The sequence below is a fragment of the Acinetobacter colistiniresistens genome (assembly GCF_024582815.1).
Lineage (GTDB): Bacteria > Pseudomonadota > Gammaproteobacteria > Pseudomonadales > Moraxellaceae > Acinetobacter.
On the sequence record NZ_CP102099.1, the window covers coordinates 2,824,197 to 2,881,166 of the forward strand.

Consider the following 56,970-nt stretch of genomic DNA (forward strand, 5'->3'; position numbering starts at 1 on the left):
CTGACCTTTTGCACCACTTTATCTTTAAAAGACTCAGGCTTGGCTTTTTCATTTGCTTCAGCCGCAGGCATCGCTGCTGCAAGCATAGGTGCAGCATCCGTCTGCACTTGTGTTGGGATAATGGTCGGTGCTTTAAAAAGACTATCATAACAAGCCAAACGTTCAGCATTTGCTGCCAGAGCTACACACGCATCTACGGTGGCTGGACTTGTTGGTGCTGTTGATTGCGCATGTGCTAACGCTGTCGTTAAAGAGCCGAGTATCGCGAGGATACTCAGCTCCAAATGACTACGTTCAAAAGACTTGAACGCCATACATTTCTCCGATTTTTATTTTATTAATTAACTTGCTGGATATTAAATCCAAGTTTCTGCAATTCTTCACGTTTCGCAAATGGCGCAACCACTGCTTTTACAGGTTTTTGAGCCAATAAATATTGCTTCGCCACACGCTGTATATCCTCTAGGTTGACGTTCAATAAACGTTCACGCAAAATTTTACGGAATTTCGGCGTGCGTGAATGCAACAATGCATAACATGCGGTAATTGCTTCCCCTGCCGGTGAACCTGGCTTATCCATACTTGCAACCAAACCAAGAATTGCTTCTTCTAATTGATGTGGTTGTTGTTCAGTATTTAATAACCACTGTACACTGGCTTCAAAATCATTAAATGTTTCCGCTAAACGTGGATCACGGTAGCTGTAGAAACGGAATGAACACGCATTTCCATCATAACTTGCGCCACCACCATAAGCACCACCTTTTTCACGAATGGCACTATGTAAAAAACCATTACGCAAGTAAGCCGCCAATACCATCAAGGGAGCTGCATCTGGATGTGCAACATCAACCGCTTGATAAGCAGAAGAACAGAATTGAACATTGGCCTGAATCAACCATGCTTCATCGTCATTGGTATTGACTTGATCCACTTGTGTCAAAGTCACAGGAGCTTGATCAACCGCTAACTTATCCCAGACATTTTGGACTTCTTCAACCAAACGATCCGATTGATGCTCTTCACACACCAACAAGAACTGTTTTGGCGCTTGCATTAACTTGCGGTGAATCGCCTGTAATTCAGTAATCAATGCTTGATAAGCTGTATCATCTTGATCAATCTTGTTCACCAAGTCTGTAAGCCAATTTAGCGCGCCTAAACCTGTATTATGATAATCACGGCGAGCCAATGCACTCATTTGACGAGATGCAGCCTGCATGGCATAGCTATGACCAGAACCGGATAAACGTGACTGCCAACGGGTCTTACGTTGTTGTAACAATTCGATAATACGATCTTTTTCATCAAAACGAAGCTGCTCAAAAGCAAGTTTAAGCAGTTGAATTGCATCCAACTTTTGTGTCAAAGATTTCGTTGTTAAGGTTAACCATGCACTGATACGGTCTTTATCATCCACCTTACTGCGTAAAGATGCTCCCATACCCAGACCACCGCTGACAGCCGTTTGGATTTGTTGCAATTGAAGATAGTCGTATTCACCAGCACCTACTTCGCCCATCAGAATTGAAAGCAAATTAAAGTAAGGCGATTGTACGATTTCATCAGGAATCTGAATCAGCACCTGTTGATAGTAAATCCCATTGGTACCCGCATGATAAAGATTCAACGGCGTATCTAAACCATTGCAGATAATTTCGCGCAATTGCCCTTGTACAATCTGCAATTCTGCTGGGATATCTTCCAAACCGACTTTTGGTAACAACTCAAGATCGTCTGGCGTATCTTGACGCTTTTTCAAAGCTTCTGTTTTTTCCTGAATTTCAACTTTCTGAAGCTCAGTCAAATTGGCCGTAATCTCAGCCAAACGCGCCTGCTCAGCTTGCTGTTCTTTGACTGATTTGGTTGCATCTGGCACCAAGGTCATTTGCACACGATGCGGGTTATCCAATAAATGTGTTTGAATTAAATTGGACAACCACATTGGGTCTTTGAGTTCTTCTTTAACTTGCTCAATCGCAGAGTCAACATCCCAAACATGAATTGGATCATTATGATGGATGGCACTGCCTAAACCGTTCAAGATCAGGCTCAGACCATACGGTGTACCATCACCATTAATTTCACGTTGATGCAATTCAATCTGATGAAGAATCGCATCCACCAGATCGGTATCAACTGGTTTAGCTGCAACGTCTGTTAAAATGCTTAAAACACCTTGTTTAAAGGTATCGGCATGTTCTGCATTTGAACCTTGTACACCACAATAGAAAGTCATTTCAAAGTTGCTGTCATCAACCCCCATCAGTGGGCCTGTTGATTGTGCATAACCACAGGTTTCTAAATACTGGCGTAAAGGTGAAGCAGAGTTTTCCAATAAAATACCTTCAACCAGACGCATACCTAAGCGTAGTTTAATATCACTGGTTTCTGGCAATAACCAAGACATCACATGATAGGTTTTATCTTTTAGGTCTTCGCTATCCACTGCATAGCTTTCCGTCACTTCCACGGGTGCTGTCAAACGCTTTTCTGGCGTTGAGTACAAGGTTGTACCTTGTGAGAATTTATGTAGAGCTAATCTTTCAAATTGCTCTTGCAGATCATAAGCACTCTGATTACCGAAAGTCATAAACACCGCATTACTTGGATGATAATGGGTTTTATAAAAGTCGACGAGTTGTTCATAACTTAAATCAGGAATGTCTTTTGGATCGCCACCAGAATTATAGTGATAGGTCGTTTCAGGGAATAAATGATGCGCCAACTGGTGATACAACTGATCTGTTGGGGAGCTCATCGCGCCCTTCATTTCATTGAACACCACCCCTTTGTAAACGGCTTGATCGTTTTCCAGTTCAATACGAATACCTTCTTGCGCAAAATCTAGAGGATTCAAATTTGCGGCAAAAGCGGCGTCTAAATACACCGACAAGAGGTTCTGAAAGTCTTTTTTATTCTGCGTTGCAAATGGATACGCCGTCCAGTCTGCTGCCGTAAAAGCATTCATAAACGTATTTAAAGAACGACGAATCATTAAAAAGAAGGGATCTCGTACCGGAAACTTTTCAGAACCACATAGCGCCGTGTGCTCTAAAATATGTGCAGTTCCTTTTGAATCCATAGGTTGGGTTCTAAAAGCCACCAAAAACACATTTTCTTCATGGCTTGTGGCTAAGTGGTAGTGAACTGCACCAGTCACTTTGTGCTTATATTCTAAAACTTGAATATCGAGTGCTTCTACATGGTGTTGACGTAATAGCTGAAACGCGGGATGAGTTGTTTGGGTAATGCTTTCAGTAACATCTACAGTCATGTGATCTCCAATTTATCTCTATTAAATTCATTACAATTGATTATAGAGAGTCTACCGAAGAATACGTATCGATATCCATGTAAATTACTCTATTTTTGTAGAAAAAAGCAGCGCCCAAGCCCAAACAGTGTTTTAGAAAATTTTATAGAAATTACTGCGCACTAGCACAAAGGCCGATTCCCCGACTGTGATAAAAATGAGCCGTCTATATCGTATCCGTGAATCAGTTCATCACACCAAAAATAAATCTGTGCTATTGTTCGTTTCAATCGAATAAACACATGCCAGCGCTTTTACAGCGCTACACTAGATGGAACTGAAGCGGCATATCTTAAATTGTGAATATCGAATCAGAATATCAATTTGCGTAAGAATTCCAGACTTCTTTTAATTTTAATTAGATATTGCTCCGCGACATTACCTCATTTCAAGATTGTGCAACGGTTTGCTGAATTTTCTTCAACAACCTACTGTAATCCGTAGCATTCGTGTAAACTTTACTTTTTGATTTTTACTGTGATGACAAACATGGCAACTGTTGATCTTTTTGCAATTGGTAATGCACTCATTGACCAAGAATTTAAGGTTTCAAATGAGTTTTTAACGCAACAGGCGTTGCAAAAAGGCACGATGCAGTTGGCCGATGGTGAAACACAGGCAAATCTATATCAAAAATTACAAGCAACTCAAACTTATAAAGGCCAGGCCAGCGGCGGTTCAGCAGCCAATACTACCGTTGCTTTTAGTGCATTGGGTGGTACTGCATTTTATGGCTGTCGCGTGGGTAATGATGAACTTGGTAGAATTTACCTAGACGGCTTAAACGAAGCAGGCATCAGCACCGCAACTCAATCGATTAGTGAAGGTGTAACAGGCACCTGTATGGTTCTGATCAGTCCAGATTCAGAACGCACCATGCAAACTTACCTCGGTATTACTGCTGAATTATCGACTGAACAGATTGATCTTGAGCCGCTTAAAACTGCAAAATGGCTGTATATCGAAGGTTATTTATCAACTAGCGATACCGCACGTGTTGCGGTTAAACAAGCACGTGAACTTGCAAAAGCACAGGGTGTAAAAATTGCCTTATCGCTGTCTGACCCAGCCATGGTGCAATATGCACGGCAAGGTCTGGAAGAACTTCTAGATGACGGTGTTGACTTGTTATTCTGTAATGAACAAGAAGCGTTGATGTTTACTGAAACAGATAACCTTGAAGCTTCGATTGCACGTCTAAGCTTAAAAAATAAACAAGTGGTCATTACGCAAGGCGCTAAAGGTGCTGTGATTGTAGATGGTGCACACCACTTCCACGTTAATGGCCGTGCTGTTGAAGCAGTCGACACCAATGGCGCAGGTGATGCATTTTCAGGTGCATTCTTATATGCAATGAATGCAGGTTTAAGCTTGGAAGCTGCGGCACAACTTGCTATTTTGATCTCAAGCGAGGTCGTTGCTCAGTATGGACCACGTTTAAGTGTAGAGAACTACGCTAAACTTTTCGAACAATTCCAAAAAGCTCAGCAGGAATGTGCGTAATATGGAAAAGATTTGCATGACCGAGGAAGTCCCTGAACGTGAGTCTCGTGCATACGACACCATGAAAGGAACCACGATTTTCATTACTCAAAAAGATGGCAACTTCTATGCCTATCAGAATGTTTGCCCACATTTGCAAACTGAACTTGAATATTTAGAAAATCAATTCTTAGACCAAGACCGAGAATACATTCAGTGCTCTACTCACGGCGCGCTGTTTTCAGTCGAAACAGGCGAATGTATTTCTGGACCATGTTTGGGTGAATTTCTTGAAAAAGTAAATTTGGAAGTCCACTCAGATGGTGGTATCTATATTGATTAACACCTAGATCATGAATTCTGCAATGACTGAATTTTTCCTCAATTATTACCTTATGCCATTTCATATGAGTGTTGTGGCTTTAATTGTGCTCAGCATTGCAGAAACCATCGGAATTGTGATTGGTTTACGGCCCAGCCATTTGGTGAAAAAGCTGACGCCTGAATGGTTACTCAATTCTCCGTTGCTTGACGTCAAATTTTCTAAATATCTCATCTTTGTATTCCTATTAATCAACTTTAGTTTCGCGGGTTATTTTTTAGAGCTCTCATTCTTTGCTTTACAACACTATTTCATTTCACCTTATTATTTATTTGTTCCTGCTTTAATCATCGATATTTTCTTTACCGTATTTATGATTCATTGCCTAGATCAGGTAATTAAGCCTAAAGTCATTCATACCCATACTAATTTGGTTGGCCGTTTAGCCACTATTTCGACTGGCAATGCACGTCCAGGATTTTCAGCACAAGCACGTGTCCGTGATGAGTTTGGACAGCTGTATTATGTACAAGTCGAGCCAGAATACGGCGAGCTCGAATTACAATCACAAGTGTTGTTGATTAGTCAAAAATCGAACTCACATTATCTCGCAAAGAAAATCTCGCTTTCAAATAATTTGTTTACACCAGACTAAATTTTCACTCAAAAAGCTCTTTTCTGCATTAAAAACCCAGAAAATTACATTTTATTACAAATGTATGGGGTAAAAGTTTTGAATTAGGCTCTTCCCTTCTTCTGGTTTTTATGATCTCACTGGCACCAAAAGCACGACAGTGAAATCCATCACATTTTTTAAAATAATCTTTAGCTATACACTAGGTTTTACCATGACTTCATTCTAAAAATTATTTAATTGTGGAAGTAAATTTATAACCCACTGTATATATTATAAATTTTATATTCATACTATTTTAGTTGGTTTAACATTTTTTTAATTCACTATAAACCATATCTTTTTAATCGGATATAAAAATGCAAATACAACTATTTTAATCAGATTTTAAAATTAATTCCTATTATTTTAGTTGGATAAAATATTTATTTTAAAATATTTAAAATAACAAACATAAATAATTGATAAATAACAACTAAATCAATAATTATTATTTTAAAACCCTAAAGGTTTATTTTTAATGAATTTTATTTAATAATGTTTTACATCTTCTTTAAATATGAGGCTGGGTTCAATGAACACGAGTTCTCAAGATCCAAATCGGCGGCTCATCAGAGAAATCACGATTATTCTTATTATTAAAGTTGTCCTTCTCTTGGTGATTAAACACATCTGGTTTGATGCGCCAACGATTCCAAAAGATTTTAACAATGAAGTTGCCGAGCGTATTGCTGGTGACATGTCCAAAACTCAGGAGACACGTTGATGATTTCTGAAAGCGTGGTCGATCTTTCGCGGTTCCAATTTGCAATGACCGCAATGTATCACTTTCTTTTCGTCCCTCTAACTTTAGGTCTGGCTTTTATTCTTGCCATTATGGAAACCACGTATGTGATTTCTGGTAAAGAAATCTATAAAGACATGACCAAATTCTGGGGGAAACTCTTCGGGATTAACTTTGCCCTAGGTGTAACCACTGGTTTAACCATGGAATTCCAGTTTGGTACCAACTGGGCCTATTATTCCCACTATGTAGGCGATATTTTCGGGGCGCCACTTGCCATTGAAGGTTTGATGGCCTTCTTCCTTGAATCAACCTTTATCGGTTTGTTCTTCTTTGGGTGGGATCGCCTATCTAAAGTCCAACATTTAGGCGTGACGTGGTTAGTCGCAATTGGTTCGAATATGTCTGCCTTGTGGATTCTGATCGCAAACGGTTGGATGCAAAACCCAGTTGGTGCTGCATTTAACTACGAAACCATGCGTATGGAACTGGTTGATTTCGGTGCATTGATCTTCAACCCTGTTGCTCAGGTGAAGTTTGTACATACGGTTTCTGCGGGTTATGTCACAGGTGCGATCTTCGTTCTTGCGATCTCAAGCTACTATCTACTAAAGAAACGTGACTTACCTTTTGCGCGTCGTTCATTCGCAATTGCTGCCATCTTCGGTTTAGCTTCAACACTTTCTGTGATTTTGCTTGGTGATGAATCTGGTTATGAACTCGGTGATGTTCAAAAAACCAAACTTGCTGCAATCGAAGCTGAATGGCATACCGAACCTGCGCCTGCTGCATTTACCTTATTTGGTCTCCCAAATCAGCAGGAAATGCGCACCGATTATGCAATTAAGATTCCTTATGTGATGGGGATTATTGCAACGCGTTCTACAGACAAAGAAGTGACCGGTTTACGCGACTTGATGAAAGAACATGAAGTGCGTATCCGTAACGGTATGGTGGCTTATAGCGAGTTAGAAAAACTTCGTGCGGGCGACCGTTCTCCAGACTTATTGGCTTCATTTGAGAAAAATCAAAAAGACTTAGGTTATGGCCTACTCTTGAAAAAATATTCTCCAAATGTGGTTGATGCAACTGAAGAACATATTCAGGCGGCAACTAAAGACACCATTCCAAATGTAGCGGCTCTATTCTTCTCATTCCGTGCAATGGTGGCTTCTGGCTTCCTGATGTTATTGCTATTCCTTCTTGCAACATGGTCAGTGGCAAAACGTAATGCCGAAGATAAGCCTTGGTTACTCAAATTTGCTTTGCTTGCTCTCCCACTCCCATGGATTGCAGCTCAAACAGGTTGGTATGTGGCTGAAGGTGGCCGTCAACCCTGGTCGATTGGTGAAATTCTACCAACACACCTCTCAGCATCTAGCGTAAGTACTGGTGATGTGTGGGGTTCAATTATTGCACTTGCCGCGTTCTATACTGTACTGCTCATTATTGAAATGTATTTAATGATCAAATTTGCTCGTTTAGGTCCAAGCTCTTTGCATACTGGTAAATATCACTTTGAAAAACTAGAAGCAAAAGCTGGGGAGGCTCAATCATGATCGAATATGAACTCCTAAAAATCATCTGGTGGGTACTGGTTGGTGTACTACTGATTGGCTTTGCCCTCACCGATGGTTTCGATATGGGCTCAATGGCACTGATGCCATTCGTGGGTAAAACTGACTCTGAACGCCGTGCAGCAATCAATACCATTGCACCGCACTGGGACGGTAACCAAGTCTGGTTTATTACAGCTGGTGGTGCACTATTTGCTGCTTGGCCAATGGTCTATGCGGTGGCCTTCTCTGGCATGTATTGGGCCTTACTGCTGGTTCTATTTGCCCTGTTCCTGCGACCCGTCGGTTTCGACTATCGCTCTAAATTAGCGAATACCCAATGGCGTACCTCTTGGGACTGGGGACTATGTATCGGTGGCGCTGTTCCTGCACTGGTGTTTGGCGTAGCCTTTGGTAACTTGTTCCTCGGTGTACCCTTTAGCTTAGACGACACGTTACGTTCGCAATATACAGGTAGCTTCTTTGCACTCTTAAATCCGTTTGCACTGATTTGCGGTCTTGTTAGCCTATCAATGTTATGTGCACATGGTGGTGCTTGGCTGATGCTGCGTACCGATGGCAATTTGCATAACCGTTCTGCCAAAGCTACACAGATCATGGCAATCGTGTTCCTTGTGTGCTTCTTGGCTGCGGGTGCATGGTTAGCCTTTGGCAATATCTCCGGTTATAGCTATGCCACTACGGTCAATACCAATGCTGCGCTTAACCCACTTGCGAAAGATGTGGTGACCAATGCCAATCATGGTTGGTTAAACAACTATACAACGTACCCGATCACCATGGCTGCACCAATCGCTGCAATCTTGGGGGCATTATTGGTAATTGTTAGTGCCGCGAAACATAAAGCAGCTGTGAGTTTTACCGGTACAAGTCTGATGATTGTTGGTGCAATCCTGACTGCCGGTTTTGCCTTGTTCCCATTCTTATTACCATCAAGCATTGACCCAACCTCAAGCTTGACCATGTGGGATGCTGTTTCTAGTCATAAAACCCTTGGTGTAATGACCGTTGCTGCATGTATCTTCGTTCCACTCATTTTGATCTACACCTCTTGGTCGTATTACAAAATGTGGGGTGTCATCACCAACAAACATATTGAAGAAAATTCACATAGTTTGTATTAATCAGGAGATATAACATGTGGTATTTTGCATGGATTCTAGGCATTTTGATGGCGTGCTTTGCAGGTGTACTCAGTGCACTGTATATCGAACACCATCAAAATTTAGATGAGGAATAATAAAATGGCTGAAGCAATGACAACACCGAAGAATAGTAAAGCGCAAGTATTTGCAATGACCGTTTCGTTTTTGTTGGCATTGCCCCTTGCTGCTATTTTACTGATACACCCATCCCTGATGTTGGATGCAAACGGACATTACAATCATAGCTTGCTCATGTTGGTAATGATTGGAATTTCTGGTGGCTTCGTGCATGGCGTTGGGTTTATACCCAGATTCTGGTTATGGAAATGGTTATTTAGTCCCTACATCGCCTGGCCTTTAATGCTGTTAGGGTATTTTATTTGGGTCGGCAACTAAATCCCTCCTCACCATAAAAAAGCTGCTGGTTGATCTGGCAGCTTTTTTATTTAGTGTAGTTTAGAATAAAACCAAACTAAATTTGATCGATCTTGAAATAATTTAATCTACTTTACTCGATGGTTGAATCTCATCACCACTTTCACGCTGGTCAATTTGAGCTTGTACAGTTTGCTCGGTAACTATTGTATCGCTAACTTCTTCTTCAGTATTTTGTTCTAACTGATTCGGCTTATCAATCATTTGCTGATACTTAGATACGGCACTCTCTTTTAAATTCTGGACTTGCTCACTCTCGAGGATGCGCTTACTGGTATCTAACGCTTTATTAGCAAGTGTTTTGGAACCATCAAGCAAACTAGTTTTCGCAGAACCCAAAAGTGCTGTTAAATGCTCAGCACTATCGGTATGAAAATCTTTTAGAATGTGTTGTTCCGTATTTTCAACTGAAAAATCCAAATAGGGTGCTTCAGAAAATTTAAGTGCATTCGCAATAAAAACGGTGGGGATGGAACCACGTTTGGTATTATATTCTCGAACATAATGATTGAATGTTTCACGTTGATGTCCAATTTCATCCTCAACAGCCTTTATACTCTGCATTAGACTCTGGTATTGTTCATTTGCTTTAAGATCAGGATAACGCTGAACCAAACCTTGAATTCCCATCAAAGCTACTTGTGACTCACGCTGCCCAGAAACAATTTCATTTGCTTTAGTTACATCTTTAGAAATAGTCAGATGTAAAAGTTGCTCGCCATCTTGATAATTTTTAACTACATCAATTAATTGATTAATCAGATTCACTTTTTTTGCAACGATACAGAAATATTAGACAGACTAGATTTAATAAACTCTGCTTTTGCTTGCAAAGTATTATACGCTTTGAGCAGCAGATACATCACAATCAAAAAAATGAAAAATATAATCCAAAACATATCACCCTCAAATCATTTTCTCATTATTTAGAAGCTTGGAATAGCTTCCGTCAATTGAATCAATATTTTAAATATTTATAAGTATGTTAAATGAAGCCAGATCAAAAAACCATCTGATACATTCGTACAGCATAGAGCCAGTTCCATTTCAAAAAACTCAAACAACAAACTTAAACTATTGAATTAATATACTTTACTAACCGCATCTGGCATCAAAAAAATTAAAACCAAGACTATTTAAAATCAAAATTCATGAAAAAAGTCCTATAATGTAAAATAAAATCCAACTTAATATTTATATTTGATAATATTTTATATAACAGATTTATCAAATCTGATAAGCGTTTTCATTTTAAATCTATAATTAAAAACATAGTACCAACTGCAATAGCAATATGATCCAAGCTTGACTAAAAATGAGCCTGACCAAGATTCGAATCTTTCTTATAAAATTTTACTTTAAAACCCGCCTCATAGCAGTATCTCAATACTGTATCAGACATCTTATAGCTAAAATTACGATAATTTTGACATAAGAAAATAAAATAAGACATGAGAGATAGTGCTATGGCAAAAGTAATCTCAGCAAAAGAAGTTAAGTCCGTGGGCAAGATATTTGCTTTCATCGTTTAATAGTTAAGATAACAGCATTAATCATTATCTCGATTGATTGATGCTATCATGTCATACCATTGCAATTACAAAGTCATCATAATGTAGTTATCTATAGCTACTACTCTGTATTTTTGCCTATATTTCATACATTTTATCATTGGTGAGCAAAAGCCCTACCACAACTTTTATCGGCAATTACCACGATTTTATTTCTGATTCCCCTGACCTCAGCACTTGCTTATTTATTCCCAAGCCAAGAGCTTTGGTTTCCAACTAACATTTTTGTTCGAATCTACTTCACCGCTTTGGTGTTTATACGTTTTACTAACAGTACAAAGATCGAACATACTAGGCTTGTACTCACCACCAAACAATAAAAAAGCCGATGATGACATCAGCTTTTTTATCATATTATAAATTAGTTCGTTTGACCTGCGAGCCAAGCCATAAACTTTTGACGTTCAGCTTTAGACGCTTTTTGCCATAATTCAGCTAGCTGTTGATCAGTGGTTTTTCCTGCTCCTGTAGCAGTGGTAGTTACTGCTACAGGTACGGCAGCGTGTGCTGCATAAACAGGTGCTGGTTGATTTATAGTATTGTTTTTGTTCTTTTGTGTCAGGTCTAAGGTACGACTTAACAAATTATTCCCAGAGAACCACGGTTGTGCTTCATTGTTTGCACCTGTTTGTTGAACAACAAGCTTTTTATTTTGATCATATAAAGCAACCGTCGGTTGATCTGCATATTTTTTTGCAGCTTCAAAGCTTTTTGGCGCATTTACAAGCCCTAAACTATACGACTGGTTATCTTTTAAGTTGGAAGCTTGCAGGGTTACCACACCAGATTTAAGGATGTCATGTTCACCACTCAAGTGCTCAAAGTATTCACGATAGCGCACATTAACGGTTAAATCACCTGGATCAACCTGATAGGTACTCTTCTTTGAAGGAATCAAACCATTATTTACTTCTTGACCATTTACAGCAAGAATCACGATTTCTTCAGGTGCAGTGATTGTAACTGCTGAAAAAACTGAACTACTTAATAATAAACCGACAGCAGCAACACCAACTCTTAAAGACATTAGACTCTTCTCGATATAAACATTTTTATGAAATCGTATGCACTATGCAACGCGATTGTGACCATTTTATGACAATATTTTTAATTATAACAAAAACAATATTTTACAATTGATTGATGTAGAACTGGTGTTTTGGCAATTCTCTACAATGATAAAACCTTTATGTTATAAATCCTTTTATCGTCAATTTCTTTTGGTAATTTACTATGAAACACCACAGGCCACAACCGCTCGAATCTAAACCTTAAACGACTTTTCTTATGCTGATATCATAAAAAAGAAAATGCAGGTTTCTACACTCAAGCTACTTTTTTAAAAATAGTGCCCGCTCTGTTTCACGGCGCCGAACCAAACCTCTTAACATTTTACCTCCGCCACGGTTCCAGACAAGGAACTGATCGGCTGCTCCGTCATAGTCCTCTGCATTGAGCTTTTTAAGCAGTGTAGAGCGCTTAAATGCGCTTTGACCAATATTATATGTCAGTGATATCAAGGCATCGAATTGATTTTGATTAATTACGACGTTAACAGCTTGATTGACTGTTGCCTCGAAGCGCCTCAAGTCTTGTTGAAAAAAGGACTTGGCCTGCTCCACTGTGCAACGATCTCCCCGTTTCACTCTAAGACCATTTGGGTAAATTGTCGTACCAAAACCAATTGTCCAGATGCCTACACCATCGTCATAAGCATTTAGTTTTAAATCTTCAAAGCTTGTAATCAGATTTATACCGACACTACTGGTCAATTTTTCCGAATCAGTAGCTACACCAATACTCTCAACAACATCATAAGCAGTTGCCACATCAAAAGATGGATTCGTTGTACTGGCCTTCTTCCGCATTGATTGATTGCCCGTTAACGTTTTCAAGAAATCTAATATTGCTTTCATCTATCACTCCCGCTTCTCCCTTATATCACTTTTGCCTTTTAATGTGTTGGATGATATTCAAGGCTGTCTTAACTTCTTGTCGATGAATCAGGCATAGTCTGATTGGACGAATATCTATTTAATAACACGCCAACCAAACAGTTAATCTAAATTGTGTCATCATAAAAAACCCACCGAATGGGTGGGTATATTTTTCAAATATTCATCTGCAAAACAATATCCAATCTGCTCACTCCCCAATCGGGATTGATAGTCTAAGTTGATTGCTTCTCTGCTCTGAAGGAAACGAAGGTTGCTGCAGAATTTTTTGTTGATAGTCCTGTTCTGAAATTACACCTTTATTTCGTGCTTTTTGCATTAAGTTAAACTGCTGCTCCTGACCATACGCATTCAAAGCATCAAAATGTCGATGTTCCAAAAGGTATTGGGATTTGTCATGAGGACTCATATTCGAAGTATTGGCTTGAATTTCATGTTGTTTTTCTAAGTTGTAATGGCGTTGATTGATACGGTCTTGTTCTTGTTGTTTGAATGACTCAAAGAAATCAAAACGATCGCCACTCTTCTCATATTGAGGCTCTTCTTTTTTCAGAATTAAAAAAGATTGAGGCTTCTTAAACAAATCATCGGCACTATATGCAGAACCACAAACTAAGCTACTTATCAGGAGAATTAATATTTTTTTCACAATATACACTCAATACAAAACAAACAAAGACAAGTGTATATTTTATAATTTATGCACAAAAATTCAAATTTAATGTTACAAAACAAAATCTTATGATAATTTCACTTAATCATAACCTATACTTTCCAGCGATGAAGACCGACTCTATTCTAGCACCTCATTTTATTCTGTTTATTCTTCTATAGCATGAAAGCAGACTATTTATTCTGGAGCTTATAAAGCTTCGGGGAATCATTTTATTGCAATAAAAAAAGAGCACTAAAAGTGCCCTTTCTTGATACTCGTTTAAACTTAGTTAAAAGTTTTAAAGCGAGCCGTATCATCCATATAGGTTTTTTCGCCTGCTGCTGCTTCGATAGAACCAAATACAAGCTGAGCACGTAATTTCCAGTTTGCAGGAATCTCAAAAGTTTCAGCAACTTCTTCATCGATAATTGGGTTGTAGTGCTGTAAAGATGCACCCACACCGATTTCAGATAAAGCCGTCCAAGTCGCGAACTGAGCAATCGCACTTGAGTGTTCAGACCAAACCGGGAAGTTATCTGCATACAATGCAAATTGCTCTTGCAGACCTTTTACAACATCTTGATCTTCATAAAATAATGCAGTACCAAAACCTGCTGCAAAACTATCAATTTTTGCACTTGTATTCGCAAACGCTTCTGCTGGTATCATTTTACGTAAAGTTTCACGTACGATTTCCCAAAATTTAACGTGTGAGTTCCCATACAAAGTTACAACACGTGAAGTTTGTGAATTAAATGATGATGGGCTATGTTTAACAGCCTCACGAATCGTTTCTTCAACCTTTTCTTGGTCAACCGTAAGGTTTTTACCAATGGCATAAATAGTACGGCGTGATTTGATGCTATTTAAAAAATTGCTCATGTTGTTATTCCTACCTTGTGCCCTTAGGGCGTTATCTTGGATTGAATGTAGTGTATAACGATGTATTTTTTAGGAACAGCCTAAAAAATATGACAGATCGTTTTATTTTTGAAACAGTCTTATTCTTTATTCAAAATAAAAACTCCACATCTGGTGGAGTTTTTTATCATAATTTAATTACTTATCAGTTTCAAATAATGCTGCAACAAATGATTTTGCCGAGAAAGGACGCAAATCATCAATCTTCTCACCCACACCAATATAACGAATTGGTACATGTGTACGGCTTGCAATATTAAATAGCACACCACCTTTTGCTGTACCATCAAGCTTGGTAATGGTAATACCCGTTAAACCTACGGCTTCATCAAAAAGTTGTACTTGGTTAATTGCGTTCTGCCCTGTACCCGCATCAACAATCAACATAATTTCGTGTGGTGCAGTCGCATCAATCTTTTGCATTACACGTTTTACTTTTTTCAGCTCTTCCATCAAATTCGCTTTATTCTGTAAACGCCCTGCTGTATCGGCAATCAAGACATCAATCCCTTTAGCACGTGCACTTTCAAATGCATCAAAAATAACTGAAGCACTATCGGCGCCATGGCCTTGAGCAACAACTGGGATATCATTACGCTCACCCCAAATTTGTAACTGCTCAGTAGCTGCTGCACGGAATGTATCACCCGCAGCCAACATCACTTTCTTACCTTCACCTTGTAAACGCTTCGCCAGTTTACCAATGGTTGTGGTTTTACCTACACCATTTACACCAACCATTAAAATTACATAAGGCGATTTATTCGGATCAATATGCAATGGCTTAACGCGTGGCGCAAGCAAGGCCACCAACTCTTCTTGCAGTGCTTTATACAAGGCATGTGAATAAATCAAATCACCACGCGCTGTTCTTTCAGTCAAATTCGCAATAATTGTTTTGGTTGCATCAACCCCAATATCTGCGACCAGTAACTGCTCTTCAACTTCTTCTAACAGTTCATCGTCAATCTCTTTACCACCGATCAAAATGTTGACCATGCCATCCGTAAAACTACGACGGGTTTTAGTCAGACCATCTTTCATACGACCAAAAAAGCCTGTTGATTTGACTTCTTCCTCAACAGCAGCGGTCGAAGTAGCTGGTGTTGGTGTTTCTACAACCTTTTGTACTTCAGGCTCAATAATGGGAACATCGACTGCAGGTAAACTCGGCAATGTGACATCATCATCACCGATGTCCTCATTGATCAAGAATTTATTTTGCATATTCGATTGCTGTTGCATGTCGATTCCTTGAGATTAAAGCGGCTTTTAAAAAGATGGTCAGTCTAGCATAAATTCATTTGGTTTTCCCGATCAGGACAACCCATTCATTTATTGATAGAAATGAGTCGTTTAAAACTCATTCATCTTCTTTTGCCATTGCTGGGTATTGCTTAATCCGTTTCGATTCAAATTGATATGCATTTAAAAGCTTTAAGTAGTCAAGGCGGCGGATGGAAGCATGGCTAAGTACCTCTTGAGCCAAATGCTGCGTTCTTGGATGACTTGCTTGATGTGCATACTGAAGAATTTTTTGATATTGCAATGTATTGATCGGGCGCAGTAAGCCGTTATACGCGAGTATAAAAATAGACAAAATAATAAGACTAACCAAAACATTATAGAATTGGTCTAATTTGAATCCTAATCTGGATTGCATCAGTTTATGCTTAGAAAGTATAGACAACATAACTTACCTCGAATTAGAGGTAGTGTATGTCTCTGATTCACTTAGAACAAGTACAACGTTCAATAAGTCACAATTCCACAACTTATTGAACGCACATAACTTTACTGCAATTAACTAATTAATGAGCGTACAAAGGAAAAATACAGAATAAAAGCAATGATGACCAGAGTAATAAAAATAGCAAACATACCCACACCACTTTCAGCATCGGCAGGATGCAAATCATCATCATCCGCAATATTTTTCAGTTCTCCATCATAAATCATATAGAACCTATCTTTTTGTTCTGGACTCAAATGGCTGGCAAAATCATAGACACGTTTACGCTGAGCCAAGCAATAATCACCCAAGTGAATTTCTTGATGAAAAATCGCTTCATCAAGTAATTTACGGTGATGATGCGCTAAAGCAATAATTTGGCTCTCCAATGGTGGAACATCCACAGTTACGCCATCAATGACATTTGACATGTTATTCTCCTTTTCTATTATTCTCACTTTGATTTTACTTAAAATTATTTGTGGTTAATGTTTAATCGTGTAAGCTTTTATTTACGCAAAGATACTTAATATATTTGACATTTCCAGCAATTTGTCATATTACTTTAATAATTCAAAGTTAAAGTAGCTTAAATTCAAAGTAGAGTATCTTTGAATAGAATGTGCGGTAATCATAATTAAAATAAGGAGTTATTATATGATTCAACAATTTACACATCATGAACTAGAACATGTTTATGCCAACGCGGTTAACACCATTCAATCGCAAAAAAACTTCCAAGATGCAGTAAAAGAGCTAGAGGAAGTTGCTAAAGCAGGCCACGGTAAAGCGGCGTTATTTTTAGCAGAATTGTATTACCAAGGCTTCCGAGTTGAAAGAGATTCCTTGAAGGCACAGTATTGGCAGAAGATGGCAACCTTGCAAGCATAATCAAACGTCACTTAGGTGGCGTTTTTTAATACCTACATAAACTCTATTAACACTCCTCTTCCCTATTGCCTAACTTGCGCTGCCTCAAAGCTTAGTCGCTTTGTCTTGCTCAGGTGGCGTTTTTTAATACCTACATACCCCCTATTAACACTATTCTCCCTATTGCTTGACTTGCACTGCATCAAAGCTTAGTCGCTTTGCCTTGCTCAGCTGGCGTTTTGAATACTTAAAAATTCATACAAGTATTATCCCAATAAATACTGCGTGCTTAGTTCGTCTTGGGCTGTATCAAATTTTTATTCAATCGCCCTGAGCATGGACTCACAATATTTGCTTACGATTTAGATCAATTGTTTAAACATAACTGCCATCTATATTTCTTATAATAAACCATAAGTTTAAGAATATTAGTTCAATAAAATGTACCGTTTTAACCATTTCCAACCTGTCTCACGTGAGTTGATGATTAAAATTTCAATTCTAAAAACAATGATGTATTGCGGCGTGCTTTGGGGTTTATACCATCAAGGATGGGCGATTAAATCTGATCAAGACGGTCACGTATTTCCATTTTGGCTCAACGGCGTACAAGCTCATCGCTATGCCAAAGCACATTGGAAGCATTACACACCACGCAAAATCACGCCTAAAGATTTTCATGAATCATTACTTCCGACCTTAACACGTTTACAGGTCGAGCCAGCCTTATTTAACTCTTCACATCGAAAATTTAAACTTTCAACCCAGCAAATGCAGCATTTCTTCTTTATGCCACAGCAAACTGCGGTGACGATTTAGTTATTTATGTCATCTCAATGATGACTTTTTAGACATTCATGAGAAAAAGTTATCATTGGAAAGAAATTAGGGCTTTGCAATTAAAAAAAATACCGTTAAGTTAAATGAAAATGACAATACAACACAGGTGGATAAACAATGACAATCGTTGCTCAAGTCATCAAGAATAAAGCAGTACAATCAATTTTCACCATTTCACCGAATGCGACTGTACTTGAAGCAATTAAGATTATGGCAGACAAAGGAGTTGGTGCTTTAGTCGTTGCTGAAGACGAAAAAGTCGTCGGCATTTTCTCTGAACGTGACTATACACGTAAAATTGCCTTGATGGAGCGCTCTTCAAACAACACGCCTGTGGCTGACATTATGACGTCAAAAGTAATCTCGGTGAGTTTAAACCACACGGTAGAAGAATGCCTTAATCTCATGACTGATCGCCATTTGCGTCATTTACCTGTACTCGATCAAGAAAAACTTGTCGGTTTTATCTCCATTGGTGATTTGGTTAAAGCTGCGATGGATGACCAACGTATTCTGATTGAACAACTTCAGCAATATATCTCTGGTTAAACATTTATCTGAATATAAAAAAAGGGCAAATAGATTGCCCTTTTTTATTAGCAGTTATTTAGTTAAGCTTTGAGAAAATTTTGAATGGCAGGCACAAGGCGTTTTAGCAATTCATCTGCTTGTACTTGAGTCATATTCAATGGTGGTAATAAACGAACCACTGAACCTGCGGTGACATTGACAATCAATTGATACTCATCACGTGCAATCGCAACCAGTTCCGCACAGTCTTTTGGCAATTGAATCCCGATCATCATCCCAAAACCACGTACTTGCACATTGTAATCAGCCAATTGAGCTCTTAATTGATCAACAATATAAGCCCCAACGGTTGCTGCATTTTCAACTGCATTCTCTTTCTCAAGCGTATCCAGTACGGTATATACCACACGTGAACCTAAAACAGTTCCGCCATAGGTCGAACCATGACTACCCGCACCAAGTAAACCAACAGCTTTACCTTGAGTCATCACCGCGCCAATTGGGAAACCATTGCCTAAGCCTTTGGCTGTCGTCATTACATCAGGAATAATATTGGTATGTTGATATGCAAAGTATTTACCAGTACGCCCATTACCAGTCTGGATTTCATCCAGCATCATCAACCAGTTATGCTGGTTACATAGGCCACGTAGCTCTTCCAGATAACTAAAACCTTGTGGCGCTGTATTGACGCCCCCTTCACCCTGAATCGGTTCAATCAAGATCGCAACAATCTCAGGATGATTGATCGCGGCTTCTTGAATTGCTTCGACATCACCAAATGGCACACGAATAAAGCCTTCAACCAAAGGTGCAAAGCCTTCCTGAACTTTTTTATTGCCTGTTGCAGACAAGGTTGCCAACGTACGGCCATGGAATGACTGTTCAGCCACTAAAATTTTAGGGTTGGCAATGCCTTGTTGTGCACCAAACTTACGTGCAATTTTAATTGCACCTTCATTTGATTCTGCACCACTGTTTGAGAAGAAAATTTCTTCCATACCTGAAACTTCAGCCAATTTTTGTGCTGCTGCTGTTTGCCAAGGAATCTCAAAGAGATTACTGGTATGCACCAATGTCGCAGCCTGCTCAGCAATTGCTTCCGCGATTACCGGATGTGCATGTCCTAACCCGCATACCGCAATTCCAGTAAGTGCATCTAAATATTCCGTTCCATCGGCCGTATATAAATATGCCCCTCGCCCTCGTACAAAGCTGATCGCTTGGCGACCATAAGTTGCCATAAGGTGTGATGGTTGATCAGGTTGTACAGGAGCCAGAGTGATATTAGTCATAACAAACTCAATCTATCAGTAGTCGTGTGGAAAAAAGTTATATAAGCAAAAACTTGCATAGATTGAAAGTGTAAAGTCACATTTATATAAGAAAAATCTTTTGCAATCCTCCGCCACGCCTTTTTTTAGGTATAATGCAGGGAGATTAGTAGAGGATCTATCTATGACGGAACAAGCGCGTGATACAGTAGCGTTAATTCGTGATCAAATTGCGAAACACCCTGTTTTACTTTACATGAAAGGCACTCCACAATTTCCGCAATGTGGTTTTTCTGCTCGTGCAGTAGAAGCACTTAGCCAAATTGGTCGTCCATTTGCCTATGTAAATATTTTGGAAAATCAAGATATTCGTGCGACTTTACCACAAATTGCCAACTGGCCTACTTTCCCACAATTATGGATTAATGGCGAGTTAATTGGTGGTAGCGACATCATGCTTGAAATGTTCCAAAATGGCGAGTTAAAGCCATTAGTTGAACAGTACAGTCCTGCTCCTGAAGCATAAGCTGTAAAGTAAAAAGCCAATCAAATGATTGGCTTTTTTATTGGATTCATTTTAGTGCTGACTAAAACCGACATAGCGAAACATCCCTTCTACGCCCAAATCTGCTTTATAAATCTGTAAATCTGGATAATTCACCTGTGTCACACTGGCAAAAATATTCATGTTTGGATCTTCATGAATTTCATCGACAGATTGTGGTAAAACTTCTTCGAAGCGATCTGCAATAAACTCAAAGCCCAAGTCCATCGCCATAAACAAAGTATGCTCACACGGTTGAATATATTGCTCCTGATTCCAGTCTAAAACGGCATGTTGGCAATAAGGACATACAATGTTTTGGGTCGAATCGGCAATAGTGATGAGTTGATATGACATAATGATAAAACGTAAAAATTTCAATCAGTTTAAAAGAATATTATGCACTAATCTATCTTCTATCGGAGGATTTAGCTGATGGCAACCCTAGAACAAGCCATTGCATTCGCAGCACAACAACATGCGGGGCAAGTCGATAAAGCCAATGCGCCTTATATTCTACATCCCTTAAGGGTGATGCTGAATGTTCCCGACCTTGAGCACAAAATTGTCGCTGTTTTGCATGATATCTTGGAAGATACCGATACAAGCACTGGAGATTTATATGCTTTAGGATTTCAAACGCATATTGTTGAAGCTATTGTTGCCTTGACTAAGAAGCAAGGTGAATCTCGCCTACAGGCTGTACAAAGAACAGTACAAAACCCGATTGCACGTGTTGTGAAATTAGCTGATATCACAGACAATATGGACTTGTCTCGAATTCCAGAGCCGACGCGCAAAGACTTTGAGCGTTTAAACGAATATAAACAAGTTCGAGATATCCTATTGGCCCAAAATGTTTAATAATCTCATTGATACTCATTTAACTTGATCACAAAAAGCTGGAGCTTATAGCGTAATGCTAACGGATTTAGATGACTTTTATTGCTTTGCGCTTGTTGTAGAACACGGTGGCTTCAGTGCCGCAGAACGTGCGACGGACATCCCTAAATCTAAACTCAGCCGCAGAGTTTATAATCTTGAAGAACAACTCGGTGTGCGTCTAATTCAACGCAGTTCACGTCATTTTGCTGTGACTGACATTGGTATGGATGTCTATCGCCATGCACAAGTTATGATGAATGCAGCGCAAGCAGCACATGATGTGGTGAACCATCTCAGTAGCCAGCCACGTGGCGTAATCAAAGTGAGTGTGCCTGTAGATATTGCACAGAATCAAATGGCTAAAATCCTACCCGCCTTCATGAAAAAGTATCCTGAAGTTCGTATACAAATGATGATCAGCAATCGCCGGGTCGATGTGATCAATGAAGGGATTGATTTGGCTCTACGTGTCCGCTCCAAGCTGGATGATGATCCAAATCTGGTGCTACGCCAATTCGAAGCGATTGAACAGCGATTGTTTGCAAGTCAGGCCTATCTAAATGAATTTGGTAATATTAGTACACCAGAACAATTAGCGGAACACCGCATTATCAGTATGGCTGAAGATCATCTCGATCAACAATTCCTGCTTACAGGACCAGAGCATCAACAGAAAAAGATCAAAGTAAATCCAGTCATTATGGGTTCAAATCTATTAATGCTGGCAGAACTAGCGACCCAGAATTGTGGTGTTGCCTTATTACCCGACAGTATTGCCCAAGATTTTGTCAAGTCAGGACAACTTGTAACCGTTTTACCAGAATGGACTGCGCCTCACGGTATTTTCCATGCTGTTTATCCATCACGACGTGGTTTGTTACCAGCGGTACGTGTTTTTATTGACTATCTTGTTGAAGAACTCACACAATGTTCAACTAAAAAAAAGCGCGATTAAAAAATCGCGTTTTAAATCATGAAACAAGCTTAAACTGCGGCATAAGACCCTGTACCATTTGGCCACGGGGTCAATAATTCAAAACCATCATCGGTGACTGCAACCATATGCTCCCATTGGGCTGACCATGACTTATCTAGTGTCACCACAGTCCAGCCATCCTTCAACTCTTTTACATATCTTTTTCCTGCATTTACCATTGGTTCAATCGTAAACACCATGCCTTTTTTCAAGACCATACCTTGGCCTTTTTGCCCATAGTGTAAAATATTAGGTTGCTCATGATAAATACGGCCAATTCCATGCCCACAGTATTCACGAACAATGCTATAACCTTGGGCTTGTGCAACTGATTGAATTGCATAGCCTATATCCCCCAATGTCGCGCCTGGTTTTACTGCATGTATTCCAGCTAACATTGCATCATACGTCGTTTCAACCAGTTTCTTCGCCTCTGGGCTCGGTTCACCCACAAAATACATGCGGCTGGTATCACCAAAATAACCATCTTTAATAACCGCAACATCGATATTTAGAATATCCCCTTCTTGCAAGATCTTTTTCGCAGAAGGAATCGCATGGCAAACTTCTTCATTGACCGAAATACATGTGGTTTTGGTAAAACCGTGGTATCCCACATTGGCAGGAATAACCTGCAAGGTATTCACAATAAAATCATTGCAGATATCATCTAAATATTCAGTTGAAATGCCCGGCTTGATATAAGCGCCAATCATTTCCAACACTTGTGCCGCTAAACGACCCGAAATTCTTAACTTTTCCAGATCATGTTCAGTCTTAATGGTCACAGTAGAAGCTCTCATTCGAGATATCCCTTATTTATGGATTAGATTAAAATCACACGCAGAAAAATATATATGTGGTCTGCATCAAGTATTTCAATATTTGTACGCCTTCGCCTTCAAATCTTCAATCATTTTAAGACTAAATGATCATTTTTATTTCATCTTGAATTTCGATCTGAACCAAAGAAAAAAATACAGATGCTGCACATTTACCAAGTTTTAAAAACTTTTCAATACATTAGCTTTACCAATGCTAATTATATGATTTTCATAATTTCTTTTTAGTCAAAAACAAACAGTTTTCACATAAAATTAGTTTCAAAAGAATGTATTTTTGTTTTAAAATTCGCACTTTTATTTTATGCCTCCCTTGTTATGAATCAACTTCGTACAGGAGATATCATTGCTTTAGGTTTTATGACCTTTGCGTTATTCATTGGCGCAGGCAATATTATCTTTCCTCCAATCGTTGCTCAGCAGGCTGGCGAACATGTTTGGCTTGCTGCTTTCGGTTTCTTAATCACTGCAGTTGGTTTGCCTGTGATTACGATTATGGCCTTATCTCGCATGAAAGGTTCGATCGAAATCATTAGCTCTCCTTTAGGACGCTTTTTTAGCTTACTCCTGACTATTGTTTGCTATTTATCTGTAGGGCCACTATTTGCAACCCCACGTACCGCAACCGTTTCTTATGAAATAGGTTTCGCACCTTATTTTGGTACATCTGGCAGTAGTCTCTTTATCTATAGTATTATTTATTTTGCTTTTGTGACCGCAGTTTCACTGTATCCAAACAAACTACTCGATACTGTTGGTCATGTACTGGCACCACTAAAAATTATTGCACTTGCAATTTTAGGTATCGCTGCATTTGCCATTCCAACAGGCATGATTTCACCTGCTGTAAATAATTATGTGAGCAGCCCAGTATCTGAAGGTTTTGTGAGTGGTTATTTAACCATGGACACTTTAGGTGCTTTGGTATTCGGTATTGTGATTATTCAAGCGATTCAATCTCGTGGAGTCACAGATACTAAACTCATTACCAAATATGCGATTATCGCGAGTTTGATCGCTGGTGTAGGACTAACTCTAGTCTATATTAGTTTGTTCAAACTTGGCCTAGGCAGTCATGAAGTCGCTCCAAACGCAGCCAATGGTGCAATCATTCTACATGCCTATGTTCAGCATGCTTTTGGTGATTACGGTTCATATTTCCTAACTTGCCTAATCTTCCTTGCATGTATGGTCACTGCAATTGGCTTAACCTGTGCATGTGCTGAATATTTCAATGAGTTAACAGGTTTATCTTATAAATTGCTGGTTTTCATCCTGACTGGTTTTTCATTATTGATTTCCAATTTAGGTTTAACCAAGCTGATTGCGTTTTCGGTTCCGGTTTTAAGTGCCATTTATCCGCCTGCAATTGTTGTCATTATGCTGAGCTTTTTCTGGAAACGCTGGAATAATCCATCGATTGTTGTTGGTTCAGTGACGGCTATTGCCTTTCTATTCGGTATTATTGAAGCGATTAAAGCAGCTGGCTTTACTCAACAATTACCGACTTTTATTCAGCATTTACCTTTGAATGAACAAAATCTTGCATGGTTACTTCCATCAATTATTGTTCTTGTGATTGCAATTTTGATTGATCGGGTATCGTCGTCTAAGAAATAAAATGATTTGTCGTTAAAATGATGTTTTACCCAAACATGATTTTAGCTATACGAAAAATGTTCTTTTATCCAATGTTCATTTTTTGTTTACGACAAATCTTTCTTTTCAAACAACAAAATCACTCCGTCCCAGTCAAATCAGGCATTGGAAACCAACCATTCCTATTCAATAAACTTATTCAATCGTTTTTCAAAATGTAAAAATAATAGCCATTATTTAACTAAAAATAGTATAAATCACTATAAAAATACTTTAAATCTATATAAATCAATACATTCAAAAATTTATTTTCAAAATACCCCTTGTCCCTATTGAAATGCTCAGAAAATAGCAGTACAACTTAAAAAAGAATTCAGACAAAAACACATGGTTTTGTCGTCACAACAAGGAGGGATGGAGATGTTATCAATACATTTCAACAAGCAAGTCTTCATTAACACTCTGAAGGCTAATGATTCAATCGTATATGCAACAACAACACTTGCCTTAATGGTTACGTTGTTATTTCAAGGCACAATTAAAGGTAATTTAAAACCTGAATATTTTGCATATGCATTGGTTGTATCGCTGGCCTTTTGTATGTGGGCGATTGTTGATCGAAAGTTTCGACAGCTAAGTGTAGCTCGACAGAAAAATACTTTAGGAAAAATGGATGAGTAATCATCCATTTTTTAATTCCAGAATCGGCCAATTGTACCCAATAACAAAATTGTCGTAGCGCCCAGCTCGACAACAATTAAACTGAGCATCATCAACGTCATACACCATGCAGGTAAAGTCCAACGCCCAACCTGATGCGGCTGTTTAAATTGATTGGTTGTATCCTTTAATAAGCCGTGCAAAATGTAAATTAAAATCGACATTGTAAAAAAGAATAAATTCGCAACAACGCAAAACAAAACCAGTGAATCTGATAGCACCGTAAAGAAGCTTAATGCAGCGAGAATCAAACTGGCAGAGGCATAAAGCAAACTACTCCGATGTGCAATATCAACATAATAATGTGCCCGAGCAAGTTCCGTATGTCTGATTTGATAATACTTCCAAACCCCAGTTGACATCCCCATCCACAAAAAAATCCCACTAAATATAATTGCAAGTTGTGTCGCACTATTTAAAACCAACATATATTTCCCCGAAAACAATCTATTCCTTTTGTGCGTTTATATTACATAAAATTTGACTTTTAAGTCATTTTTTAAACGAGTTTCTTTTTGGAACTTGTGTAAAGTAGAACGATGCGAATACACGAGTATGTTTTAATGAATCGCTCTGAGTCTTTTTGGATCAATTGTCAAGATAACTATCAACTTGCTGCCCAGTTTTATCCTGCACAAGGCAATAGCAAGCCATACCCTATCTTGATTTGTCCAGCAACAGGGATTACCAAAAATTTCTATCACGCTTTTGCCGACTGGCTTAGCCAGCAAGGCTATGATGTTTTAAGCTTTGATTTTAGGGGGATTGGCGAATCGTTGCACGGTGCCCTTAAGAATTCCAATGCCAGCATTAGCGATTGGGGGACCTATGATATTCCAGCTGCCATCGAAACCTTATTAAATCGTAGCCAAGCTGAAAAAGTCATCATGATTGGCCACAGTGCAGGTGGACAGTTACTCGGTATTACCCCCAACTACAATAAAGTTGCTAAAGTCTTGGCAATTGCAGGTTCAACAGGGCATGTCAAAGGTTTAAAAGGAAAGACTAAAATTCTTGCACCCGTGATGTTTAATATTATTTTTCCAATTTCCAGCTTTTTCAAAGGCTATGGCGCAACTCAATTTATTGGGATGGGAGAAAATCTGCCCAAGAATGTTGCCAGACAGTGGGCCGAGTTTTGCAGCAAACCTGGTTATGTGATGAATGCGATTGGTAAGACCATTTTTGAAGACTATCACCAACAAATTCAATGCCCAATCACCTCTTTCTGGGCAAGCGATGACGAAATTGCTACACAGGAAAATGTGCAAGATCTTTTACGTTTATATCCAAATGCCCCAACCAAATTGATTGAATTGAATCCACAACAACATGGTTATAAGCATATTGGGCACATGCTAATGTTTAAAAAATCCCATCAAAAATTATGGCCACTCATAGAAAGTGAATTGCGTATTTAAACATACGTATTCTCTCTGATTGTTGATACTTTACGCATCTCAACCTGTAATCCTGTTCAGATGCGCCTTTTTTATCTTAAATATCCCATCAGCTTAGCATTTTGTTTTTCACTCGTATTCATTAACTACAATCATCACGTTCCATCACTGTTAGCTCAAACGAGCTGATTCCAGTGAATTTCAAGCAATCAATGATAAAATTTCATCAGAAAAATGTGATAAAGAATGTATTTATTCAACTTTTTAATTTTTTGATATGTTATATTTTAACCAATTGATTAATACAAGCATTTGTATTCTCTATTTTTAAGCATTATTTATTTTTTAAATATATTGATTTTCTATATTTATGACATTTTAGACAGAAATTATTATAAAAATGTCACGTCAAAAATCGTATTTTTTTCTACAATATGATTATTCTACAGATGAGCAAGAATTAAAAACTTGAGCATAATCTGCAAAGGAATGACGACTGGATAGTACATCATTAATAGCTGATTTATGTGAATTTTATGATGACTTATTCATTTAGAATTAAGATAATTCCAGCATTATCTTTAGATAAAAGTGTTAAAAAATGGAATGCTAAAAAAATCTAGAAATTGATTTTTTAACAGGAAAGTTAGAGACATTTCATGGAATCTAGGAGCAGCAAAATATTGCTCCTTGTGCAAGCAGGAAATAAGTGATGCCAAAAAAATATGCGCGTTTTTTACCTACAGCCGATTCATTTAACCTAGAAGACTTCCCTTTTTACTGGATTTCTCAAGTAAATGCTCAATACGTCCAAAACATTGACAACGTACTTAAAAAATATGGTCTAGACAATTCTCGTCGTCGTATTTTAATCGCCTTACATGTCAAACCACATGCAAGTGTGTCAGAGCTTTCAGACATGGTTATTTCAAAAATGTCTACTACCACCAAAATCGTTTATCGCCTTAAAGATGAAGGCTATATCGATACCTATTCATGTAAAGAAGATGGCCGTATAACACGTGTTTTTCTGACAGAAAAAGGCCAAGAGATGATCACAAAAATCAATGATCTTACCGCCATCATCTTAGAGCAATCTTTTGATGGTCTTACGCCTTTGCAAATTGAAAAGACGATGGAAATTCTGCGTCATATGTTTAAGAATCTTGCGCGTTAATAAGCAGAGATAAAAAAGGCTTCAACATTGAAGCCTTTGTCTTTATTGTCAAAATTACAAGTCAAACATATTGAGTTGTGGGGTTATTTTTTCGAGCCTTGCTTTCGGTACATGCGAACATTCAAATTCCTCTACGGGAAAACCATTCATAAACCCATAGAGTTGATGGGGTTGCTTCAGGCTTAACCACTCATCCAAGCGTTGATGTGGAATAACCACCACGGATCGCTTCACATTACCCGGTTCATGGAAATCTTTCATCATCGGGTGGTCTATCGCGTCCATAGTCAGCATGGTTGCTGAACGAACAGTGTGTTCATTCAATTTACAAATCTCATAAAGTGCTGCAATATAAAACGCCTGCCCATCTTTACGGCGTACACCCCAGCGTTGTGGTTTATTATCGATATACTTACTTTCATAGAACTCTGAAACAGGAATCACGCCAAACTTGCATTTAGATGCTGCTTCAAGAAAACTGGGTTTCTGAAAGATAGTTTCATGTCTTGCATTATAAGTATGCTTAGAAATATTGGTATCTTCTGACCACTTCGGTACTAAACCAAATAATACTTCGCGCCACTCTAGCCCCTGCTCCGATTTAAACAGCAAAGATGTTTTATAGCTTGGGTAAACCTCATCCACATATTCAAACGGAATCAAAGGCAATTTTAGCTGTTTGGCTTGTTCAACCGTCAAAGGTTTATAGTTAGCACACATAAGCAGATCAGTACGTATCTCTAAAAAATAAAGTTAAAAAAGGAGGCATCACCCCTCCTTTTTATTCTTAGATCAAATTAACCAAATAATTTTTTCATCTTCGCACTTAAGCCGTGGATAAAACGATGTTTCGCATTGGCTTTATCACTGGTTAAGAAGTTAATCTGGATCGATTGACGTTGCCCTTCAAAAGGTACATATCCATGCCAACCATTATCTGTCACCTTAAATGCAACAAGGGTTCCTGGTCCAGCATCAATCTCTGCAACATAGTCATCCATATTCTTTTCATCATTCAAGATACGTAAACGACCTGTCGGTGCATCCCAAGATTCATTTAAATAAATCAAAATGGTCAACAACTTGGTTTTCGAGTCGGAATGGATACGACCATCCTTTTGACGTGAATAACCACGTAATGTGATCATCATCGGATGTTCCATCACATCAACATCAAATTTTTCAGTCAAGATTTGACGAAATTCCTTGGTATCTAACGACTTTAAGAAACGATCAAAATTAGGTTTAATCTCAACATCTTCGATATTATAGCTACCACCTTGCTGGATTTTTGGAAAATCCTGAATAACAGCTTTTACTTCACTGTCCACAATTGAGTTTTCTACAACAAAGTAAGGGTATGGTGAGGTAGAAACTTGCGCTTGTTTTAAAGCATCTAATTTTAAAATTTGTGACATCGCTATGATTCGACTAAATGATCAAACTGTAGCAATTATAGCAAAAATTTGATCAAGATAATGCTTAATCCTGTTTTAGATCTATTTATCAATCAAAGCTTCCTTTAAACCACGGAAATAAAAAAAGCCTCCGAAGAGGCTTTTTTTATTAGATGAGCTTAATCACCTGTATAACCTTTTAACTTTAAACGTGCAGCATGTAACAATGGCTCAGTATAACCCGATGGTTGTTCTGCACCCTTGAAGATCAAGTCAGATGCTGCTTGGAATGCAATACCATCAAAGTTTGGTGCCATTGGTGTATACAGCGGATCATTGGCATTTTGTTGATCAACGATCACCGCCATACGCTTAAGTACTTCTTCAACTTGCGCACGTGTTACAATACCGTGACGTAACCAGTTTGCAACGTGTTGCGAAGAAATACGTAAAGTTGCACGGTCTTCCATTAAGCCAACGTTATTAATGTCTGGCACTTTAGAACAACCAACACCCAAGTCAACCCAACGAACGACATAACCCAAGATTCCTTGACAGTTATTTTCAAGTTCATTGTTTAACTCTTCTGCTGTCCAGTTGGTTTCTGGTGCAAATGGCGGCGTTAACAAGTCATCTAAAGTCAACATGTCTTCAGCAGCCAATACATCTTGACGTGCTTTTACATTGATTTGATGGTAGTGCAATGCATGCAGTACTGCACCTGTTGGTGATGGAACCCATGCACAAGTTGCACCTGCATTTGGATGTGCGGTCTTGGTCGCCAACATATCTTTCATGCTATCTGGTTTTGGCCACATGCCTTTACCAATTTGCGCTTTACCTTGTAAACCACATGCTAAACCGATTGCAACGTTACGGTTTTCGTAAGCAGCAATCCATTTTTGGGTTTTAACAGCTTCTTTACGCACAACTGGCGCAGCTTCCATAGACGTATGGATTTCATCGCCTGTACGATCCATAAAGCCCGTATTAATGAAAATGGTACGGTCTTTTGCAGCAAAGATACAGTTTTTCAAGTTCACAGACGTACGACGTTCTTCATCCATAATCCCGATTTTGAGTGATTTAGCAGGCAAACCGATGGCTTGTTCAGCACGCTCAAACAATTCAACCGCAAATGCAACTTCCTCTGGACCATGCATTTTTGGCTTAACGATATACATTGAACCTTTACGCGAGTTTTTGTTCTCGTTTTGACCGCGAATATCAGCAACTGTAAGCAAAGGTGTAACTAAAGCATCCATGATGCCTTCGAACACTTCTTCGCCCTCAACCAAGATCGCAGGGTTTGTCATTAAGTGGCCTACGTTACGAAGCAACATTAATGAACGGCCATGCAATGTTGTTGTACCACCAATCAGATTCTGTACAGTACGGTCTTTGTTTAAGGTACGCGTAATGGTTTTACCATTTTTCTCGATTGACTCTTGTAAGTCACCTTTCATGAGACCTAACCAGTTACGGTAGCCTTCCACTTTTTCTTCAGCATCAACCGCTGCAACCGAATCTTCCAAATCTTGGATCGTAGTTACCGCAGCTTCAAGAGTTAAATCTTTAACGCCAGCAGCATCTGTTTTACCAATTGGGCTATTTGCATCAATTTCGATAATCACATGCAAGCCATTATTTAATAAAACGATTTCAGTAGGGTTCGCCGCTTCGCCATTGAATCCGACAAACTGTGATTCGTGTGCTAAAGTCGTGGTTGAACCATCTTTGAGCGTCACAGCTAAACCATTATTCACCACTGCATATTGAGTTGCATCTGCATGCGAACCTTGTGCCAATGGGAAAGTTTGGTTTAAGAAGTCCTTTGCAAAAGCAATGACTTTATCACCACGAACTGGGTTATAGCCTTTGCCTTTCTCTGCGCCGCCCTCTTCAGAAATAACATCTGTACCATACAGTGCGTCATACAAAGAACCCCAACGTGCATTTGCAGCGTTCAAGCTGTAACGTGCATTACGCACAGGTACAACAAGTTGTGGGCCAGCCAATAATGCAATTTCTTCGTCAACGTTTTCAGTCGTTACCTGAAAGTCAGCAACTTCTGGCTCTAAGTAACCAATTTCAGTTAAGAATGCCTTGTAAGCATTTAATTCAAATTTATTGTTGCGATGCCATTCGTCAATCTTTGCTTGAAGTTCATCACGCTTAGCCAATAATGCTTTGTTTTTTGGGCTAAGGTCGACAACGACTTGCTCGAAGTTTTTCCAGTAAGTTTCACTCTCTAAACCAGTACCTGGTAAAGCTTCATTTTCGATGAAATCGTAAAGTTCTTTAGCAATCGCTAGCTTGCCTTTTTGAATACGTACAGTCATTGTCTTTCCTGATGGTGCTAACTTTTTATAACAAGAATTCTAGTATACTGATTTATACTAGCCTGAATAGTAATATCACATTCCTAAATAGTAAGCATTTTCCCCATTAGAAGTATTGACAAACATATTTTTTTATACTTACCAAAACATCAAATGATGTGTGCTTGTTTTCTAGTTATGCAATATACTCCCTTTTTCAAACTCATCTAGTTATAACAAAATTCGACCAAGAATAAAGCCTTATCCCTATAAGTTTATAAAAAAAGCACTCCGAAGAGTGCCTTTTCATTTATGAAGTTTGTGCGATCTGAATTTGTCGGTGCTCCGAATGCAAATAATCATCAGACTGCATTTCCAATAAACGTGAACGCGTACGTTCAATTTCAAATGCCAATTTCTCACCTTCATAAAGATCAATAATAGAGTCTTCTGAAGTAAGAATCAGTTTTACACCACGGTCATAGAATTCATCGACCAAATAAATAAAGCGGCGAGTTCCTTCGGACAGGAAATCGGTCAAATGCGGAACATTGCTCACCAAAACGGTATTATAGATGTTGGCGATTTCAATAAAGTCTGCGGGACTACGTGGCTTAAAGCATAGCTCTGAAAACTCACACCACAATACATCTTCAGTGTGACCTAAGGTTTCTACCACGCGATTATTGATCATAATCGGTAAGCTAGATTGTGCTTGGGTTTGGGTCAGTGCTTTAAAACGACCAGATAACCACACTTGCGCATCATCCGTTAATGGATATTTAAATAATTGCGCCTGTTTCAATACCCGTAAACGATAATCTACACCTGCATCAACATTTAAAACCGTACAGTTCTTCTTGACCAACTCAATCGTCGGCAGGAAACGATCACGATGAATTCCGTTTTTATATAAACCATCTGGTGCAATATTTGATGTTGCAATCAAAGTGATGCCACGCTCAAAGAGCTTTTGGAACAGATCACTCAAAATCATGGCATCAGTTACATTTGATACGAAAAATTCGTCAAAGCAAATTACAACAGCGTCTTTATAAATCTGATCTGCAACCAAATCTAGCGGATTACGTTGACCCGAAAGTTTATTCAACTCTTTATGAACATGTTGCATAAAGTGATGGAAGTGCATCCGCATCTTACGGCGGAATGGCACAGATTCATAAAACTGATCCATCAACCATGTTTTGCCTCGACCTACACCACCCCACATATATACGCCTTTTGGATAGGTTTGACGGCGGAAACGTCGAAACGCTTTCTTCGATGCTTTATAGCGAGTGAGTAACTCTTTCCATACTCGATCCAACTCTTGCACGGCTTGCGCTTGAGCCTCATCTGGCATGAATTGTCCTGAGTCAAGTGCTTGAGCATAGCGCTCAGCAGGTGACGTTGGGATATATGCAGTGCTATGTGAGTCTGGTTTAGAATTTGACATAAGGTGTTATTGCAATTTTAATTGATGAAAATTATATCGAACATTCTGTTCAATGGCATTAGATTTTAGGCTTAATTATCATAGAGTTTAAACATCAAAATGTACCATTTTTAATCATTTAATGATTTCGATTATATTGTCTCGGACTCAATCCAAACCATCTTTTAAAAGCATGATTGAAGGCCGCTGGCTCAGAATAACCCAACATTTCGGCGACTTGTTCAATTGAATAGGAACTATTTTCAATGAACTTAATCGCCTTCTGTTTAATCAGCTGTTCACGAATTTCCTTATAGCTGGTCTGCATTTGCTGCAATTGATGTCTTAAGGTACGTTCTGGAATACTCAGGGCACAAGCGGTTTCTGCCATCGTGGGTATGACCCCATTTTGCATTTCCAGATAATCCTGCACATATTCAACAATCGTTAATTTGAGCGCCGCACTTTTCTCTAAATGTTGAATATCCTGTAGGCATTTTTCTTCATAAATGCGATACGTCAAAATATCAGCAGATGGAATTTTTGTATTTAGAATTTGTGTATTTTCCAAAATAAAAGCGGCCTGTGCACATCCAAATTTGACATCTTGACCATAATAATCTTGATAAGCAGCAAGCAACCCTAGATCTTTAGGGCGCTGAAATGGCAGTTCAATCTGAATTTTGGGTATATCCAACCCCATCATTTTAAAGATGTCTTGTAAAAACTTATAGGTACCTGAAATTTCACACTGTGCCCTTAATTGGCCTAAATGCATACTGAGATCAATAGGTTGATAAAACAAATAGATCAACTCATTTTCAATCTTTAACTGCAAGCTCCCAAATAGATGGGTTAACTGCTGATATTGAACACCATTGAGTAAGGCACGATGTAGGGTATCACTGGTCACCAGTAACATCAGGAACGGTCCATAGCCAGCCAATGCATAATGCTGCCCAATGAATAGACCTTGTTCTGGTGAAATGTCCTGACTAATATGCTGCAAAATATCCCACTCGATTTCATCTGGAATAATTGAACTTGGATCTAAGGCATCGGCGTGTATCCCCATATTTGCTAAACGTGCATCCACATCAATACCGACATGACGCATGCCTTGAATCAAATACATCAACCCGAGGATAGATCTCTTCATAAGTTCGAATGCAATTCTCAAAACTTTAATGTTTTACTATAAAAGCCTCAGCAAATGAATTGCCGAAATGATCAAGTTTTACGTCGATACAATCATATTTAATCTCACGAAAACCGTTAAACTTGCTCAAAACTTAGCGGTGTAGGACACAAACTATGCGTGATGTAAACCAAAATGCGATTCAAAAAACAAAAGTTGCCATTATTGGTGCAGGTTTTGGTGGCTTGGCAATGGCTATTCGCCTGTTACAAAGTCAAATTAATGATTTTGTGATCTTAGAAAAAACCAATGATGTGGGGGGTACATGGCGAGAGAACCAATATCCTGGCGCAGCCTGTGATGTTCAATCGCATATGTACTCACTTTCATTTGCTCCCAAAACAGACTGGTCTAAGCGTTATGCTGAAGCAGATGAAATCTTTACCTATATCCAAGACATCACGGAACAACACAAATTAAAGGACTATTGCAAATTTGAACATGAAGTCACTCGTGCTGAGTTTGATGAAAGCCGAAATATCTGGACCTTAGCCCTGAAAGATCGACCGACAGTTGAAGCACAATTTGTTATTTTTGCCTCAGGTCCACTGCACGTGCCACAAATTCCTCATGTGAAAGGCATTGAAAACTTTAAAGGTAAAGTTTTCCATTCATCACAGTGGGATCATCATTATGACCTAACTGACAAATCTGTTGCATCAATTGGAACTGGCGGCAGTGCGATTCAATATATTCCTGAAATTGCGCCAGAGGTCAAACAACTCTATGTATTGCAACGTACCGCAGCATGGGTGATTCCTCGTGATGAACGTAAATACTCCCAACTGAGCAAATCTTTATTTAAAGCATCAAATATCTACCGTCAGATTCACCGTACCCGCCTGTATTGGACCAATGAATCTCGTGTTGTGCCAATTGTACAACCACAGATCATGAAGTATGGCCAGAAACTGGCTGAAGCCTTTATCCGCTTCCAAGTTAAAGACAAAGAACTGGCGAAAAAACTAACACCTGATTTTGTCATGGGCTGTAAGCGTATTTTAATTTCAAATAAATATTTCCCAACCTTCAACCGTAAAAACGTTGAATTAGTGACAGATGCTATTCAAGAAATCACCGCAAATAGTATCATCACCAAAGATGGCAAAGAACGTCAAATTGACTGTCTGATTTATGGTACAGGTTTTATTACCGACCCTCGTATATATCTAAAACATTTCGATTGTGTTGGCCGTAACGGCATTGAACTCAAACAAGCATGGAAAGATGGCGCTGAAAGTTACTATGGGATCAGTACCAAAAACTTTCCGAATCTATTCCAGTTACTGGGGCCAAATACCATTCTTGGGCATAACTCAGTGATTTTCATGATTGAATCTCAGGTCAACTATATTCTCCAGTTAATTCAAACTGTATATAAAACAGGGACTCAAGCAGTTGAAATTAAGCATGACGTCCAAGATCAGTTCAATCAGCGTGTACAAGATCAGCTTAAAGGAACGGTATGGCAAGCGGGTGGCTGTAGCAGTTGGTATCAAGCTGCTGACGGTAAAAACTTTTCGTTATGGCCAACCTACACATGGCGATATTGGTTAGAAACTCGTAAAGTCAATGTCGCTGATTATAATTTTATGAGTACTTCAACTGCTGCCAAATCTAATGCTGCATAAAGAGTAAAGCCTATTTAAAAAAGCCCCCGATTCTATGGGGGCTTTTTTATTTCCAAGCGATACAATAACTTATCTCTTGCACTTATCATCTTTTCATTCTTTTATCTTTTCCAACTAAAAACAGTATTGTTAATAAGCAAATACGGAAAAAACCATGCTATGATTTTAACTACCTACCGTTAGGTAGTAAAACTATATCTGTTTGCTTTCTGCACTGGAGTCTAAAACCATATGCAATCTGCTGCTCCAATTTCTAAAATCAGTTGGTCTTTGTTACTACTACTCTCCTTATTCACAGCCTTAGATGCGTTGGCGATTGATATTTATTTGCCTGCGTTTCCACTGCTTGCCGAAAGCTTTGCAACCACAGCTGGACAGATTCAGTTGACACTCTCGGTATTTTTGATTGGCCTTGCAATTGGTCAAGGTATTTATGGTCCTTTATTAGATCGCTTTGGCCGACGCAATCCCTTATTGATTGGAATCGCAATATTTATCTTGGGCTCATTATTGGCTGCCATTGCACCCAGCATTGAATGGTTGTTAGCAGCCCGGTTTTTACAAGCAATCGGTGCCTCTGCCGGTTTGGTTGTTCCAAGAGCAATTATTTCTGATGTCTGTGATGCCAAAACCAGCGCCAAAAATTTTTCTATTCTGATGCAGGTGATGATGATCATTCCAATCATTGCACCATTGTTTGGTAGCTTCATTCTCCGATTCGGATCATGGACTCTCATTTTCTATATATTGGCAATACTCGGTACAATCTTATGGTTATGGGGCAATTACGCTATACCAGAAACCTTAAAACCTGAGTATCGTCAGCCGCTCCAACTCAGCACAATCAGAATTAGCTATCAAACACTCACTCTCAATCAAAAATTTATGGCCTACACGCTGGCGGGCGGTTCTATCTTGGGCGGCTTTTTTGTTTATTTAAGCCAATCCCCATTTATTTTTATTCAGCATTATCATATTCATAATGAAGGTTTTAGTACTTTATTTGCAGCCAATGCCATCGGATTAATTATTCTTGGGCAAGTTTCGATCATGTTATTAAAGCGTTGGTCTGCACAACAATTACTGATACTGGGCATGTGTATATTTAGCGGTGCCAGTTTGATCTTACTTCTCAGCGTTTCTTTATCTACCTTAAGCTTATGGCAGTATGTTGCACTGTTAGGACTAAGTATCTGGTCTACAGGTTTTATTTTTGGCAATGTAACGGCATTGACCATGCAACAAAGCCCACAACATTTAACAGGTGCGGCTTCATCATTGATGGGTTTATTGCAATATGCCTTGGCTTCGTTGATTGGCTTGATCGTGAGCTTGTTTGAAATTAATATTAGCCTGCTCCCAGCCAGTCTATTCGTTTGCGGAATGATTGCACTCAGCTTATGTATTTATGCTGCACTTAGACAAAGTGACACTTTTTCGACGACGAAAGCAGAATAATAAGTATCGTACTCAGATCAGCAATTGACTACAATCAAGGGCTGATCAAAACATCTAATGTTTTTAGAATGGCATCTAGTCGAAGTCTGAACTTATCTCGTCCTCCGTAGATCAATTCACTTTGTAGTGCATCCACAAAACTCATACAGACCCGAGCCAAGATTGTACTGTCTAATTGATACTTATTTTCTTTCAACACCGACTGTTGTAGTGCCTGTAAAAACAGCTGTTCCAATTCAGCCATGAAAACATGCATTGGCTCAATCACCTGATCATATAAGTGTACAGGTGGACTAATTAAAGCATTCATCCAGAACTGAACTCCATAAGAGAGATCAAAGCGTTGTTCAATACTCATGAAGTAAGCGTGTAATTGCTGCTGAATTCCCATACCACCTTGCAAAACTGTTTTGGCATGTCCCAGTTCTTCATCAATCATGATCGGAATCAAGCTTAGATACAGTTCATCTTTATTTTTAAAATGTGCATAAATTGAAGGCTTTTTAATTCCAACATCAGTCGCAATTTCATTTAAGGATGTTGCTGCAAAGCCTTGTTTTGCAAAACGCTCAAAGGCAAATTTTTGAATCTTCGCTGCTGTCACAAATCATTTACCTCTATTTCTTAAAAAAGTATATTTCACTCCATATAATATTCATAGCGACAATGAGCATCCTGAAGTTGATCAACTGTGTTAGGGACTTCTGACGGATATAAATGCACCTTTATTGCAAAACATTCTATATCAAGTGATATATAAATCTACCCAAGTATCAGATTTCCCTGCATAATAAATCAGCATTATAAACGCGCTGATTGTATGACCTCTTTTGTATTAATCTTCCAGATTTTTGTCTGCCTTAGCTTAGGCTATTTTGTTGCACCGCACCTATCTCAGACACTTAAACAATTTGTATTCAAAATCCTGCCTTATTTTTCTTATATTTTATTGGTTAGTGTCGCATTCGAACTGACTCAGGCCTTAAATCATATCCAAAACCCTGCAACCATTTTACCGCCAGCGCTTTTGATTGCATTTACCACTTCAATTGGTTCTTTTTTCATTTGTCTTCTCACCTACAAACTAATAGATCGGCAAAGCATTCAAGGCAAAATTTCATCACATCTTTTTCTAAATGCACTCAAAAATATTGCCAAAGCCTTTTTAGCTTTAGGCGTTGGTATTCTGTCGGGCATCGTGATCAATACTACAGATTTAGCGATCAGCTTTAATAGTTGGTACTTATTACTGATCTTTATTTTCTTGATCGGGATCGAACTGGCCTTTACTCAATTTGATCGTAGCTGGTTAAGCTGGAAAATCCTAATGGTTCCCGTAGCTGCATTCATCGGCTCTGGTTTAGCCTCAATTCTGAACTATATTCTTTTATCTAATCATTATAACTTTAATGAAGTCATGGCTTTAGCCCAAGGTTATGGCTGGTATTCCATGTCAGGGATTTTATTCACTGAGCTACACTCGGCTAAACTAGGTGGAATAGCACTATTAACGGACTTATTTAGAGAGATTTTTGCGATTTTATTGATGTATTGTTTAGGCTGGCGCTTTCCACGCTCTGCGATTTCGAGTGCTGGTGCAACCTCGATGGATGTCACTCTTGCCATGGTCAAACAATCATGTGGCACGCATTACGTACCACATGCAATGATGAGTGGATTGATTCTATCTCTCCTCGCACCATTGTTAATCAGTTTGTTTTTGAATCTAAAATTCTAAATCAAGCCAAACTCAATTAGATTGAAGTTAGAATTGACTTTAACATCTCAGTTGGGTTTTCAGCTTTCGTAATTGGACGACCAATCACTAAATGAGTTGAACCATCCAGCATGGCTTGTTTAGGCGTCACAATGCGCTTTTGGTCATCGGCATTTGAACCTTCTGGGCGAATCCCTGGTGTAACCAAAGCAAAATCCTGTCCTAATAGTTCACGAAGAATTTTCGCTTCTTGTGCTGAACATACCACACCATCCAAACCACTCTCTTGAGTAAGTTTCGCCAAACGCTTTACCTGTTCAACAGGCTCGATATCTAATCCGATATCCCGTAAATCTTCACGTCCCATAGAAGTTAAAACAGTAACTGCAATCAACTGTGTTTGATAATTGCCTGCTTTAAGACGCTCGACACAGGTTTCCATCATTTTACGGCCGCCAGATGCATGCACGTTCACCATCCATACCCCAAGATCTGCTGCAGCACATACGGCCTGAGCCGTGGTATTTGGAATATCATGAAATTTTAAATCAAGAAAAACGTCAAAGCCTTTGTCTTGTAAGCTTTTAACAATCGATGGGCCTACATGAGTAAAGAGCTCTTTGCCTACTTTGACACGACAAAGTGACGGATCAAGCTGATCTACGATTGTTAAGGCGTCATATTGGCTTTTTGCGTCTAGCGCAACAATAATACTCACGAATCTAGTTCCATCACATAAAAATCGGCTAATTATAAATTGATTCAGAGCATGAACAAAGCAAGAAAGTTCTCATATTGAAAAAAAGCTTTTCCACTAAGCTGAAATATACCTATCTTTGTTCTGAAATTAAAATTGCTCGCGTATCTGCTTGCAGTGCCTCAAAGATATGTGGCTGATCCGCAGGGTAACAAATATAATCCCCTTCATTCAGCAATACAGGCTCTGAAATTAATCCAACCTTTGCTTGCCCCTTCATAATAATAATATGCTCAATACTACCAATCGGATGTGGCTGACTACAACGCGGCTCACCCGGTTGGGTTGTTAACATATACACATCACGTCTCGCACCTGTTGGGCAATTGGCCAATAGAATAGCTTGATAATGAGCAATTTCAGAAGAAACCGATGGCCCTTCACCAAAACGAATGACCTGAGTTTGTACAATATGGCTTTCCATTAACTTTGCAAATGGAATATCCAAAGCCACACACAAAGCCCATAATGTTTCCAGGCTTGGATTTCCTTGCGCAGCTTCCAGTTGCGACAAGGTTGATTTGGCTATGCCCGCCCGACGCGCGACTTCTGCCAATGACAGCCCTGCTTTCTGTCTCTCTCTCTGCAAACCCTTTGCAACAATTTCAATTGGCAATGCCATAAACCACCATAAAAAACGATTGTTCGCTTTGACGAACGACATGAATTTAATCTATTATATCGTACGTTCGTTTTATATAGAAAATAAAGATGCAAAATAAAGAGCGCTATAATCTCGTCAAAGCTATCAGTCTCATTTCAATCGCCACAGGTATTGTCGGTCTTTCACTCGGTTCCGTTGCTGCGAGCTTCAATATACCGATTTGGATTCCAATGATGCTCTCTTTAACTGTATTGGCAGGTGCTGCTGAATTTACTTTTGTAGGTATGATTGCGACTGGTGCGAACCCTCTTTTCGCAGCATTGACTGGAATATTCATCAATTTACGCCATCTTCCATTCGGCTTATCTGTTGCTACCTTTATTGAAAAAAATGCATCTCGCTTTATTGCTTGCCATATCATGAATGATGAAAGTGTAATGTTTGGATTAAGCCAGCAAGAAGATGAGAACAAGAAAAAAGCGTATTGGATGTGTGGATTGGGTATTTGTATTCTTTGGCCAATCGGTGTGTTTATTGGTTACATCTTGAGCAAAAGTATTCCAGATATTTATATATTTGGCATTGACGCTGCTTTTCCTGCCATTCTTTTTGCCTTGATTTTGCCTATGCTAAGGAACAGAACTACACGGAATCGCGTGTTTCTCGGTACGACATTGTCTTTAGCTTCTATTCCTTTGCTCCCTACAGGTTTACCTGTTTTAGTTTCCATGTTCGGTTTATTACTAAAGGGTAAATCCAAATGAAATATAGTGAAACTTATATCTTTGCTGGTATTGTCATACTTGCATTGGGTACCTATTTCATTCGCTATTCAGGCGTTTATTTAGCTAATCGAATGTCGTTTAAAGAGCAGCATAAGCAACTTCTTGCTGATTCTGCTTGTGTACTCCTATTTACCTTAGCTGTTTTCAACACCATTTTTACTGAAACGCATTTTAGCGGTATCAGTAAAATCATCGGGGTTGCTGTTGCCGTTATTTTTGCCTGGAAGAAATACTCACTGATCGTGGTCATCCTTGTCGCAATGCTAATTACCGCAGTCTTGAGATATCTCGGTCTTCCATAAAGCAAAAAAATAGCCCTTTAATCAAAATAAAGGGCTATTTCCTATCCAGTAATCAAATCTTCAAGGATTGATTACTAAAAATATTCTCAATTACAGTGGAGTACGTGTTTGACTCTCAGGATTGATATCCAACACTGTTTTTTCATGTCGTACACTTGCAGCAGCTTCTGCGGCAGCTTGCTGTGCAAGTTGAATTTGCTCTTTACGAAGATGATCAATATCTTTGCGCAATCTCTTGATTTCCCAACTGGTTTGGAAAACGCGGAAAACCTGTACGCCTAGAAGCAAACCAACAACAACACCTAAGACTAACGTCAATAAAAGTAATAACCCCAAACGCATCGCTGGAACTTGAGTAAATAACAAGTCTACTTGTAGCTCAGCCGGGTTTTGAAGTACCAAAGCAAGTGAATAACCAAAAATGGCAACGAGTAATGCAATTAAAACATAACGCATAAATACCTCAATACTTATTCAGCAGATTCGTTTACTGCATCACGAAGTGCCTTACCAGGTTTAAAATGTGGAACTGCTTTTGCGGCAACATCAACTGATTTACCTGTTTTAGGGTTACGACCTAAACGTGGCTCACGGTGATGTAATGCAAAACTACCAAAACCACGAATTTCAATACGATCGCCACTCGAAAGTGCTTCAATCATCTGATCGATCATGATCTTAACTGCGTCTTCAACCAAAGGCTCAGCCAAGTGTGGGTTTTTTAGTGCAATCCGTTCAATTAAATCAGATTTATTAAGTGCTTCAGTAGTCATTGATGACCTCTTTAATTATTGCTACTTTCCAATGTTTTTAATAATAACCTGTTTAAATACAAAACGGTAGCGCAGTACATGATTACTACGCTACCGTTTACAGTATTTTTGTATAAAAAACTACGTCTCAGTTACAAGAAACGTACTTTTTAACAAATTACTTCATTTGAGCTTTAATTAAGTCACCAATAGTCTTAGGACCATTGCTTTCTGCAGCTTGAGTCGCAGCAGCTTGGCGAGCATTGTTCACAGCTTCTTTCTCTTCAGCTTCGTCTTTCGCTTTGATAGACAAGTTGATAGAGCGAGATTTGCGATCAACGTTGATGATCTTCGCTTCAACTTCTTGACCAACTTCTAAGAATTTAGTCGCATCTTCAACGCGGTCACGGTTGATTTCAGAAGCTTTAAGTGTTGCTTCGATGTCATCAGCTAATTTAACTGTAGCACCTTTAGCGTCAACAGCAGTTACAGTACCTTTAACCATAGCACCGCGTTCATTCGCAGCCAAGAAGTCATTGAATGGGTCGCTGTTTAATTGCTTGATACCAAGGCTGATACGGTTGCCTTCAGCGTCAACAGATAAGATAACTGCTTCAACTGTGTCGCCTTTCTTGTAACGACGAATCGCTTCTTCGCCTTGTTCGTTCCAAGAAATATCAGACAAATGTACTAAACCGTCGATACCACCAGATAAACCGATGAAGATACCGAAGTCAGTGATTGACTTGATCGTACCAGAAACTTTTTCGCCTTTTTCATTTGCTTTAGCAAACTCTTCCCATGGGTTAGCACGAGTTTGTTTGATACCCAATGAAATACGACGACGTTCTTCGTCAACTTCAAGAACCATAACATCAACTTCATCACCGATCTGAACAACTTTAGATGGGTGGATGTTTTTGTTAGTGTGGTCCATTTCTGAAACGTGTACTAAACCTTCAACGCCTTCAGCGATTTCAGCGAAGCAACCGTAGTCAGTTAAGTTAGTTACACGTGCTTTAACGATAGAACCTTTAGGGTAACGGCTCATGATCGCTAACCATGGATCTTCGCCTAATTGCTTAAGACCTAAAGATACACGGTTACGCTCGCGGTCAAATTTAAGTACTTTAACTGTAACTTCTTGACCAACTTCAACAACTTCTGAAGGGTGCTTGATACGCTTCCAAGCCATATCTGTGATATGTAGAAGACCATCAATACCGCCAAGATCAACGAACGCGCCGTAATCAGTAAGGTTCTTGATTGTACCAGTAACTGTTTGACCTTCTTCAAGTTGAGCAAGTAATGCTTCACGGTCAGCTGAAGATTCAGCTTCCATAACTGCACGACGAGATACAACAACGTTGTTACGTTTAGCATCAAGTTTGATTACTTTGAACTCTAACTCTTTACCTTCAAGGTGAGTTGTGTCACGAATAGGACGAGTGTCAACTAAAGAACCTGGTAAGAATGCACGTACAGGACCGATGTCAACAGTGAAACCACCTTTAACCTTACCAGAGATAACACCAGTAACGATTTCGCCGTCTTCAAAGATTTTCTCAAGTTTAGTCCAAGTTTCAGCACGCTTCGCTTTTTCACGTGATAAAACTGTTTGACCCATACCGTTGTCAAGCGCTTCAACAACTACGTCAACAGTATCGCCAACTTGAACTTCAAGTTCACGTTGTTCATTTAAAAATTCAGCACGGTCAACAACGCCTTCAGATTTAAGGCCAGTGTCAACAGTAACCCAGTCAGAATCGATACTGACAACAGTACCTTGGATGACTGCACCCTTTTCAACGTTGAGGTTTAATTCACTTTCTTCAAAGAGGGCTGCAAAAGATTCGGTCATGATATACCTGATAAAGTCCGCGGTCTTGGATCAGACAAGGCCGGTTTAGTTAAGTTGTTACATTGTCCAAAAAATCTGATCAAGCAATGCTTCAACTGATAAAAAATTGTGTATCTATTTTATACGGCTATTGATATAGTCAACCATCAGCTGAAACACTTCATTGATGCCTATTGTAGAACTATCAATGATATACGCATCCTCAGCGGGCTTGAGCGGAGCAACTGTACGCTCCATATCTCTTTTATCTCTAGCCTGTATGTTAGATAAAATGTCGCTTATTTTAGCATCAAGCCCCATACCCTGCAACTGTTTTACGCGCCTCTCTGCACGAGACTCAGCCGATGCTGTTAAGTAAATTTTCGCTTGAGCCTCTGGAAAGATCGATGTAGCCATGTCTCTGCCATCAGCAACCAGCCCTGGTGCTTGAATAAATGCACGTTGACGTGCGAATAATGCTTTTCTTAAAGCAGGGACAGTTGCAACTTTAGAGGCATACTCTCCAACCTGTTCAGTACGAATGGTATTGCTCACATCCACACCATCAAGCAAGACCTGTGTCGCCGCCTCGGTCGTTTTAAATTCGATATCCAAATTTGTTGCATATTCGACACATTGGTCTAAATTCACGTCAATTTGGTCAAGCAAACCACGTTGAAACAATGACAGCCCAAGTAAACGATATAACGCACCTGAATCCAATAAATTAAATTGGTAATGTGCTGCAATTTTAGCGGCCAGCGTACCTTTACCTGAACCGCTTGGACCATCAATCGTAATAATATGAACTGTCATTCCCATCTCTTATAAAGCAACTGATTTGGCTAATTTTGAAAAGCCTAGTGTAATGGCTGCTTTCAGTTGTGCAAGAACTAATTTACTCACCAACGGTGCTTTTGCCGTAAATTCAATCTTATATGTGACCAAAGTGATAAAAGGTGTAATTTCTTTAAACTCAATTTGACCCAGATGATGCTTCACCAACGGGTTGTTAATTAGCTTATATTCAATCCGTTTATTTTCTTCCAGTAAGGTAATTTCTTCCTGTAATGGCTTGATTGGACCAAATCCCATGCGGCGAATCGAGCCAACACCATCAGGACGTTTCGGGTCAGCTGAGTCCTTCACACGGACAACCTGCAAAGGTGCAAATGCCTTGTTATACGTGGCATGTTTTGACAGCAGGTCGAAAACTTCAGAGATCGGTGCATTAAATTCTTTTTTTACAGTAATTGCATTACGCATAACATCGCCTTTTTATATGACCCAACATCTTGGGAGGCTTAGTTTGCCATACTATAAGTGACATTTTTAATCATTTAGGGACGTTTTTGACAACCGGATTCTCTTCTTTTCATCCCGCCTTTGCTTAAAAAAATCACTCAACTGTTGCGAGCATTGTGCTTGTAGACAACCCTGCTCAAAGGCAAATTTGTGATTGTAATAGCCACTATCGAGTAATGCTCTTGCACTGACTAATGAACCTGCTTTCGGTTCTGTTGTAGCAAATACCACTCGCTGCACACGTGCATGCACTAACGCCCCAACACACATGGTACAAGGTTCAAGGGTGACATAAAGCGTAGTATCGTCTGGCAAACGATAGTTATTTAATGCCTGACAGGCTGAACGCAGTGCTTGAATTTCAGCATGTGCGGTTGGATCAGAAAGTGTAATCGGAGCATTGTATCCCGCTCCAATCATCCGTCCATGGCTCACTAAAACGGCCCCCACAGGAATTTCACCTTGAGCTGCGGCCAATGCAGCCTGCTCATAGGCAAGCTGCATCCAGTATTCATCATTACAATTTTCAGAACTCATAAGACTCAGGCAATCACACCATAGTGCTTTAATAGCGCATTCCAGCTTTCAATATTGGTCACAGGAGCACAATCCCCCAAGATACCTTTTAAGCTGAGTTGCTCTGTTGCTTGCCACTCTGGAGATAAGTCCTTATCCACTAAACGGGCACGCACCCCTTCAACAAAGTCAGGATGACGGATTTTCCAATCAGAGATTTGCGCTTCCAGTGCAAAAACTTCATCCCAGGCATGACCTTGTTTGCCCCACTGCCATAACAACCAAGTAATCGCTGCTGTACTCGGTGAGCCTTTCTGCAAGTTTTCACTGGCTTGACGCAACCAGTCACTACTTGCATCACTCAAACCAATAATCGACTGGTAGTCATATTCAAAGCTTTGTCCACGACATACGCTATGAATCACATCAATCGAATTTTGTAATGGACCCGATGCTACAGGACGATGCAAACTATTTAAGGTGTCGTCAATTGCTCTAAATGCGCCTGCTGGATAATGGTTCCAGTCCACATTTAATACCTTTTGCAAGACATTATCACGTTGCGCTTCACAAATATGCGTTGCCCAACCAATGCTAAATGCACCCGCAGCCGTCATGATTGAACCCGTCAATCCTGTAAACAAGCCAATTTGTCCTCGATCCGCCAAGAAGCGACTCGCACCGACATCCGGGTATAAACCAATATTAATTTCTGGCATAGCCAAACGTGAATAAGGCGTGACCAAGCGGAAGGGTGCGGCCATAAACAGACCTAGCCCACCACCCATGACATAACCCTCACCCCAAACCACGATCGGTTTAGCATAATTATGTAACAGCAAATCAAGCGCATATTCTTGCTGGAAGAATTGATTGGCTGCGTCAACTTCCTGATTAATAACTAATTGACGTAATTTACGAACATCTCCACCAGCACAAAATGCTTTAGGCGTGGTGGAATCAAACCAAATGGCTTTAACTGTTTCATCGACATGAAAATCTTGAAAAACCTGAAGCAATGCAGTGACGATTGGTTCATCCAGTGCATGCAAAGATTTAGGGCGGTTCAGACGAATGATTCGCCAACCATTTTTTGCGTGTTCAATAACTAAATCTGGATGATAGCTATTTAAATCAGGAGAAGTCATTATGCGTCCAATTGCCAGTCTATAGGCTCAATGCCATGTTGTTTCAAATAATGATTAGTTTTAGAAAACACTTTACAGCCAAAAAAACCACCACGATTCGCAGCTAGGGGTGATGGATGTGCTGCGCTAAGAACCAGATGTTTATTACGATCAATACGTTGGCCTTTACGCTGCGCATAAGCACCCCATAAAATAAACACCACATGTTCACGCTGTTCATTCAATACATCAATGACTGCATCGGTGAAATCTTCCCACCCGCGTTTCTGATGAGAAGTTGGTTGACCCGCTTCTACCGTGAGTACACTATTAAGTAATAACACACCTTGTGCCGCCCATTTACTCAAGTCACCATGACGTGAAATCGGTACAGCCAAATCCGTATTTAATTCGTGAAAAATATTACGCAAAGATGGCGGTAATGCAACCCCTCTTTGTACAGAGAAACTTAAACCATTGGCCTGATTTGGACCGTGATACGGGTCTTGCCCTAAAATCACGACCTTTACTCCACAAAGCGGCGTTGTATTCAGTGCATTAAAAATCTGTTTACTTGGTGGATAAATTGTTTTTTGGGCAAGCTTTTCTTGTTGTAAAAACTCACGCAAGTCATCCATCTTCTGGCTAAGTAAAAACTCTGATAATGAGATTTTCCAAGACTCGTCCAACTGAACTTTACTTAATTTGTCCTGCTGTTGTTCAGTAATTTCCATCCATATTCCTTGAAAAATATTCACTCAATAAAGTGAAGAAAGCACTCAAATATTAACTTGTAATTCTACGTTTGGATTTTGGAATTTGATTCCATTTTTCAGATTTTCGTACATTTGAATGTCACTCCACTCGGCTTGTACCTGTTCTGAAAATACAATTTGGTCCAGACTTAATGCACCCATTTGCGCATTGTCAATATCTTCCTGAAAGCTCTGTGCATAACCCGTATCCGTTTCATGCACAATAACAGAATAAACCTGCACATCACCCTCACCATTCTGAGTTGTGGTTGAATTCAAGACCTGCTGAGCAAGATAGAAGAAGATACGGGAAAATTGTTCAGCTGAGGGTGAAACAGGCAACGCAATCCAACGTGCACTGAATGTTTTACATGCATCAATATATGCAGGATCATCTTTCTGCCAAAAACAGATCGCATGATCAAAACTATCAAATAACTCTTTGATCACGCCTTTTAACAAACCGAAGTCATAGACCATTTGCCCATGATCCAACTTTGACGCTTTTAATAATAATTCAACTTTATAGCTATGCCCATGAATCGAGCGCTTACAACGATCCGATGTACAGTTCCGTACAATATGAGCATTTTCAAACTTAAATAATTTACGAATTAACATGCACCAAGCTAATCTTTTATCTGCAAACGGATTTTATTATAAAACAAAAAAAGCGGCATTGGGATTGATTTTAAACCTTGTCACCATTTGACAAACCAATCTTTAAATTACTCAAATGGTGACAAACTTCTAGAGTAAACAAATACTTGTTTGTCTTTTCTCATTAATGAACTGGTAAATTGGCGTTTTCGTTCGCTTAAAACAACTTCGATTTGTGCGGTAAAATAGTTTGACTTGCTATCTAGCAACGTAGCTGCATCTGTTTTGCTTTGTTCGTCTATGCCAGAAAATGCACTTAGCTTCCATAGATCATCGACGTTATTGAAGTAGCTTAAGTCAGCCTGCTTACGTTTCAACTCTTGCTCCACCGCTTTTACATCTACTTTTGAGTCAATACTGGCCAGCAACAACGCAGAAGCAGTATTCATATTGACCTTGGTTCTCTCTGGCAAAGCAGTCACATAAGGCTTAATCAAATCATAATTTTTACCTTCAAAGCCTCTCACCAACTTTAATTCTTCAACACTATGAAATTTTGTATTTGGTACTAAATAAGCAGGATCTAACCCCTGATAATAACTACTCTCAGCCCCCATTGCACCTGCTACCTCATCATTGGTATCTTGCCAATCGATTACAGCCTGACTGAGTTCCGCAGGTAAACCAACTCGTTGCAGCAACTTTTCAAACCAACGTCGAGCCGAGTCATCCACCTGATTTCCGTCTGCTTTAACCAAATTATTGAGATTAAACTTCCCCGACTCATCAGTTAAACGTCCTGACACAAAGCCATCTTCTACTGGAAATGGGGGCATGGGCTTAGCCCAATTTTCCTGTAAATGATCAATCGCACCACCATTATCACTGTCTTGAATGAGCAACTCAGAGAAGAAAGCTTCTGCACTTTTTGCATATAATAAAGATTGATTTTGACGCATCAAATACCCCGTATTTTCCGAGGTATTGGTTTGTCGTTTCGCGATAGTCGCTGCTAAAATTGTTGCTAAAGCCACCATCACCAGAATGGTCAATAAGGCGACACCATGCTGAGGTGCCCCAAATCCATGAGACTTTTTACTGATGCGTTCTTTTATCTTAATCATTGTGATGGAAGCTCTGTATGATTAGATGAATTTGATCCATCTTTATTCGGTGGGTTTACGCCCCCATTTGTATTTGAGTTCCCTAGATATTGTGAATAGACTTGCGTATTTAACAGGCTAAAGATCCATTCATAATCAGTACCAGCAACGGTCAGCTGTATTTTCAAACCCAAGGGTAATTTCTTGAGCTCGGCTATATTGTTTGGATCGCTATTTTCTGGCCATTGAGTTAGCTCTTGAGGATTCAGAACCATCACTTTAAATTGATCAACATTCTCCAATAAGGTACTTGAGACTGGCTGTACGCGATTTGGAATATTAAGATTTGAATATTTCAGTCGATATACTTTCTTTTGTGTAGAGTCATATCGATATTCAATACGTTCATAAGGTGATAGTCCTTGTTTCAATGGGTCAGAAACACCTGCTTTGCTAAAAACAAAATATTGATTATTCAACACAATAGCAGCCTGTAACTGTCGACCATCATTTGCAGTCAATGGAATAATCTGCAAGCTGTCTCTTAAAACCTGCTGATAAGCATCTTGCAAGGCAAATAAATGCATTTCATGCTCTGCATTTCTATCTTTTACTTTTAATAGATAATCAAATACCTTCCACCCCAACATGGAAAGTACAGCAAAGATTGCGATTGCAACCAGCAATTCCACTAAGGTAAATCCTGACTGAGGTGAAGAACGATTGAAAGCAGGCCTAGATCGCTTTGCAAGAAAGCCACGCTTAGCCCGAATCCAAGTTGAAAAGCGATGCTCGAAATTATATGTCATTGTGTTCTAGCCTTTGCTGGATAGTTAAAGAACACAAGATTAGTAACACCCGCTTCAACCTTCCCTTGTTCATTATTAAATAAACTGACTTGTAACTCGATGCGTTGTATCTTCGGGCTAATGGTAGATTGTGCTTTTTTGTCAATTTGCCACGTTTCGCCTTGCGAAGTCACTTGCTTGGATTGTGTCCCGTCCAGCCATTCCTGATTGATTTCCATCCTTGCCACTTCATTCATTGCGACAAATTGTGCCTTTGTCCTTAAGATTGCATTTGCTGTCGATTGCGTATATTGCATCGCGACTTTCGTTAATGCGATGGCAGCCACGGCAAAAATCGCCAAAGCCACCATTACTTCGAGTAAGGTAAATCCTGAACGAGGGTTAGTGAAACAACGTTTCACCCTGAGAAGCGCAGCTTCGCAAGAAGACGAAGAGCTATGCTCGAAGTGAGCACGATTAAATCGAGCACCGCTCGACCCTGCTGCAAGGCGAGAAGCTATGCTTCGAGTATAGAGGTTGGTGAAACAACGTTTCACCCCGAGAAGCGCAGCTTCGCAAGAAGACGGAGAGCTATCATCTGAATCTTTAATTTTCATCTATTTTACCCAAATGATCTAGCTCTAACTCATGGCCAATTGGTTGTTGCTCATAATAGAACTGAATCCGAACTGGCTTCACTTCACCATTGCCGAACCAAATTAGTTGTGGTGTTTTACCACCCAATAAATCTTCATTTTTCGCTTTGCTATAGTTTGCCGTGTCTAAGCTTTGAATACTGAAAGAAACACGATCTGGTAACTGTCGGGTTTTAAATTCTTTATAGAGCCGCCAAGTACGATCTGCCTGTTGAATCTGCTCCCGACTCTGATCGTGATATTCAAACAGGTTATAACTAAATGGGGCAACATCTGTAGCATTTTGAGTGTTTAAGGCAAAAACTTTGGCCTGATCTGTCGCTTCTTTATTAATTTTTTTGAGATCAAGAATAAACATTTCCCTAGCTTGCATTGCTCGACGTTGATCCACTCCACCGATATTTAACACCACCAAAGATGCCATAATCGTCATAATGACAATCACCACCATGACCTCAATCAGAGTAAAGGCTTTTTGTAATCGCAGTGATGATCTCATCGTCTTTTCAACTAAGGTAAAGCAGATTCAAGTAACTTAGGTAATGCGAGTGCCTGTTCAATATAAGCAACACGCAATGTGTCTCGCGATCCAATGTAACGTTGGTAAAAACTCGAATTCAAAATTACAGCCGCGCCATAGGTCAACGACCAAATGGAGGCGAGATAATCACGTGTGGTCATGGTGCTATTGATGTCCAACAAGTAACTCTCAGTCATTCGAATGATGATACGTAAACGTTGCCGACGCACTTTATATAATTCACTAAACAGCAACTGAATGCCCTGACCCGTTGTTGAAAGACGTTCTTCGATTTGGTGAAATAAAGCGGTACGCTCAGGATGATGCAAATGATGCAGCATAAAAAAAGCCAAATGTTCTGGAAAAGCTTTTTCAGTATCTTGAATCATTTCAAGTAACATGCGCTCATTGCGAATAATCAGCAGCATATATAATTCGTCTTTACTTTGAAAATGTTTGTATAAGGTCCCTTTTGCAAGATCTAGTTCCGCTGCTAAGGCATCTAGTGTCATGCCCGCTTCACCATTTTCTAATAGGAGTTGCTCCGCGATTTGAAAAATTAATACTTCTCGTGCTCTGAACTGAGCTTGCCGATCCATTTTCACGTAATAACTCTCTTTCCTAATACAACAAAACCGTTTATTTCAAATTTAAGAGATTCTCAAAATTTTGTGTTGTAATCCTGCCAATCTCTTCAACCGATTTATCATATACATCACTTAATGCTTTTGCTACAAAAGGAACGTATTTCGGTTCATTGGTTTTACCACGGTATGGAACGGGTGCCAAATAAGGACTATCCGTTTCAATCAGTAACCGATCAAGTGGCACCTGTTTCGCAACATCCCGCAAGTCTTGTGCATTTTTGAATGAGACAATTCCTGAAAAGGAAATATAATAACCACAATCCAGAACAGCTTTGGCAGTTTCCCAATCTTCAGTAAAGCAGTGCAGAATACCATGTGTAGAGTGTTCCGCCCGAATAATATCGACTGTATCGTGTTTCGCTGCTCGGGTATGCACCACTACAGGCTTTTTGACAATTTTCGACGCTTCAATATGGCGTGCGAAGCAACGTTTTTGCTCAGCCACGAAATCAGTACTATGGTAATAGTCCAACCCCGTTTCCCCCAATGCCCAGACTTTATCTGATTGTGCAAGCTTCACAAGATAGTCGGTTGTTGCACGCGCCATAATCTGCTCATCTTCACAAGGATGCACACCGACTGAGTAACCAACATCATCATGTCTTGCCGCAATGTCTGCCAATTTAACATGATCATCCAAATCGACTGAAATCCCCATGAACTTGGAAACACCTGCAAGCCGAGCTTGCTCCAGTGCCTGATCTAAATCACCGTTATAAGGTGTCAGATCCAACATGGTTAAATGGCAATGCGTATCAACAAACACTCTTTTTTCCTATTCTCTTAACAACTACATCGTATAGCTTGGACGATCCAAGCCTTTCATACCAGCAAGAAGCTTTTCAGCTTCATTTTTATAATACACACCTTTTTCACCAACCAACTGAATTGCAAAGCCTTGTGGCTTAAAATGGGTTTGTTTATGTGAAATCCAGATCACTTTTCCTGTGAGAGGAATCTTTTGTGATTGCTCAGGCAACGTTGCCAATACAAACACTTCTTGTCCCATTTTAACTGCCTGTTTGGTCGGTACAAATAAACCCCCTCCCGATACAAAAGGCATATAGCTAGATTGCAATGTAGATTTGTCAGTAATATTAACCTGTATAATTCCGCCCATCATTTGTGGTTGCATAACATTCCCCTGTCAAACACTCAATTAATTAAAACATTAATAATTTTATACCATTGATAAATCTAAATATATTACAAAAGTTGTGTAGATTTATAACACACACTCTAGTGACTGGCCCGTAAAAAACCTATACTCGATTTATCACTTGATTATAGAAAACAATCGAACAAACAACAAATAATGTTTAGGTAAAAGCAGAGTAAAGTAGACAATCCGAACTTTATTTAAACAAGCCATGTAGTCTAAAAAGAAATATTTAAGCCTAGATGACAATTGTTCAATCCTGTTTCAATATTTTGAGCTCAATTAAAGCTGAAAATATTAAATCAAAAGGAGTTTAAACATGAAAAGAATAAGCCTATTGGTATTTTGTAGCTTTTACTTGCTGAGTACCTCCATGCTCTATGCTGAAAACTTGAAAAAACAACCTAAATTTACCGACTACCCTGTTCGGATGTACAAAGGACCCACGGCTCAACTGGATATGACTGATGACTATGCCCGTTTATTTAGAACACGATTATCACAAGGCCTAACAGAAAGACCAGATTATGCTGGAGAATATGTAGTAGTTGGTTGGGGCTGTGGTGCAATGTGTTATAGCCTCACCTTAATTAGCAAAAAAACTGGTAAAATTTTACAGACATTCGGAGGCGAAACCGGAGAAAAATTGATTGATACCCAACCCAACAGTTTGCTATTGATCACACATGGTTCTGTCAAAGTGAATGGAAAAGACATTTATGCCAAAAAATTCTATCTACTCAAAAACAATCAGTTGAATCTAATTTACCATACACCCATTGCAGCGAGCCTGTAAATTATTTTGTGTAAGTTCCATTTTTTATAAATGATCTTTTAATCGATCATCGAACTGAATCGTAAACCAATTCATTGCTAAACGCCAATTTTGAATTGGCATCGTCCATTTCTTCGCAGCATTTGATGTTGCTAAGTAAATGACCTTCTTTACTGAGTCATCAGATGAAAAGATTTTCCTCTTCTTCGTTGAATGGCGTATTACGCTATTCAACGACTCAATCGCATTTGTTGTATAAATTGCATGACGTATTTCGGCTGGATAGCTAAAGATCGTTCGGATATTTTCCCAATTGGCCCGCCAGGATTCTCCAATTTTGGGATACTGGTGATTCCATTGATCACAGAAGATGTCTAGGGACTTTAAAGCATTTTCCTCTGTACTTGCCTGATAAATCGCTTTCAGACCCGAGGTAACAGCCTTGTAGTCTTTCCAGCTTACAAATCTCAGGCTATTGCGTACAACATGCACGATACACAGTTGAATATCAGTATGAGGGTAAACGGAGGCTATCGCGTCAGGAAAGCCTTTTAATCCATCTACACAGGCAACAAGAATATCCTGTACTCCTCGATTTTTTAGCTCTGTCATGACTGACAGCCAGAATTTGGCACCTTCTGTCTGAGCAATCCACATACCCAGTAATTCTTTTTGTCCATCCATATTGATGCCTAAAGCAAGGTATACGGACTTGTTAATCACATTGGAGTGCTGACGGACTTTGACAACAATACAGTCAAGATAGACAACAGGATAAAGGCTATCTAAGGCTCTATTTTGCCACTCAGTCACTTGCTCAATCACAGCATCGGTAACTTTGCTGATGAGAGATGCTGAGACATCGGCATCGTACATTTCTTTGAAGAAGGCTACAATTTCCCTATTAGTCATTCCTTTTGCATACAGTGAGAGGATTTGGTCATCCATACTGGTGATGCGTGTTTGGTGCTTTTTGATAATTTGTGGCTCAAATGAACCTTCTCGATCACGGGGAATATCTAAAGCCAGTTGTCCATCTTGAGTTGTAATGGTTTTAGAACTAAACCCATTACGGCTATTTGAGCCTTTCCTGGACTGATGCTTTTCATAACCGAGATGGTCTGAAAGTTCAGTATTGAGTGCAGTTTCAATCATGAATTTTTTAAAGACTGCTGTCATTTGGTTTAAGTCTTCTGGTGTTTTTAGACCTTTAGCCAATTCGGCAGCCATACTTTTGATTGTTGCTTCATCCATGTGAAGTACCTTTTGTAATTATCCTCTGAAGGATAAATGAAAATTAAGTACTTACACAAAATTTAGAACAGTCCCATTGCAGCAGAGCATGAAGATGAGAATGGAAAATTCAACCCATAAGACAATGATTTCAATGAGATATAGCAAGGCCTGCTTGCTATATCTATCACATTCACTATTTTGATGCTTTAACAATTTCAGCTTTATCAAAAGAGAACCAACATTCACCTTGAGTTGCCCATTTTGATTCAGTGGTCCCCAACACACCCGTCACGGTAATTCGATCACCTACCTTTAAATTACTAATTTTATCGGTATTTACTTTTAAATCATCACGAGTCAGCCCCTGTCCTTTACATTTAGCATTACTTGGATCTTTAAAGATAATCGCAATCTGGTTTTGGGAAATCACCTCACCTGTTTTAGTAATACGTGTAATGATTCCAGGTACTTCAAGACGCTGTGCATCCCACTTTCGCTTTGCTGTAATTTCATTCTGTTGCCAATCTCTCCAAATTTCTGACAGAGTTGCCTTCTTAGCAGCCCCTAAGCCACGGAAGTCTCCACTCAAAATATCTCCAGTTTTATTTAAAATTCCATCCGTTGCTGACATTGCTGAATCCAAAGTCTGACAAGCACTCAATGACAGACAGCCCAAAGCGACTAAAAGTGTTTTTATTTGCATATCTCAATTCCCTAGCATATCTAGCAAAACGCCATGTGAAAAAATAACATATTTACTTAAAAATGTGAATTTTTAACACTCGACTAAGGAGATTTTTCCAATAAAAAAGCCACCCGTATGAGCAGCTCTTTCCTAAAAATCAAAAAAGAATTTTCTATTTTTCGGTACATTTATAATCAAAATCCAAGGTGCTAATCATTCGATCAGTATTTCTTGAAATGACTGAAATATTATTCACCCCAGCTTCAATATAAAATTTACCACTAAACTGATTCGCTACTGAGCCACGATCATGATTGAAAGAATAGTTATAAATACATTCATAGGCCTGAGATCCTATATTTGAAGCATTAATCACAAATGAAGAGCCATTAATATTTGATACAAATTTTGGTTCTGCCATTACAATGCTTGGTATCATTAAAAATGATAAAGCAAACGCGATAAATGTTATTTTCATCTCTATATTCCTTATTTTTTAATATTATTGTGAAGTAACTCACATTTTATATACATTTTATAAGGATTAAAGAGCGAAGAACAATTTATATACAAAGCTTACATGATCACTACAAAAGATAGCTCCGCAGATTAGAAAACAGAGCTAAGCATATAAATTTAATTAAAATATTTTTTAAACCAACTTAACCAACGTTCATTAGCTGAATAAACAACTCATCCATAACCAATTGGGTT

At 39.2% G+C, this 56,970-nt stretch carries 66 protein-coding genes (2 of these 66 running past the window's edge); 24 read left to right on the forward strand and 42 right to left on the reverse strand.

The genetic code is table 11. From position 1 onward, the window contains the following. Positions 1–314: the start of a phospholipase A gene (locus NQU59_RS13525; protein WP_005241783.1), read on the reverse strand. 856 nt of this gene lie to the left of the window's left edge; 314 of the gene's 1,170 nt are visible here — the first part of the coding sequence; the start codon lies at positions 312–314; its stop codon lies beyond the left edge, outside the window. Positions 315–337: 23 nt separating this feature from the next. Next, positions 338–3,277, reverse strand: coding sequence for an insulinase family protein (locus NQU59_RS13530; RefSeq protein WP_257063789.1), 2,940 nt, complete (start codon positions 3,275–3,277; stop codon positions 338–340). Positions 3,278–3,805: 528 nt separating this feature from the next. Here NQU59_RS13530 and NQU59_RS13535 point away from each other — a divergent pair. From NQU59_RS13535 to NQU59_RS13570, 8 genes are all read left to right on the forward strand, one after another. Next, positions 3,806–4,819 carry an adenosine kinase gene (locus NQU59_RS13535; RefSeq protein ID WP_257063790.1) on the forward strand — a complete coding sequence of 338 codons (1,014 nt, stop codon included), beginning with the start codon at positions 3,806–3,808 and terminating at the stop codon, positions 4,817–4,819. A 16-nt stretch (positions 4,820–4,835) separates the two neighbouring features. Further along, on the forward strand, positions 4,836–5,141 hold the full coding sequence (locus NQU59_RS13540; RefSeq protein ID WP_010590022.1) for a Rieske (2Fe-2S) protein: 306 nt from the start codon (positions 4,836–4,838) through the stop codon (positions 5,139–5,141). Positions 5,142–5,163: 22 nt separating this feature from the next. After that, positions 5,164–5,775 (forward strand): OB-fold-containig protein, encoded by a 612-nt coding sequence (locus NQU59_RS13545; protein ID WP_010590023.1) that lies wholly within the window; start codon positions 5,164–5,166, stop codon positions 5,773–5,775. A gap of 553 nt (positions 5,776–6,328) precedes the next feature. Continuing rightward, positions 6,329–6,520 carry a cytochrome oxidase putative small subunit CydP gene (gene cydP, locus NQU59_RS13550; RefSeq protein WP_004806751.1) on the forward strand — a complete coding sequence of 64 codons (192 nt, stop codon included), beginning with the start codon at positions 6,329–6,331 and terminating at the stop codon, positions 6,518–6,520. Continuing rightward, entirely contained in the window at positions 6,520–8,097 is a 1,578-nt protein-coding gene (locus NQU59_RS13555) for a cytochrome ubiquinol oxidase subunit I (protein WP_257063793.1), read from the forward strand. The genes cydP and NQU59_RS13555 overlap by 1 nt, the downstream gene beginning before the upstream one ends. Next, positions 8,094–9,239 carry a cytochrome d ubiquinol oxidase subunit II gene (cydB, locus tag NQU59_RS13560; RefSeq protein ID WP_257063795.1) on the forward strand — a complete coding sequence of 382 codons (1,146 nt, stop codon included), beginning with the start codon at positions 8,094–8,096 and terminating at the stop codon, positions 9,237–9,239. Before NQU59_RS13555 ends, cydB begins: the two co-directional genes overlap by 4 nt. 14 nt (positions 9,240–9,253) lie before the next feature. Beyond that, complete coding sequence (gene cydX, locus NQU59_RS13565; RefSeq protein WP_000270276.1) at positions 9,254–9,355, forward strand: cytochrome bd-I oxidase subunit CydX; 102 nt, start codon at positions 9,254–9,256, stop codon at positions 9,353–9,355. Between the two features lie 4 nt (positions 9,356–9,359). Next, on the forward strand, positions 9,360–9,656 hold the full coding sequence (locus NQU59_RS13570; RefSeq protein ID WP_005241811.1) for a cyd operon YbgE family protein: 297 nt from the start codon (positions 9,360–9,362) through the stop codon (positions 9,654–9,656). Positions 9,657–9,758: 102 nt separating this feature from the next. On the opposite strand, the gene NQU59_RS13575 is transcribed toward NQU59_RS13570, so the two are convergent. The 8 genes from NQU59_RS13575 to NQU59_RS13610 all read right to left on the reverse strand — a co-directional run bounded on the left by NQU59_RS13575 (position 9,759) and on the right by NQU59_RS13610 (position 16,960). Beyond that, on the reverse strand, positions 9,759–10,463 hold the full coding sequence (locus tag NQU59_RS13575; protein ID WP_257063798.1) for a LemA family protein: 705 nt from the start codon (positions 10,461–10,463) through the stop codon (positions 9,759–9,761). Positions 10,464–11,627: 1,164 nt separating this feature from the next. After that, the gene (locus NQU59_RS13580; RefSeq protein WP_257063799.1) at positions 11,628–12,293 is read right to left on the reverse strand and encodes a YccT family protein; all 666 of its coding nucleotides are present in this window, start codon (positions 12,291–12,293) and stop codon (positions 11,628–11,630) included. Between the two features lie 304 nt (positions 12,294–12,597). Further along, on the reverse strand, positions 12,598–13,182 hold the full coding sequence (locus NQU59_RS13585; RefSeq protein WP_257063800.1) for a lysozyme: 585 nt from the start codon (positions 13,180–13,182) through the stop codon (positions 12,598–12,600). A gap of 229 nt (positions 13,183–13,411) precedes the next feature. Beyond that, positions 13,412–13,870, reverse strand: a complete 459-nt coding sequence (locus tag NQU59_RS13590) for a hypothetical protein (RefSeq protein WP_005241822.1) — start codon at positions 13,868–13,870, stop codon at positions 13,412–13,414. Between the two features lie 291 nt (positions 13,871–14,161). Further along, a complete protein-coding gene (locus NQU59_RS13595) occupies positions 14,162–14,758 on the reverse strand; it encodes a nitroreductase family protein (protein ID WP_005241824.1) in 597 nt (198 codons plus the stop codon). Positions 14,759–14,935: 177 nt separating this feature from the next. Beyond that, positions 14,936–16,042: a signal recognition particle-docking protein FtsY gene (gene ftsY / locus NQU59_RS13600; RefSeq protein ID WP_005241826.1), complete on the reverse strand. Its 1,107-nt coding sequence runs from the start codon at positions 16,040–16,042 to the stop codon at positions 14,936–14,938. Positions 16,043–16,160: 118 nt separating this feature from the next. Continuing rightward, on the reverse strand, positions 16,161–16,490 hold the full coding sequence (locus NQU59_RS13605; RefSeq protein WP_257063801.1) for a hypothetical protein: 330 nt from the start codon (positions 16,488–16,490) through the stop codon (positions 16,161–16,163). 110 nt (positions 16,491–16,600) lie between these two features. After that, positions 16,601–16,960 (reverse strand): hypothetical protein, encoded by a 360-nt coding sequence (locus NQU59_RS13610; protein WP_005241830.1) that lies wholly within the window; start codon positions 16,958–16,960, stop codon positions 16,601–16,603. 226 nt (positions 16,961–17,186) lie between these two features. Here NQU59_RS13610 and NQU59_RS13615 point away from each other — a divergent pair, with 226 nt between their 5' ends. The 3 genes from NQU59_RS13615 (at position 17,187) to NQU59_RS13625 (ending at position 18,788) form a co-directional block, all read left to right on the forward strand. Next, positions 17,187–17,420 carry a hypothetical protein gene (locus NQU59_RS13615; protein WP_004653777.1) on the forward strand — a complete coding sequence of 78 codons (234 nt, stop codon included), beginning with the start codon at positions 17,187–17,189 and terminating at the stop codon, positions 17,418–17,420. Between the two features lie 420 nt (positions 17,421–17,840). Beyond that, a complete protein-coding gene (locus NQU59_RS13620) occupies positions 17,841–18,218 on the forward strand; it encodes a DUF2750 domain-containing protein (RefSeq protein WP_257063802.1) in 378 nt (125 codons plus the stop codon). A gap of 138 nt (positions 18,219–18,356) precedes the next feature. Beyond that, complete coding sequence (locus tag NQU59_RS13625) at positions 18,357–18,788, forward strand: CBS domain-containing protein (protein WP_004772457.1); 432 nt, start codon at positions 18,357–18,359, stop codon at positions 18,786–18,788. Between the two features lie 62 nt (positions 18,789–18,850). Here NQU59_RS13625 and NQU59_RS13630 read toward each other — a convergent pair whose 3' ends face one another. Continuing rightward, entirely contained in the window at positions 18,851–20,065 is a 1,215-nt protein-coding gene (locus tag NQU59_RS13630) for an aspartate aminotransferase family protein (RefSeq protein ID WP_257063803.1), read from the reverse strand. A gap of 163 nt (positions 20,066–20,228) precedes the next feature. On the opposite strand from NQU59_RS13630, the gene grxD reads away from it, so the two are divergent. After that, entirely contained in the window at positions 20,229–20,570 is a 342-nt protein-coding gene (gene grxD / locus NQU59_RS13635; RefSeq protein WP_004639270.1) for a Grx4 family monothiol glutaredoxin, read from the forward strand. A 51-nt stretch (positions 20,571–20,621) separates the two neighbouring features. On the opposite strand, the gene NQU59_RS13640 is transcribed toward grxD, so the two are convergent. Then, positions 20,622–20,945, reverse strand: a complete 324-nt coding sequence (locus NQU59_RS13640; protein ID WP_257063804.1) for a hypothetical protein — start codon at positions 20,943–20,945, stop codon at positions 20,622–20,624. Between the two features lie 78 nt (positions 20,946–21,023). Here NQU59_RS13640 and NQU59_RS13645 point away from each other — a divergent pair, with 78 nt between their 5' ends. Further along, entirely contained in the window at positions 21,024–21,452 is a 429-nt protein-coding gene (locus NQU59_RS13645) for a guanosine-3',5'-bis(diphosphate) 3'-pyrophosphohydrolase (RefSeq protein ID WP_257063805.1), read from the forward strand. Positions 21,453–21,507: 55 nt separating this feature from the next. After that, positions 21,508–22,428, forward strand: a complete 921-nt coding sequence (locus NQU59_RS13650) for a LysR family transcriptional regulator (protein WP_005241840.1) — start codon at positions 21,508–21,510, stop codon at positions 22,426–22,428. A gap of 29 nt (positions 22,429–22,457) precedes the next feature. On the opposite strand, the gene map is transcribed toward NQU59_RS13650, so the two are convergent. Continuing rightward, positions 22,458–23,252: a type I methionyl aminopeptidase gene (gene map / locus NQU59_RS13655; protein WP_005241842.1), complete on the reverse strand. Its 795-nt coding sequence runs from the start codon at positions 23,250–23,252 to the stop codon at positions 22,458–22,460. 357 nt (positions 23,253–23,609) lie between these two features. Here map and brnQ point away from each other — a divergent pair, with 357 nt between their 5' ends. Beyond that, positions 23,610–24,911, forward strand: a complete 1,302-nt coding sequence (gene brnQ, locus NQU59_RS13660) for a branched-chain amino acid transport system II carrier protein (protein ID WP_257063806.1) — start codon at positions 23,610–23,612, stop codon at positions 24,909–24,911. 399 nt (positions 24,912–25,310) lie between these two features. Further along, the gene (locus NQU59_RS13665) at positions 25,311–25,571 is read left to right on the forward strand and encodes a hypothetical protein (RefSeq protein ID WP_005241846.1); all 261 of its coding nucleotides are present in this window, start codon (positions 25,311–25,313) and stop codon (positions 25,569–25,571) included. 11 nt (positions 25,572–25,582) lie between these two features. Here the strand turns inward: NQU59_RS13665 and NQU59_RS13670 are convergent, their stop codons facing one another. Then, positions 25,583–26,038, reverse strand: coding sequence for a hypothetical protein (locus NQU59_RS13670; protein ID WP_005241847.1), 456 nt, complete (start codon positions 26,036–26,038; stop codon positions 25,583–25,585). Positions 26,039–26,173: 135 nt separating this feature from the next. Here NQU59_RS13670 and NQU59_RS13675 point away from each other — a divergent pair, with 135 nt between their 5' ends. Then, on the forward strand, positions 26,174–27,031 hold the full coding sequence (locus NQU59_RS13675; protein WP_257063807.1) for an alpha/beta hydrolase family protein: 858 nt from the start codon (positions 26,174–26,176) through the stop codon (positions 27,029–27,031). A gap of 691 nt (positions 27,032–27,722) precedes the next feature. Beyond that, entirely contained in the window at positions 27,723–28,187 is a 465-nt protein-coding gene (locus NQU59_RS13680) for a MarR family winged helix-turn-helix transcriptional regulator (protein WP_005241849.1), read from the forward strand. A gap of 54 nt (positions 28,188–28,241) precedes the next feature. On the opposite strand, the gene NQU59_RS13685 is transcribed toward NQU59_RS13680, so the two are convergent. The 5 genes from NQU59_RS13685 to NQU59_RS13705 all read right to left on the reverse strand — a co-directional run bounded on the left by NQU59_RS13685 (position 28,242) and on the right by NQU59_RS13705 (position 34,499). After that, positions 28,242–28,907, reverse strand: a complete 666-nt coding sequence (locus NQU59_RS13685; protein WP_257063808.1) for an SOS response-associated peptidase — start codon at positions 28,905–28,907, stop codon at positions 28,242–28,244. A 77-nt stretch (positions 28,908–28,984) separates the two neighbouring features. Beyond that, the gene (locus NQU59_RS13690; protein WP_005241851.1) at positions 28,985–29,605 is read right to left on the reverse strand and encodes a 2OG-Fe(II) oxygenase; all 621 of its coding nucleotides are present in this window, start codon (positions 29,603–29,605) and stop codon (positions 28,985–28,987) included. A 158-nt stretch (positions 29,606–29,763) separates the two neighbouring features. Further along, positions 29,764–31,926: a malate synthase G gene (locus tag NQU59_RS13695; RefSeq protein ID WP_005241853.1), complete on the reverse strand. Its 2,163-nt coding sequence runs from the start codon at positions 31,924–31,926 to the stop codon at positions 29,764–29,766. A 289-nt stretch (positions 31,927–32,215) separates the two neighbouring features. Continuing rightward, the gene (zapE, locus tag NQU59_RS13700) at positions 32,216–33,361 is read right to left on the reverse strand and encodes a cell division protein ZapE (RefSeq protein WP_257063810.1); all 1,146 of its coding nucleotides are present in this window, start codon (positions 33,359–33,361) and stop codon (positions 32,216–32,218) included. 118 nt (positions 33,362–33,479) lie between these two features. Continuing rightward, on the reverse strand, positions 33,480–34,499 hold the full coding sequence (locus NQU59_RS13705; RefSeq protein WP_043969787.1) for an AraC family transcriptional regulator: 1,020 nt from the start codon (positions 34,497–34,499) through the stop codon (positions 33,480–33,482). A 155-nt stretch (positions 34,500–34,654) separates the two neighbouring features. Here NQU59_RS13705 and NQU59_RS13710 point away from each other — a divergent pair, with 155 nt between their 5' ends. Next, on the forward strand, positions 34,655–36,169 hold the full coding sequence (locus NQU59_RS13710) for a flavin-containing monooxygenase (RefSeq protein ID WP_257063811.1): 1,515 nt from the start codon (positions 34,655–34,657) through the stop codon (positions 36,167–36,169). Positions 36,170–36,400: 231 nt separating this feature from the next. After that, positions 36,401–37,627, forward strand: a complete 1,227-nt coding sequence (locus NQU59_RS13715; protein ID WP_257063812.1) for a multidrug effflux MFS transporter — start codon at positions 36,401–36,403, stop codon at positions 37,625–37,627. Between the two features lie 34 nt (positions 37,628–37,661). Here the strand turns inward: NQU59_RS13715 and NQU59_RS13720 are convergent, their stop codons facing one another. Next, positions 37,662–38,231, reverse strand: a complete 570-nt coding sequence (locus NQU59_RS13720; protein ID WP_257063814.1) for a TetR/AcrR family transcriptional regulator — start codon at positions 38,229–38,231, stop codon at positions 37,662–37,664. Positions 38,232–38,447: 216 nt separating this feature from the next. Here NQU59_RS13720 and NQU59_RS13725 point away from each other — a divergent pair, with 216 nt between their 5' ends. Beyond that, a complete protein-coding gene (locus tag NQU59_RS13725) occupies positions 38,448–39,365 on the forward strand; it encodes a lysine exporter LysO family protein (protein ID WP_257063815.1) in 918 nt (305 codons plus the stop codon). A gap of 16 nt (positions 39,366–39,381) precedes the next feature. Here NQU59_RS13725 and pyrF read toward each other — a convergent pair whose 3' ends face one another. Then, positions 39,382–40,062 carry an orotidine-5'-phosphate decarboxylase gene (pyrF, locus tag NQU59_RS13730; RefSeq protein ID WP_257063816.1) on the reverse strand — a complete coding sequence of 227 codons (681 nt, stop codon included), beginning with the start codon at positions 40,060–40,062 and terminating at the stop codon, positions 39,382–39,384. A 112-nt stretch (positions 40,063–40,174) separates the two neighbouring features. Beyond that, positions 40,175–40,723, reverse strand: coding sequence for a helix-turn-helix domain-containing protein (locus NQU59_RS13735; protein WP_043969783.1), 549 nt, complete (start codon positions 40,721–40,723; stop codon positions 40,175–40,177). Between the two features lie 89 nt (positions 40,724–40,812). Here NQU59_RS13735 and NQU59_RS13740 point away from each other — a divergent pair, with 89 nt between their 5' ends. Together NQU59_RS13740 and NQU59_RS13745 are read left to right on the forward strand one after the other, a co-directional pair. Continuing rightward, complete coding sequence (locus tag NQU59_RS13740; RefSeq protein ID WP_257063817.1) at positions 40,813–41,469, forward strand: AzlC family ABC transporter permease; 657 nt, start codon at positions 40,813–40,815, stop codon at positions 41,467–41,469. Next, complete coding sequence (locus NQU59_RS13745) at positions 41,466–41,792, forward strand: AzlD domain-containing protein (protein WP_005241869.1); 327 nt, start codon at positions 41,466–41,468, stop codon at positions 41,790–41,792. The genes NQU59_RS13740 and NQU59_RS13745 overlap by 4 nt, the downstream gene beginning before the upstream one ends. Before the next feature lie 90 nt (positions 41,793–41,882). Here the strand turns inward: NQU59_RS13745 and NQU59_RS13750 are convergent, their stop codons facing one another. The 16 genes from NQU59_RS13750 to NQU59_RS13825 all read right to left on the reverse strand — a co-directional run bounded on the left by NQU59_RS13750 (position 41,883) and on the right by NQU59_RS13825 (position 53,536). Then, positions 41,883–42,248, reverse strand: coding sequence for a lipopolysaccharide assembly protein LapA domain-containing protein (locus NQU59_RS13750; protein ID WP_004653853.1), 366 nt, complete (start codon positions 42,246–42,248; stop codon positions 41,883–41,885). A gap of 14 nt (positions 42,249–42,262) precedes the next feature. After that, positions 42,263–42,565: an integration host factor subunit beta gene (locus NQU59_RS13755; protein ID WP_004653854.1), complete on the reverse strand. Its 303-nt coding sequence runs from the start codon at positions 42,563–42,565 to the stop codon at positions 42,263–42,265. A 157-nt stretch (positions 42,566–42,722) separates the two neighbouring features. Next, positions 42,723–44,405, reverse strand: coding sequence for a 30S ribosomal protein S1 (gene rpsA / locus NQU59_RS13760; protein WP_005241870.1), 1,683 nt, complete (start codon positions 44,403–44,405; stop codon positions 42,723–42,725). 114 nt (positions 44,406–44,519) lie between these two features. Continuing rightward, positions 44,520–45,200, reverse strand: a complete 681-nt coding sequence (gene cmk / locus NQU59_RS13765) for a (d)CMP kinase (protein ID WP_043969781.1) — start codon at positions 45,198–45,200, stop codon at positions 44,520–44,522. A 9-nt stretch (positions 45,201–45,209) separates the two neighbouring features. Next, complete coding sequence (locus NQU59_RS13770; RefSeq protein ID WP_005241872.1) at positions 45,210–45,650, reverse strand: SRPBCC family protein; 441 nt, start codon at positions 45,648–45,650, stop codon at positions 45,210–45,212. A 66-nt stretch (positions 45,651–45,716) separates the two neighbouring features. After that, positions 45,717–46,226 carry a tRNA adenosine(34) deaminase TadA gene (gene tadA, locus NQU59_RS13775; protein WP_043969779.1) on the reverse strand — a complete coding sequence of 170 codons (510 nt, stop codon included), beginning with the start codon at positions 46,224–46,226 and terminating at the stop codon, positions 45,717–45,719. A gap of 5 nt (positions 46,227–46,231) precedes the next feature. Next, positions 46,232–47,356: an enoyl-CoA hydratase/isomerase family protein gene (locus NQU59_RS13780; protein WP_171067835.1), complete on the reverse strand. Its 1,125-nt coding sequence runs from the start codon at positions 47,354–47,356 to the stop codon at positions 46,232–46,234. Next, the gene (gene ung, locus NQU59_RS13785; RefSeq protein WP_005241875.1) at positions 47,353–48,066 is read right to left on the reverse strand and encodes a uracil-DNA glycosylase; all 714 of its coding nucleotides are present in this window, start codon (positions 48,064–48,066) and stop codon (positions 47,353–47,355) included. Before ung ends, NQU59_RS13780 begins: the two co-directional genes overlap by 4 nt. A 45-nt stretch (positions 48,067–48,111) precedes the next feature. After that, positions 48,112–48,708 (reverse strand): 6-pyruvoyl trahydropterin synthase family protein, encoded by a 597-nt coding sequence (locus NQU59_RS13790; RefSeq protein WP_005241876.1) that lies wholly within the window; start codon positions 48,706–48,708, stop codon positions 48,112–48,114. Positions 48,709–48,815: 107 nt separating this feature from the next. Further along, positions 48,816–49,811, reverse strand: coding sequence for a type II secretion system minor pseudopilin GspK (gene gspK, locus NQU59_RS13795; RefSeq protein ID WP_257063821.1), 996 nt, complete (start codon positions 49,809–49,811; stop codon positions 48,816–48,818). Further along, positions 49,808–50,599: a type II secretion system minor pseudopilin GspJ gene (gspJ, locus tag NQU59_RS13800; protein ID WP_257063822.1), complete on the reverse strand. Its 792-nt coding sequence runs from the start codon at positions 50,597–50,599 to the stop codon at positions 49,808–49,810. Before gspJ ends, gspK begins: the two co-directional genes overlap by 4 nt. Further along, a complete protein-coding gene (gene gspI, locus NQU59_RS13805; protein ID WP_257063823.1) occupies positions 50,596–51,000 on the reverse strand; it encodes a type II secretion system minor pseudopilin GspI in 405 nt (134 codons plus the stop codon). The genes gspJ and gspI overlap by 4 nt, the downstream gene beginning before the upstream one ends. Before the next feature lie 184 nt (positions 51,001–51,184). Then, positions 51,185–51,733 carry a pilus assembly FimT family protein gene (locus NQU59_RS13810; RefSeq protein WP_043969775.1) on the reverse strand — a complete coding sequence of 183 codons (549 nt, stop codon included), beginning with the start codon at positions 51,731–51,733 and terminating at the stop codon, positions 51,185–51,187. A gap of 11 nt (positions 51,734–51,744) precedes the next feature. Beyond that, entirely contained in the window at positions 51,745–52,353 is a 609-nt protein-coding gene (locus tag NQU59_RS13815; RefSeq protein WP_004757931.1) for a TetR/AcrR family transcriptional regulator, read from the reverse strand. 40 nt (positions 52,354–52,393) lie between these two features. Next, positions 52,394–53,167, reverse strand: coding sequence for a TatD family hydrolase (locus NQU59_RS13820; RefSeq protein ID WP_005241885.1), 774 nt, complete (start codon positions 53,165–53,167; stop codon positions 52,394–52,396). A 24-nt stretch (positions 53,168–53,191) separates the two neighbouring features. Continuing rightward, positions 53,192–53,536 carry a PilZ domain-containing protein gene (locus tag NQU59_RS13825; RefSeq protein ID WP_005241886.1) on the reverse strand — a complete coding sequence of 115 codons (345 nt, stop codon included), beginning with the start codon at positions 53,534–53,536 and terminating at the stop codon, positions 53,192–53,194. Positions 53,537–53,879: 343 nt separating this feature from the next. Between NQU59_RS13825 and NQU59_RS13830 the strand changes: the two genes are divergently transcribed. Beyond that, on the forward strand, positions 53,880–54,356 hold the full coding sequence (locus NQU59_RS13830; RefSeq protein WP_257063824.1) for a hypothetical protein: 477 nt from the start codon (positions 53,880–53,882) through the stop codon (positions 54,354–54,356). Between the two features lie 24 nt (positions 54,357–54,380). Here NQU59_RS13830 and NQU59_RS13835 read toward each other — a convergent pair whose 3' ends face one another. From NQU59_RS13835 to NQU59_RS13850, 4 genes are all read right to left on the reverse strand, one after another. Next, entirely contained in the window at positions 54,381–55,589 is a 1,209-nt protein-coding gene (locus NQU59_RS13835; protein WP_005202188.1) for an IS256-like element ISAba26 family transposase, read from the reverse strand. A gap of 175 nt (positions 55,590–55,764) precedes the next feature. Then, positions 55,765–56,274 (reverse strand): hypothetical protein, encoded by a 510-nt coding sequence (locus NQU59_RS13840; RefSeq protein WP_257063826.1) that lies wholly within the window; start codon positions 56,272–56,274, stop codon positions 55,765–55,767. 154 nt (positions 56,275–56,428) lie between these two features. Beyond that, positions 56,429–56,734, reverse strand: a complete 306-nt coding sequence (locus NQU59_RS13845; protein ID WP_005275055.1) for a hypothetical protein — start codon at positions 56,732–56,734, stop codon at positions 56,429–56,431. A 184-nt stretch (positions 56,735–56,918) separates the two neighbouring features. Beyond that, positions 56,919–56,970, reverse strand: partial view of a DNA polymerase III subunit delta' gene (locus NQU59_RS13850; protein ID WP_257063830.1) — the end only. It continues 932 nt past the right edge of the window; only the last 52 of its 984 coding nucleotides appear in the window; the start codon falls outside the window, past its right edge; the stop codon is at positions 56,919–56,921.

What these genes read in the sequence shown, in the direction of transcription:
- tadA (WP_043969779.1), bottom strand. Translation starts at nt 46,226, where the DNA reads ATGAGTTCTGAAAATTGTAATGATGAATACTGGATGCAGCTTGCCTAT.
- NQU59_RS13825 (WP_005241886.1), bottom strand. Translation starts at nt 53,536, where the DNA reads ATGCAACCACAAATGATGGGCGGAATTATACAGGTTAATATTACTGAC.
- grxD (WP_004639270.1), top strand. Translation starts at nt 20,229, where the DNA reads ATGACGGAACAAGCGCGTGATACAGTAGCGTTAATTCGTGATCAAATT.
- ung (WP_005241875.1), bottom strand. Translation starts at nt 48,066, where the DNA reads ATGGAAATTACTGAACAACAGCAGGACAAATTAAGTAAAGTTCAGTTG.
- NQU59_RS13545 (WP_010590023.1), top strand. Translation starts at nt 5,164, where the DNA reads ATGACTGAATTTTTCCTCAATTATTACCTTATGCCATTTCATATGAGT.
- NQU59_RS13740 (WP_257063817.1), top strand. Translation starts at nt 40,813, where the DNA reads ATGCAAAATAAAGAGCGCTATAATCTCGTCAAAGCTATCAGTCTCATT.
- NQU59_RS13585 (WP_257063800.1), bottom strand. Translation starts at nt 13,182, where the DNA reads ATGAAAGCAATATTAGATTTCTTGAAAACGTTAACGGGCAATCAATCA.
- gspJ (WP_257063822.1), bottom strand. Translation starts at nt 50,599, where the DNA reads ATGACATATAATTTCGAGCATCGCTTTTCAACTTGGATTCGGGCTAAG.
- cmk (WP_043969781.1), bottom strand. Translation starts at nt 45,200, where the DNA reads ATGACAGTTCATATTATTACGATTGATGGTCCAAGCGGTTCAGGTAAA.
- NQU59_RS13830 (WP_257063824.1), top strand. Translation starts at nt 53,880, where the DNA reads ATGAAAAGAATAAGCCTATTGGTATTTTGTAGCTTTTACTTGCTGAGT.
- NQU59_RS13835 (WP_005202188.1), bottom strand. Translation starts at nt 55,589, where the DNA reads ATGGATGAAGCAACAATCAAAAGTATGGCTGCCGAATTGGCTAAAGGT.
- NQU59_RS13725 (WP_257063815.1), top strand. Translation starts at nt 38,448, where the DNA reads ATGACCTCTTTTGTATTAATCTTCCAGATTTTTGTCTGCCTTAGCTTA.
- NQU59_RS13735 (WP_043969783.1), bottom strand. Translation starts at nt 40,723, where the DNA reads ATGGCATTGCCAATTGAAATTGTTGCAAAGGGTTTGCAGAGAGAGAGA.
- NQU59_RS13620 (WP_257063802.1), top strand. Translation starts at nt 17,841, where the DNA reads ATGTACCGTTTTAACCATTTCCAACCTGTCTCACGTGAGTTGATGATT.
- NQU59_RS13640 (WP_257063804.1), bottom strand. Translation starts at nt 20,945, where the DNA reads ATGTCATATCAACTCATCACTATTGCCGATTCGACCCAAAACATTGTA.
- NQU59_RS13770 (WP_005241872.1), bottom strand. Translation starts at nt 45,650, where the DNA reads ATGCGTAATGCAATTACTGTAAAAAAAGAATTTAATGCACCGATCTCT.
- NQU59_RS13695 (WP_005241853.1), bottom strand. Translation starts at nt 31,926, where the DNA reads ATGACTGTACGTATTCAAAAAGGCAAGCTAGCGATTGCTAAAGAACTT.
- NQU59_RS13745 (WP_005241869.1), top strand. Translation starts at nt 41,466, where the DNA reads ATGAAATATAGTGAAACTTATATCTTTGCTGGTATTGTCATACTTGCA.
- NQU59_RS13615 (WP_004653777.1), top strand. Translation starts at nt 17,187, where the DNA reads ATGATTCAACAATTTACACATCATGAACTAGAACATGTTTATGCCAAC.
- NQU59_RS13535 (WP_257063790.1), top strand. Translation starts at nt 3,806, where the DNA reads ATGGCAACTGTTGATCTTTTTGCAATTGGTAATGCACTCATTGACCAA.
- NQU59_RS13845 (WP_005275055.1), bottom strand. Translation starts at nt 56,734, where the DNA reads ATGAAAATAACATTTATCGCGTTTGCTTTATCATTTTTAATGATACCA.
- NQU59_RS13705 (WP_043969787.1), bottom strand. Translation starts at nt 34,499, where the DNA reads ATGAAGAGATCTATCCTCGGGTTGATGTATTTGATTCAAGGCATGCGT.
- rpsA (WP_005241870.1), bottom strand. Translation starts at nt 44,405, where the DNA reads ATGACCGAATCTTTTGCAGCCCTCTTTGAAGAAAGTGAATTAAACCTC.
- NQU59_RS13625 (WP_004772457.1), top strand. Translation starts at nt 18,357, where the DNA reads ATGACAATCGTTGCTCAAGTCATCAAGAATAAAGCAGTACAATCAATT.
- NQU59_RS13715 (WP_257063812.1), top strand. Translation starts at nt 36,401, where the DNA reads ATGCAATCTGCTGCTCCAATTTCTAAAATCAGTTGGTCTTTGTTACTA.
- NQU59_RS13540 (WP_010590022.1), top strand. Translation starts at nt 4,836, where the DNA reads ATGACCGAGGAAGTCCCTGAACGTGAGTCTCGTGCATACGACACCATG.
- NQU59_RS13790 (WP_005241876.1), bottom strand. Translation starts at nt 48,708, where the DNA reads ATGTTAATTCGTAAATTATTTAAGTTTGAAAATGCTCATATTGTACGG.
- cydX (WP_000270276.1), top strand. Translation starts at nt 9,254, where the DNA reads ATGTGGTATTTTGCATGGATTCTAGGCATTTTGATGGCGTGCTTTGCA.
- gspK (WP_257063821.1), bottom strand. Translation starts at nt 49,811, where the DNA reads ATGATTAAGATAAAAGAACGCATCAGTAAAAAGTCTCATGGATTTGGG.
- NQU59_RS13555 (WP_257063793.1), top strand. Translation starts at nt 6,520, where the DNA reads ATGATTTCTGAAAGCGTGGTCGATCTTTCGCGGTTCCAATTTGCAATG.
- NQU59_RS13670 (WP_005241847.1), bottom strand. Translation starts at nt 26,038, where the DNA reads ATGTTGGTTTTAAATAGTGCGACACAACTTGCAATTATATTTAGTGGG.
- cydP (WP_004806751.1), top strand. Translation starts at nt 6,329, where the DNA reads ATGAACACGAGTTCTCAAGATCCAAATCGGCGGCTCATCAGAGAAATC.
- NQU59_RS13645 (WP_257063805.1), top strand. Translation starts at nt 21,024, where the DNA reads ATGGCAACCCTAGAACAAGCCATTGCATTCGCAGCACAACAACATGCG.
- NQU59_RS13815 (WP_004757931.1), bottom strand. Translation starts at nt 52,353, where the DNA reads ATGGATCGGCAAGCTCAGTTCAGAGCACGAGAAGTATTAATTTTTCAA.
- brnQ (WP_257063806.1), top strand. Translation starts at nt 23,610, where the DNA reads ATGAATCAACTTCGTACAGGAGATATCATTGCTTTAGGTTTTATGACC.
- NQU59_RS13650 (WP_005241840.1), top strand. Translation starts at nt 21,508, where the DNA reads ATGCTAACGGATTTAGATGACTTTTATTGCTTTGCGCTTGTTGTAGAA.
- NQU59_RS13680 (WP_005241849.1), top strand. Translation starts at nt 27,723, where the DNA reads ATGCCAAAAAAATATGCGCGTTTTTTACCTACAGCCGATTCATTTAAC.
- NQU59_RS13580 (WP_257063799.1), bottom strand. Translation starts at nt 12,293, where the DNA reads ATGTCTTTAAGAGTTGGTGTTGCTGCTGTCGGTTTATTATTAAGTAGT.
- cydB (WP_257063795.1), top strand. Translation starts at nt 8,094, where the DNA reads ATGATCGAATATGAACTCCTAAAAATCATCTGGTGGGTACTGGTTGGT.
- NQU59_RS13840 (WP_257063826.1), bottom strand. Translation starts at nt 56,274, where the DNA reads ATGCAAATAAAAACACTTTTAGTCGCTTTGGGCTGTCTGTCATTGAGT.
- NQU59_RS13690 (WP_005241851.1), bottom strand. Translation starts at nt 29,605, where the DNA reads ATGTCACAAATTTTAAAATTAGATGCTTTAAAACAAGCGCAAGTTTCT.
- map (WP_005241842.1), bottom strand. Translation starts at nt 23,252, where the DNA reads ATGAGAGCTTCTACTGTGACCATTAAGACTGAACATGATCTGGAAAAG.
- NQU59_RS13570 (WP_005241811.1), top strand. Translation starts at nt 9,360, where the DNA reads ATGGCTGAAGCAATGACAACACCGAAGAATAGTAAAGCGCAAGTATTT.
- ftsY (WP_005241826.1), bottom strand. Translation starts at nt 16,042, where the DNA reads ATGCAACAGCAATCGAATATGCAAAATAAATTCTTGATCAATGAGGAC.
- NQU59_RS13610 (WP_005241830.1), bottom strand. Translation starts at nt 16,960, where the DNA reads ATGTCAAATGTCATTGATGGCGTAACTGTGGATGTTCCACCATTGGAG.
- NQU59_RS13685 (WP_257063808.1), bottom strand. Translation starts at nt 28,907, where the DNA reads ATGTGTGCTAACTATAAACCTTTGACGGTTGAACAAGCCAAACAGCTA.
- NQU59_RS13710 (WP_257063811.1), top strand. Translation starts at nt 34,655, where the DNA reads ATGCGTGATGTAAACCAAAATGCGATTCAAAAAACAAAAGTTGCCATT.
- NQU59_RS13530 (WP_257063789.1), bottom strand. Translation starts at nt 3,277, where the DNA reads ATGACTGTAGATGTTACTGAAAGCATTACCCAAACAACTCATCCCGCG.
- NQU59_RS13595 (WP_005241824.1), bottom strand. Translation starts at nt 14,758, where the DNA reads ATGAGCAATTTTTTAAATAGCATCAAATCACGCCGTACTATTTATGCC.
- NQU59_RS13630 (WP_257063803.1), bottom strand. Translation starts at nt 20,065, where the DNA reads ATGACTAATATCACTCTGGCTCCTGTACAACCTGATCAACCATCACAC.
- NQU59_RS13750 (WP_004653853.1), bottom strand. Translation starts at nt 42,248, where the DNA reads ATGCGTTATGTTTTAATTGCATTACTCGTTGCCATTTTTGGTTATTCA.
- NQU59_RS13605 (WP_257063801.1), bottom strand. Translation starts at nt 16,490, where the DNA reads ATGTTGTCTATACTTTCTAAGCATAAACTGATGCAATCCAGATTAGGA.
- NQU59_RS13675 (WP_257063807.1), top strand. Translation starts at nt 26,174, where the DNA reads ATGAATCGCTCTGAGTCTTTTTGGATCAATTGTCAAGATAACTATCAA.
- NQU59_RS13810 (WP_043969775.1), bottom strand. Translation starts at nt 51,733, where the DNA reads ATGAGATCATCACTGCGATTACAAAAAGCCTTTACTCTGATTGAGGTC.
- NQU59_RS13665 (WP_005241846.1), top strand. Translation starts at nt 25,311, where the DNA reads ATGTTATCAATACATTTCAACAAGCAAGTCTTCATTAACACTCTGAAG.
- zapE (WP_257063810.1), bottom strand. Translation starts at nt 33,361, where the DNA reads ATGTCAAATTCTAAACCAGACTCACATAGCACTGCATATATCCCAACG.
- NQU59_RS13755 (WP_004653854.1), bottom strand. Translation starts at nt 42,565, where the DNA reads ATGACTACTGAAGCACTTAATAAATCTGATTTAATTGAACGGATTGCA.